The organism is Amorphus sp. MBR-141 (genome assembly GCF_053628695.1).
Window position 1 is genome coordinate 169465 of the sequence record NZ_JBRJGW010000008.1, and the last position, 44332, is coordinate 213796.

General features: G+C 68.6%; 43 protein-coding genes (1 of these 43 cut by a window edge). 27 read left to right on the top strand and 16 right to left on the bottom strand.

The features are described 5' to 3' along the window. The 8 genes from ACSSVZ_RS13225 to ACSSVZ_RS13260 all read left to right on the top strand — a co-directional run. Positions 1–805: the final stretch of an FAD-dependent oxidoreductase gene (locus tag ACSSVZ_RS13225; protein WP_453970689.1), read on the top strand. It extends 953 nt beyond the left edge of the window; the window shows 805 of its 1758 coding nt (coding positions 954–1758); its start codon lies beyond the left edge, outside the window; its stop codon occupies positions 803–805. A gap of 19 nt (positions 806–824) precedes the next feature. Continuing rightward, entirely contained in the window at positions 825–1979 is a 1155-nt protein-coding gene (locus ACSSVZ_RS13230) for an ATP-NAD kinase family protein (RefSeq protein WP_453970691.1), read from the top strand. 94 nt (positions 1980–2073) lie between these two features. Then, positions 2074–3486, top strand: a complete 1413-nt coding sequence (gene gcvPA / locus ACSSVZ_RS13235) for an aminomethyl-transferring glycine dehydrogenase subunit GcvPA (RefSeq protein WP_453970693.1) — start codon at positions 2074–2076, stop codon at positions 3484–3486. Beyond that, the gene (gcvPB, locus tag ACSSVZ_RS13240; protein WP_453970694.1) at positions 3483–5048 is read left to right on the top strand and encodes an aminomethyl-transferring glycine dehydrogenase subunit GcvPB; all 1566 of its coding nucleotides are present in this window, start codon (positions 3483–3485) and stop codon (positions 5046–5048) included. The genes gcvPA and gcvPB overlap by 4 nt, the downstream gene beginning before the upstream one ends. Positions 5049–5278: 230 nt before the next feature. Beyond that, entirely contained in the window at positions 5279–6088 is an 810-nt protein-coding gene (locus ACSSVZ_RS13245) for a transporter substrate-binding domain-containing protein (protein ID WP_453970695.1), read from the top strand. 88 nt (positions 6089–6176) lie between these two features. After that, positions 6177–6854 carry an amino acid ABC transporter permease gene (locus tag ACSSVZ_RS13250; RefSeq protein WP_453970697.1) on the top strand — a complete coding sequence of 226 codons (678 nt, stop codon included), beginning with the start codon at positions 6177–6179 and terminating at the stop codon, positions 6852–6854. Further along, positions 6854–7570 carry an amino acid ABC transporter permease gene (locus ACSSVZ_RS13255; protein WP_453970699.1) on the top strand — a complete coding sequence of 239 codons (717 nt, stop codon included), beginning with the start codon at positions 6854–6856 and terminating at the stop codon, positions 7568–7570. Before ACSSVZ_RS13250 ends, ACSSVZ_RS13255 begins: the two co-directional genes overlap by 1 nt. Then, positions 7521–8258 (top strand): amino acid ABC transporter ATP-binding protein, encoded by a 738-nt coding sequence (locus ACSSVZ_RS13260; RefSeq protein ID WP_453970701.1) that lies wholly within the window; start codon positions 7521–7523, stop codon positions 8256–8258. Before ACSSVZ_RS13255 ends, ACSSVZ_RS13260 begins: the two co-directional genes overlap by 50 nt. Positions 8259–8458: 200 nt before the next feature. Here ACSSVZ_RS13260 and ACSSVZ_RS13265 read toward each other — a convergent pair whose 3' ends face one another. Further along, entirely contained in the window at positions 8459–8926 is a 468-nt protein-coding gene (locus ACSSVZ_RS13265) for an Lrp/AsnC family transcriptional regulator (RefSeq protein WP_453970763.1), read from the bottom strand. Between the two features lie 319 nt (positions 8927–9245). Between ACSSVZ_RS13265 and ACSSVZ_RS13270 the strand changes: the two genes are divergently transcribed. The 3 genes from ACSSVZ_RS13270 to ACSSVZ_RS13280 all read left to right on the top strand — a co-directional run bounded on the left by ACSSVZ_RS13270 (position 9246) and on the right by ACSSVZ_RS13280 (position 12243). Continuing rightward, on the top strand, positions 9246–10010 hold the full coding sequence (locus ACSSVZ_RS13270; protein WP_453970702.1) for an aspartate/glutamate racemase family protein: 765 nt from the start codon (positions 9246–9248) through the stop codon (positions 10008–10010). Positions 10011–10059: 49 nt separating this feature from the next. Continuing rightward, a complete protein-coding gene (locus ACSSVZ_RS13275; protein WP_453970704.1) occupies positions 10060–10932 on the top strand; it encodes a VOC family protein in 873 nt (290 codons plus the stop codon). 255 nt (positions 10933–11187) lie between these two features. Continuing rightward, positions 11188–12243, top strand: coding sequence for an MBL fold metallo-hydrolase (locus ACSSVZ_RS13280; RefSeq protein WP_453970705.1), 1056 nt, complete (start codon positions 11188–11190; stop codon positions 12241–12243). Between the two features lie 93 nt (positions 12244–12336). Here ACSSVZ_RS13280 and ACSSVZ_RS13285 read toward each other — a convergent pair whose 3' ends face one another. From ACSSVZ_RS13285 to ACSSVZ_RS13305, 5 genes are read right to left on the bottom strand one after another with little or no spacing between them, the layout of a single operon-like run. Beyond that, the gene (locus ACSSVZ_RS13285; RefSeq protein WP_453970707.1) at positions 12337–13599 is read right to left on the bottom strand and encodes an ABC transporter substrate-binding protein; all 1263 of its coding nucleotides are present in this window, start codon (positions 13597–13599) and stop codon (positions 12337–12339) included. 31 nt (positions 13600–13630) lie between these two features. Beyond that, complete coding sequence (locus ACSSVZ_RS13290) at positions 13631–14053, bottom strand: hypothetical protein (RefSeq protein ID WP_453970708.1); 423 nt, start codon at positions 14051–14053, stop codon at positions 13631–13633. Then, on the bottom strand, positions 14050–15099 hold the full coding sequence (locus ACSSVZ_RS13295; protein WP_453970710.1) for an aldo/keto reductase: 1050 nt from the start codon (positions 15097–15099) through the stop codon (positions 14050–14052). Before ACSSVZ_RS13295 ends, ACSSVZ_RS13290 begins: the two co-directional genes overlap by 4 nt. A gap of 1 nt (position 15100) precedes the next feature. Beyond that, the gene (locus tag ACSSVZ_RS13300) at positions 15101–15457 is read right to left on the bottom strand and encodes a TIGR04076 family protein (protein ID WP_453970712.1); all 357 of its coding nucleotides are present in this window, start codon (positions 15455–15457) and stop codon (positions 15101–15103) included. Beyond that, positions 15450–16226: a GntR family transcriptional regulator gene (locus tag ACSSVZ_RS13305; RefSeq protein WP_453970714.1), complete on the bottom strand. Its 777-nt coding sequence runs from the start codon at positions 16224–16226 to the stop codon at positions 15450–15452. The genes ACSSVZ_RS13300 and ACSSVZ_RS13305 overlap by 8 nt, the downstream gene beginning before the upstream one ends. 230 nt (positions 16227–16456) lie before the next feature. Here ACSSVZ_RS13305 and ACSSVZ_RS13310 point away from each other — a divergent pair, with 230 nt between their 5' ends. Genes ACSSVZ_RS13310 through ACSSVZ_RS13330 form a run of 5 tightly spaced genes read left to right on the top strand, consistent with a single transcriptional unit; the run spans position 16457 to position 21336 of the window. Continuing rightward, entirely contained in the window at positions 16457–17257 is an 801-nt protein-coding gene (locus ACSSVZ_RS13310) for an ABC transporter ATP-binding protein (RefSeq protein ID WP_453970716.1), read from the top strand. Continuing rightward, positions 17254–17997, top strand: coding sequence for an ABC transporter ATP-binding protein (locus ACSSVZ_RS13315; protein WP_453970717.1), 744 nt, complete (start codon positions 17254–17256; stop codon positions 17995–17997). The genes ACSSVZ_RS13310 and ACSSVZ_RS13315 overlap by 4 nt, the downstream gene beginning before the upstream one ends. After that, positions 17994–18902: a branched-chain amino acid ABC transporter permease gene (locus ACSSVZ_RS13320; RefSeq protein WP_453970719.1), complete on the top strand. Its 909-nt coding sequence runs from the start codon at positions 17994–17996 to the stop codon at positions 18900–18902. Before ACSSVZ_RS13315 ends, ACSSVZ_RS13320 begins: the two co-directional genes overlap by 4 nt. Continuing rightward, on the top strand, positions 18902–19876 hold the full coding sequence (locus ACSSVZ_RS13325; protein ID WP_453970765.1) for a branched-chain amino acid ABC transporter permease: 975 nt from the start codon (positions 18902–18904) through the stop codon (positions 19874–19876). The genes ACSSVZ_RS13320 and ACSSVZ_RS13325 overlap by 1 nt, the downstream gene beginning before the upstream one ends. After that, entirely contained in the window at positions 19873–21336 is a 1464-nt protein-coding gene (locus tag ACSSVZ_RS13330; RefSeq protein WP_453970721.1) for an aldo/keto reductase, read from the top strand. The genes ACSSVZ_RS13325 and ACSSVZ_RS13330 overlap by 4 nt, the downstream gene beginning before the upstream one ends. A 264-nt stretch (positions 21337–21600) precedes the next feature. Here ACSSVZ_RS13330 and nadC read toward each other — a convergent pair whose 3' ends face one another. From nadC to ACSSVZ_RS13355, 5 genes are all read right to left on the bottom strand, one after another. Further along, positions 21601–22452: a carboxylating nicotinate-nucleotide diphosphorylase gene (gene nadC / locus ACSSVZ_RS13335; RefSeq protein WP_453970722.1), complete on the bottom strand. Its 852-nt coding sequence runs from the start codon at positions 22450–22452 to the stop codon at positions 21601–21603. Between the two features lie 125 nt (positions 22453–22577). Then, positions 22578–23597: a quinolinate synthase NadA gene (gene nadA, locus ACSSVZ_RS13340; RefSeq protein WP_453970724.1), complete on the bottom strand. Its 1020-nt coding sequence runs from the start codon at positions 23595–23597 to the stop codon at positions 22578–22580. Between the two features lie 103 nt (positions 23598–23700). Further along, positions 23701–24672 (bottom strand): NUDIX hydrolase, encoded by a 972-nt coding sequence (locus ACSSVZ_RS13345; RefSeq protein ID WP_453970725.1) that lies wholly within the window; start codon positions 24670–24672, stop codon positions 23701–23703. A 196-nt stretch (positions 24673–24868) separates the two neighbouring features. Continuing rightward, the gene (locus ACSSVZ_RS13350; protein ID WP_453970727.1) at positions 24869–25243 is read right to left on the bottom strand and encodes an ArsR/SmtB family transcription factor; all 375 of its coding nucleotides are present in this window, start codon (positions 25241–25243) and stop codon (positions 24869–24871) included. Positions 25244–25511: 268 nt separating this feature from the next. After that, positions 25512–26276 (bottom strand): LytR/AlgR family response regulator transcription factor, encoded by a 765-nt coding sequence (locus tag ACSSVZ_RS13355; protein WP_453970729.1) that lies wholly within the window; start codon positions 26274–26276, stop codon positions 25512–25514. Between the two features lie 193 nt (positions 26277–26469). Here ACSSVZ_RS13355 and ACSSVZ_RS13360 point away from each other — a divergent pair, with 193 nt between their 5' ends. From ACSSVZ_RS13360 to ACSSVZ_RS13370, 3 genes are all read left to right on the top strand, one after another. Continuing rightward, the gene (locus ACSSVZ_RS13360; RefSeq protein ID WP_453970730.1) at positions 26470–27801 is read left to right on the top strand and encodes an aminotransferase class III-fold pyridoxal phosphate-dependent enzyme; all 1332 of its coding nucleotides are present in this window, start codon (positions 26470–26472) and stop codon (positions 27799–27801) included. 225 nt (positions 27802–28026) lie between these two features. Beyond that, positions 28027–29376, top strand: coding sequence for an endonuclease/exonuclease/phosphatase (locus ACSSVZ_RS13365; RefSeq protein WP_453970732.1), 1350 nt, complete (start codon positions 28027–28029; stop codon positions 29374–29376). Further along, positions 29376–29570 (top strand): hypothetical protein, encoded by a 195-nt coding sequence (locus tag ACSSVZ_RS13370; RefSeq protein WP_453970734.1) that lies wholly within the window; start codon positions 29376–29378, stop codon positions 29568–29570. Before ACSSVZ_RS13365 ends, ACSSVZ_RS13370 begins: the two co-directional genes overlap by 1 nt. Positions 29571–29713: 143 nt before the next feature. Here the strand turns inward: ACSSVZ_RS13370 and ACSSVZ_RS13375 are convergent, their stop codons facing one another. Genes ACSSVZ_RS13375 through ACSSVZ_RS13395 form a run of 5 tightly spaced genes read right to left on the bottom strand, consistent with a single transcriptional unit; the run spans position 29714 to position 34448 of the window. Further along, entirely contained in the window at positions 29714–30670 is a 957-nt protein-coding gene (locus ACSSVZ_RS13375) for a fumarylacetoacetate hydrolase family protein (protein ID WP_453970736.1), read from the bottom strand. A 5-nt stretch (positions 30671–30675) separates the two neighbouring features. Next, positions 30676–31446 (bottom strand): cyclase family protein, encoded by a 771-nt coding sequence (locus ACSSVZ_RS13380; protein WP_453970738.1) that lies wholly within the window; start codon positions 31444–31446, stop codon positions 30676–30678. A 49-nt stretch (positions 31447–31495) separates the two neighbouring features. Next, a complete protein-coding gene (locus ACSSVZ_RS13385) occupies positions 31496–32803 on the bottom strand; it encodes a TRAP transporter large permease (RefSeq protein ID WP_453970740.1) in 1308 nt (435 codons plus the stop codon). A gap of 6 nt (positions 32804–32809) precedes the next feature. After that, a complete protein-coding gene (locus ACSSVZ_RS13390) occupies positions 32810–33355 on the bottom strand; it encodes a TRAP transporter small permease subunit (protein ID WP_453970742.1) in 546 nt (181 codons plus the stop codon). A gap of 25 nt (positions 33356–33380) precedes the next feature. After that, on the bottom strand, positions 33381–34448 hold the full coding sequence (locus tag ACSSVZ_RS13395; RefSeq protein WP_453970744.1) for a C4-dicarboxylate TRAP transporter substrate-binding protein: 1068 nt from the start codon (positions 34446–34448) through the stop codon (positions 33381–33383). Positions 34449–34624: 176 nt separating this feature from the next. Here ACSSVZ_RS13395 and ACSSVZ_RS13400 point away from each other — a divergent pair, with 176 nt between their 5' ends. From ACSSVZ_RS13400 to ACSSVZ_RS13435, 8 genes are all read left to right on the top strand, one after another. Further along, a complete protein-coding gene (locus tag ACSSVZ_RS13400; RefSeq protein ID WP_453970745.1) occupies positions 34625–35338 on the top strand; it encodes a TetR/AcrR family transcriptional regulator in 714 nt (237 codons plus the stop codon). 111 nt (positions 35339–35449) lie between these two features. After that, a complete protein-coding gene (locus ACSSVZ_RS13405; protein ID WP_453970747.1) occupies positions 35450–36304 on the top strand; it encodes a CoA transferase subunit A in 855 nt (284 codons plus the stop codon). Beyond that, positions 36301–37095, top strand: coding sequence for a CoA-transferase subunit beta (locus ACSSVZ_RS13410; RefSeq protein ID WP_453970748.1), 795 nt, complete (start codon positions 36301–36303; stop codon positions 37093–37095). The genes ACSSVZ_RS13405 and ACSSVZ_RS13410 overlap by 4 nt, the downstream gene beginning before the upstream one ends. Before the next feature lie 139 nt (positions 37096–37234). After that, positions 37235–37726 carry a MarR family winged helix-turn-helix transcriptional regulator gene (locus ACSSVZ_RS13415; protein ID WP_453970750.1) on the top strand — a complete coding sequence of 164 codons (492 nt, stop codon included), beginning with the start codon at positions 37235–37237 and terminating at the stop codon, positions 37724–37726. Then, positions 37723–38949, top strand: a complete 1227-nt coding sequence (locus ACSSVZ_RS13420) for an HlyD family secretion protein (protein ID WP_453970751.1) — start codon at positions 37723–37725, stop codon at positions 38947–38949. Before ACSSVZ_RS13415 ends, ACSSVZ_RS13420 begins: the two co-directional genes overlap by 4 nt. Further along, positions 38946–40496 (top strand): DHA2 family efflux MFS transporter permease subunit, encoded by a 1551-nt coding sequence (locus ACSSVZ_RS13425; protein ID WP_453970753.1) that lies wholly within the window; start codon positions 38946–38948, stop codon positions 40494–40496. The genes ACSSVZ_RS13420 and ACSSVZ_RS13425 overlap by 4 nt, the downstream gene beginning before the upstream one ends. A gap of 139 nt (positions 40497–40635) precedes the next feature. Beyond that, the gene (gene ppk2 / locus ACSSVZ_RS13430) at positions 40636–41436 is read left to right on the top strand and encodes a polyphosphate kinase 2 (protein WP_453970755.1); all 801 of its coding nucleotides are present in this window, start codon (positions 40636–40638) and stop codon (positions 41434–41436) included. Positions 41437–41693: 257 nt separating this feature from the next. Beyond that, positions 41694–44332: S8 family peptidase (locus ACSSVZ_RS13435; protein WP_453970757.1), on the top strand; the 2639-nt coding region annotated here is incomplete at its 3' end.

Consider the following 44332-nt stretch of genomic DNA (forward strand, 5'->3'; position numbering starts at 1 on the left):
CGCCATCCAGGGCGCGGGCTATGTCCGCCGCCTCGACAAGCTGGGGATCCCGATGCTGCACGGTCACGTGGTCGAGCGCATCGACGCGGCGCCGGGCGGGCTCACCGTCTCGCTCCGCCAGACCGGCGGCGAGCGGGTGGTGTCGGTCCACAAGGCCGAGACGGTGGCCCTCGGCTACGGCTTCCAGCCGGCGAACGAGCTTTTGCGCCTGTTTGGGTGCCGGCATGCGTTCGACGCGGCGCACGGCCAGCTTGCCACGGTGCGCGACTCCGACTGCCGAACCAGCGACGAGACCGTCTTTGCGGCGGGCGACTGCACCGGCCTCGGCGGCGCCTTCGCGGCCATCTCCGAGGGGATCATCGCGGGCGCCGCGGCCGCCCGCGATCTCGGCCATGCCGGCTCGAAGGCCGCGCGCGAGGGGCTTGCCCGCGCCCGCAAGGATCTGCGGCGGCACCGCCGCTTCCAGCAGGCGCTGTGGTCGCTCTACGCTGCCGACCTGCCGCTCGCGCCGTGCGCACCCGAAACGGTGGTTTGCCGCTGCGAGGAGGTGACGCTGGGCGAGATCGACGCGGCGCTCGAAGGCGGCGACGCCGGGATCGGGGCGCTCAAGCGCGCCACCCGCCTCGGCATGGGCCGCTGCCAGGGGCGCTACTGCGCACCCGTCGCCGCTGAGATACTCGCCCGCCGCACCGGCAGGCCGGTGGCGGAACTGTCCTTCTTCGCGCCGCGCGGACCTTTGAAGCCGATCCCGATCGGTGCGATCGCCACACCGGCGGCCGAAGCCGAACCGGAGGGTGCGCCGTGACGGCGGCGGAGCGCCGGCCATGCGGCTGGGCCTGATCGTCAACCCGATCGCCGGCCTGGGTGGCGCGGCCGGGCTCAAGGGCACCGATGGCGCAGGCATCCCCGCGCAGGCGCTGGCGCGCGGTGCAGAGCCGGTCGCCGGCAAGCGCGCCGCCGAAGCGCTGCGTCTGGCTGCAGCCGAAAGTGCGGTGCCGTTCGAGATCCTGACCGTGGATGGTGAGATGGGCGCGGATGCGGTGCGCGCAGCCGGTATCGAGCCGCAACGGCTGCCCTTGCGCCCGGGCGTGCCGACGGGCGCCTCCGACACGGTCGAGGCGACCCGCGCGCTGATGGATGCGCCCGTCGACCTGATCGTCTTCGCCGGCGGTGACGGCACCGCCCGCGACGTGGTGTCGGTCACCGGCGAGCGGCTGCCGGTGCTCGGCATTCCGACGGGGGTGAAGATGCACTCGGCGGTCTACGCCACCAGCCCGGCGAGCGCCGGTCGCTTGATCGCGGCGATCGCCTCGGGAGGGGGATCGCGGGTTGCCTTCGCGCTGCGCGAGGTGATGGACCTCGACGAGGCGGCGCTGCGCGCCGGCACCCTGTCTGCGTCGCTCCACGGCTACGCGCTGGTGCCGGTCGAGCGCCGGCTGATGCAGCCGGCCAAGGGCGCGGCGCCGCGGTCGGACGACGCCCGCGTCGAGGCGGCTGCCGTCGCCGTTGCGCGCGCGCTCGCACCCGACATCGCAACCGTAATCGGCCCCGGCCGCACGGCGAAACGCGTGCTTGCCGCTCTCGGGCTCACGTCCGCCAGCGTGCTCGGCGTCGACGTGGTGCGCGGCGGCGCGCTCGTCGGCACCGACCTGTCGCGGCGGCAACTCCTCTCGGCCGTAGGCAACGGGCCGGTCGCCGTCGTCGTCGGCGTGGTCGGCGGCCAGGGCTTCCTGTTCGGCCGCGGCAACCAGCAGATCGGTCCGGAGATCATCCGCCGGGCCGGCCGGGACGGGATCACCGTGCTGGCCGGGCGCGGCAAGCTCGCGGCCCTTCCCCGTCCCGAGCTTCTCGTCGACAGCGGCGACCCTGAGGTCGACGCGCTGCTCGCCGGCTATGTGCGGGTAGTCACGGGACCGGGCGAAACGCTGGTGATGCGGGTCGTCCCCGCGTCGCGCATCGTCGCAGTCAAAATCTTGTAGACACGTTGTCGTCTTGAAGCTCGGGTGGCACACTGGGGTCACCGCGGGCGGTCCGGCTGCCTCGCGGGCTTTGTCGTTCTGCACGGGAGGCCGCATGCCCGAGACATCCCCCCAGGCGCATCCGTGGATGGCGAATTCGCTGCCGGATATCCGGCAGGCGATGCTGGACGAGATCGGCGCGCCGTCCGTCGAGGCGCTGTTTGAGCAGATCCCGGCCGCGCATCGCCTGAAAGCGCCGCTCGACCTGCCGCCGCCGCTGTCGTCGGAAATAGAGCTGCGCCGCCACCTCGTGTCGCAGCTGAAGCGCAACGGCGACTGCGAGACGAACCTCTCCTTTCTCGGTGCCGGCTGCTGGCAGCACCACGTGCCGGCGGTGGTCGACGAGATCGTCGGGCGCACGGAGTTCCTGACGCCGGTGTGGGGCTCGGCCCAGTCCGATCACGGCCGCAACCAGGCCTGGTTCGAATATGCCAGCCAGCTCGGCGAACTGATCGACATGGATGCGGTCGGCTTGCCGGTCTACTCGTGGGGCTGTGCCGCCGGACACGCCATCCGCATGGCGGCGCGCCTCACCGGGCGCCGCGAGGTGCTGGTGCCGCGCTGGTCGGATCCGGAGCGGCTCTCGGTCATCCGCGCCTACTGCGAGCCGCGCGAGATGGAGCACCACATCGACGTGGTGCTGGTCGAGCCGGACGAAGCGACCGGCGGGCTCGATCTCGCCGACCTGAAGGCGAAGCTCTCCGAGCGCACCGCCGCCGTCTATCTGGAGGTGCCATCCTATCTCGGCATCATCGAGCCCAATGCGGCCGAGGTCGCCGCGCTCGCGCGGGATGCCGGCGCGGAGACCATCGTTGGCGCGGACCCGATCTCGCTGGGCGTGCTGGCGCCGCCCGACAGCTACGGCGCCGACATCGTGGTCGGGCCGACCCAGCCGCTCGGCGTCCACATGAACTGCGGCGGTGGCGTCGGCGGCTACATGGCCACCCGCGAGGACGATCGCTATCTCGCCGAATACAACGGCTTTCTGGTCTCCATTGCGCGCACGCTGGAGCCGGGCCAGTACGGCTTCAACGTCGCCAACGGGCACCAGACCTCCTACGGCCTGCGCGAGGACGGCAAGGACTGGACCGGCAACTCGGTCTATCTCTGGGCGATCGCCAACGCCGTCTACATGTCGCTGCTCGGGCCGACCGGCTTCGAGGAGGTGGGCCGGCTGATCCTGGCGCGCGCTCACTACGCGGCGCGCCGGCTCGGCGCGCTGGACGGCGTGAAGATCCCGTTCGCGTGCGGCTTCTTCAAGGAGTTCGTGGTCGATTTCTCCGGGACCGGCATGAGCGTCGCGGCCATCAACGACGCGCTGCGCGCGCGCGGCATCTTCGGCGGCAAGGACATCTCCGCCGAATTGCCGGAGCTCGGTGCGGCGGCGCTCTACTGCGTCACCGAGATCCACACCCAGAACGACATCGACCGCCTGGTGGCGGCCCTGAAGGAGGTGATCGCCCGATGAGCGGACCCGCCAACACGCCGCTGCGCGCCTATCACGGCCCCGTCTGGAACGAGCCGGTGGTCATGGAACTCGGCCATCCCGGTCGCCGGGGGCAGACGTTCCCGGCGCCGGAACCGGGCGTCGCCGAGACCGTCGGAGATGTCGACGCGCTGGTGCCGGCGGGCATGCGCCGGACAGCCGCTCCGGCGCTGCCGGAGCTGACCGAGCCGGAGGTGCAGCGGCATTATCTGCATCTGAGCCAGGAAACGCTGGGCATGATGGGCATCAGCCTGTTCGGCACCTGCACCATGAAATACAACGCCCGCGTCAGCGAGGCGGTGGCCCAGCGGCCGGAACTGGCCGAGGTGCATCCCCACCAGCACGAGGACACGCTGCAGGGCATCCTCGCCATCCTGCACGGCTTCGACCGGATCCTCTGCGCGCTGTCGGGCATGGACCAGTTCATCTTCCAGGCCGGCGGCGGCGCCGACGCGTCCTACACCCATGCCGTGGTCACCCGCGCCTACCATCAGGCGCGCGGCGAGCTGGAGCAGCGCGACGAGGTCATCACCTCGATCCAGGCACATCCCTGCAACGCCGCCACGGCGGCGGCGGCCGGCTTCAAGGTGATCACGCTGAGCCTGGAGGAGGGCGGCTATCCCTCGGTGGAGCAGCTGAAATCGGTGGTGTCGGAGCGCACGGCGGCGCTGTTCATCAACAACCCGGACGACATGGGCATCTACAACCTGCACATCGCCGAGTGGACCCGGATCGTCCACGAGGCCGGCGGGCTCTGCTTCTACGACCACGCCAACTTCAACGGCGTGATGGGCAAGATCCGTGCCCGCGAGCTCGGCTTCGACGCCTGCATGTACATGCTGCACAAGACGTTCGGCGCGCCGAAGGGCGGCGGCGGACCGGCGGTGGGCGCCTATGGCTGCAGCGCCGAGCTGGCGCCGTTCCTGCCGACGCCGGTGGTCACCCACGACGCCGGCCGCTACCGGCTGGAGGTCGACCGGCCGCAGAGTGCCGGCAAGGTCCGTGAGTTCTGGGGCAACGTTCCCCAGGTCCTGAAGGCGTATGCGTGGGCGCGCGCCATGGGCGCCGAGGGGATCTCCATGGGCTCCGATCTCTCGGTGCTCGCCAACAACTACATGGATGCCAAGCTCGCCCGTATCGAGGGCCTCGCCCGCTCCAACCCGGACATCCCGGGCTGGCGCATGGAGATGACCCGCTGGAGCCTGGGGCCGCTGAAGGAGGCGACCGGGATCGGCACGATGGAGGTCGCGAACCGGCTCGCCGACTACGGCATCGATCCCTACTGGATGAGCCACGAGCCCTGGGTCGTGCCCGAGCCGTTCACGCCGGAGGCGGGGGAGATGTACTCGAAGGAGGACATCGACACCTGGATCGCGGCGCTCGCCGCCATCTGCGCGGAGGCGCGCACGGATCCCGAGCGCGTCCGCACCGCGCCCCACAATCAGCCGATCAAGCAACTCGTGAGCGCCGATCTGGGCGATCCCGAGCGCCGCGCGTTCACCTGGCGGGCATTCCGGCGCAAGCAGGCCGAGCGAGGCGAATAGGCGGCGTTTTCAGCGGGTTATGAGTCTGTTCCGTCCCCATTCAGGGGGCGGACGGCGGGGCTGGCCATTCCTGATTCAATCCTGCATACTAGAAGTATGCTAATGTTCTCGCCGGATCACTCGAGGGGGTGAAACCAACCGGCAGCGAGGGCGGAGGAGAGCCATCCGCCGGATCCACGGGCACAGTCCTGGCGAACATCGAAGCTGGCAAAGAGGAAGGGGAACCCATCATGTTGAAACGTTTCACGAGCACGCTTGCGATCGCGGCGCTCGCCGCGACGGTCGTCGCGACTGCCGCCGAGGCGAAGACGCTCGACCAGATCATCTCCGACGGCGTCATCCGGATCGGGATCAATCCGAACTTCCCGAACATGAGCACGCGCAACGATGCCGGCGAGTGGGAAGGCTTCGACATCGACATCGGCAAGGCGATCGCCGAAAAGCTCGGCGTCGAGCCGGAGTGGGTGCCGACCGAGACCGCCCAGCGCGTCCCGTTCCTCGTCTCCGACCGCATCGACATGTCGCTCGGCGCGCTGACCCGTAATTCCGAGCGCGCCAAGCTCATCGACTACACGGTGCCCCTGCACACCGAGGTGCTGGCCGTTCTCACCACCGACAAGATCGAGGGCGACACCTGGAAGGACTTCAACAAGGACGGCGTGACGCTCGCCAACATGCGCGGCAACTGGACGGTCGACTGGATCAAGGAGAACATGCCCGAGGTGAACCTCGAGCTGACCGACTCCATCGCCGACACCGTCCGCCTGGTCGCCCAGGGCCGCGCCGACGCGATCGTCGAGAACGTCGACTTCTTCATGGGCTTCACCAAGAACTACCCGGACGTGAACTGGCGGGTGGTGGCGGAGCCGATCTTCGTCGCCTACTGCGCGATCGGCATCGCCCAGGGCAACGACAACCTGAAGGAAGTCCTCAACATCATCCTCTACGACCTGCACTCCTCGGGCATGGTCAACGAGACGTGGGAGGCCAACTACGGCGCCCCGATGCTGGTCGAGGTCGAGCCCAGCCCGTACTTCTGATCCGCGCGTCTTCCGTCCGCGCGGCCGCTCGGGGTCGCGCGGACGCCATGCCGTCCGCTTCCGTGTTTGCCGGAGATCCCGTCGGCCGATGAACTATACCTTCCAGTTCAGCGTCGCCCTCGACAAGCTGCCGGAGCTGCTCGACGCGGCGGTTCTGACCTTCGAGCTCGGCCTGTTCGCGTTCTGGGGCGGCGCGCTGATCGGCCTGGTGGTCGCCGCCGTGAAAACCTTCGGCGGACGGCTGCTGGCGGGCATTGCCCAGGCCTACGTCGTGTTCATCACCAACACGCCGCTGCTGATCCAGATCTATTTCCTCTATTACGGCCTGCCCGAGTTCGGCGTCCGCTGGTCGAACGAGGCCTGCCTGCTGATCGGGCTGACGCTCAATGCCGGCGCCTATCTGACCGAGATCATGCGCGCCGGCTTCCTGTCGGTGCGCAAGACCGAGATGGAGGCGGGCGAGACCATCGGCATGTCGCTGGTCCAGCAGATCCGCTACATCGTCGTCCCCCACATCGCCAAGACGATCTACCCGGCGCTGGCCAACTTCTTCATCGTCATCCTGGTGATGGGAACGTCGGTGGGCGCGGTGATCGGCGTCGACGAACTCACCGGCGAGACCATCAACCTCTCCACCGAGAACTACCGCTGGCTGGAGATGTTCACCCTGACCGCCATCATCTACGTGGTGCTCACCTTCATCGCCAGCATCTCGTTGGCGCTCATCGGCCGCTATGGCTTCCGCGTGAAGGCGAAGATCTTCTGATGGGCGAGCGCATTCTCAGCCAGATCCCGCGGTTCTTCTCCGCGACCAACGTCGGCTTCCTGCTGGAGGCAATGGGCACGACGCTGGCGATGACCTTCATCGGCTGTCTGATCGGCTTCGCCATCGCGTTCCTGCTGGTCTATTTGCGCCAGACGCCGGGCCTGTGGGCGATCCCGCTCCGCATCATCGCGACCACCTACGTGGAGATCTTCCGCCGCATCCCGTTCCTGGTGGTGATCTACCTGGTGCTGTTCTTCATCCAGGCGTTCGTCAACGACGCCTCGCTGTTCTCCATCGCGGTGATCGCCATCTGCATCTACGCGGCCGCCTACACGGCGGAGATCATCCGCGGCGGCATCGAGTCCGTGCCCCGTCAGCAGATCGAGGCGGCGCGGGTGATGAACCTCAGCCGCATGCAGACCATGCGCATGGTGGTGCTGCCCCAGGCCATGCCGGTGATCGTGCCGCCGGCCATCGCGTTCATGGTCGCCTTCATCAAGGACACCGCGCTGGTCAGCCAGATCGGCGTGTTCGAACTGACGTTCCGCGGCAAGGAACTCAACAACCAGGGCTACTCGGGCATCCTCGTGTTCGGAACCATCGCCTTCCTCTACTTCGTGATGTCGTACCCGCTGACGCGGTTGGGCCAATATCTGGAGAGACGGTTTGCATCATCTCGAAATCAAAGAGCTGAGCGCCAGATACGGTCGGCTTGACGTTCTGCACGGGGTGACGTTCTCGGTCGGTCGCGGCGAGGTGGTCGCGCTGATCGGTCCGTCGGGCTCGGGCAAGTCGACGCTGCTGCGCGTGCTGATGGGGCTTACCCATCCGACCGGCGGCGAGGTCCACGTGGACGGCCAGCCCGTCGACTACGGCAGCCACTCCAGCCTGCGCACGGCCCGCGACCGCATGGCCATCGTGTTCCAGCAGTACAATCTGTTCCAGAACATGGACGTGATGCGCAACGTCACGCTCGCGCCGGTGAAGATCAAGAAGCGCAACCGGCGCGAGGTCGAGGCCGAGGCGGCGGAGCTGCTGGCCAAGGTCGGGCTGGCCGAAAAGCACAAGGCGTATCCGGACGAGCTGTCGGGCGGCCAGCAGCAGCGCGTGGCGATCGCCCGGGCGCTGGCGCTGCGCCCCGAGATCCTGCTCCTCGACGAGGTGACCTCGGCGCTCGATCCGGAGCTCGTCAACGAGGTGCTGGACACCATCCGCCAGCTCGCCGCCGACGGCATGACGATGATCATCGTCAGCCACGAGATGGGCTTCGTCCGCGAGGTCTCCAGCAAGGTGGTGATGATGGACAAGGGCCAGGTGGTCGAGGTCGGCCCGCCGGCGCAGATCTTTGACGCGCCCACCACCGACCGCTGCCGCGAGTTCGTCGGCAAGATTCTCCGGCATTAGTTATTTTCGCTCACGCCGAGTGCTTTGCGCCAGCTGCGCGGGCGCGGCCTGACCGGCCGGCGCGCGGTCGCGCGCTGGTGGAGTAATCTGCCTGGGCTGAATCGGATTCTGCTGCGTCGGAGTGCGGGTGTGGCGGGTCGTGGCCCAACTCAGCCCGATCCGGCACTTCCCTCCAGCACCCTACCGTCGTCCCGACCTTCCTATTTCACCGGGATGTACTTGGTCGGGATCGCGGTGGTGAACTTCATTTCCTCCATGGCGATCGACGCGCTCATGTCGGAGAACTCCAGCTTGCGGATCAGCCGCTGGTAGACGGTGTCGTAGGTCTCCACGTCCGGCACGACGATCCGGAGCAGGTAGTCGGTGTCACCGGTGAGCCGCCAGGCTTCCACGATCTCCGGCACGTCGGTGATCAGCCCGCGGAACGCTTCGGCCCACTCCGCCTCATGGCGCGGCGCCTTCACCGACACGAACACCGTCATCGGCACGTTGGCCTTGCGCCGGTTCACCAGAGCGACGCGGCGGGTGATGTAGCCCTCTTCCTCCAGCTTGCGCACCCGCCGCCAGCACGGCGTCGACGAGAGGCCGACCTGTTCGGCCAGCGCCGCCACTGGCACCATCGCGTCCGCCTGGAGGATCTCCAAAATCTTGCAGTCGATTGCGTCCAGCATGCCGATCCTTGTCTGGCGCCATCTCCGGCCGGGGTCCCCGCCGATCGGGTCTGGCCGTGCAGGTGCTAATTCGGTGGGCAGTGAGAGCTGAGTTTTTAATCTGGGGAATATTGTAGCATGATTTGCTATCCTTCCAATCCCGCATAGGATGAGGAATCAATTCGCTGGCACGCGACGCATCTCTTTAGGGTCTCGTTCCGTCCGAATCCGCTACGATCCCCTCGGCGCTCTGGAGCGTTCATCCGGTCGATCCGACAGAACCGTCAGACGAGACGGGCTCCAGCGAACGGCGTGAGGCAAGCGAAGGCACGACGCTATGCGAACCATCGGTCTGATCGGCGGCATGAGCTGGGAAAGCACCGCCGTCTACTACCGCCACCTGAACGAGTGCGTGCGCGGCCGGCTCGGCGGGCTCCACTCGGCCGACATCCTGCTGCGATCGGTGGACTTCGACGAGATCGTGCAACTGCAGAAGGTCGGCGACTGGGACGGGGCGGCGACCGTGCTGGCGAAGATCGGCGCCGATCTGGAAGGCGCCGGCGCTGATTGCCTGCTGATCTGCACCAACACCATGCACCTGCTGGCCGACGAGGTTCAGGCCGCGGTGTCCGTGCCGCTTCTCAACATCATCGACATCACGGCCAAGGCCGTGCTCGCGGCCGGATTCCGGCGGCCGCTGGTGCTCGCCACCCGCTACACGATGGAGCAGGACTTCTACACCGGCCGCATGCGCGCAGCCCACGGTCTGGACCCGATCGTCCCCGATGCGGCCGGCCGCACGCGCGTGCACGACGTCATCTTCGACGAGCTCTGCCAGGGAAAGGTCGAGCCGGCCGCGAAGCGCGATTATCTGGCGATCATCGATGCGGCGGCGGCCGACGGGGCCGACTGCGTCATCTTCGGCTGCACCGAGATCGGGCTGCTGCTGTCGCCCGACGACGTCTCGCTGCCGGCTTTCGATTCGACGTTGCTTCATGCCGAAGCCGCGGTCGACTTCGCCCTCGGCTCCGATGGCGTTCCGGAGCTGGCCGGCGCTGCGATGCCGCTGCCGGCCGCTGCGTCGTCGGGCGGACGGGGATGATCATCACGAACGCTCGCCGCGTGGCTGGCGCGATCAGAAGTGCACGCCCATGAGCGAGGCCGCAGCCACCGCCAGGCTCGTTCCGACCCTCGATCACGTCGTGGTCCTGGTCCACGACAAGCTCGACGAGATGTACGCCGCCTATGAGCGGCTCGGCTTCCAGCTGACGCCGCGCGGCCACCACTCGCTGGGGTCCAGCAACAACCTGGCGATCTTCCGCGGCACCTATCTCGAACTGCTGGGCTATGAGCCGGGCAAAGACCGCCTGCGTCCCGAAATCTGGCAGGATCCCGCCGGGCTCACCGCCATCGTGTTCCGCCCCACCAGCCCGGAAGAGGTGGCGCAGGTGATGCAGGCGCGCGGCGTGGGCACCGAGGAGCCGGTCACCTTCACGCGTCCGGTCGACACGCCGGAAGGCCCCAAGGACGCCCGCTTCACCATCGTGCGGGTGCCGCCCCGGCACATCCAGAACGGCCGCAGCTTCTTCTGCTATCACCACACGCCCGAGCTGGTCTGGCGGCCGGAATGGCAGGTCCATCCGAACGGCGCCACCAACGTCGTCGAGTTCGTCATCTCCGCGCCCGATCCACGCAAGACGGCCGCCGTCTATGAGGCGATCTTCGGCCCCGGCCTGCTGGTCGACATCGATGGCGGCGTCGCCTTCAGGGCGGGGGCGGCAAAGGTGCGGCTGCTCGAGCCGGCCGTGGCCCAGGCCCGCTTCGGCGAGGCGATCCTGCCCGACATGGAGACCCAGGACAGGATGATCGCGCTGGGCGTCGGCACGACCTCGCTCGACGCGGCGATCGGCTGTCTGAAACAGGCTGGCGTCCCGTTCGCGAAGTCGGGCTGTTGCCGCATCCTCGTCGGCCACGAGGCGACCGGCGGGGTGGCGATCGAGTTCTGCGAAGAGGTGTCGAGGTAAGCCGCCCCCGCATTTCGCCTTCAGGCTTCAGGATTTCAGGTCCATGAGGCCGGGAGCCTTCGTGGTCGAAACCACGGCTCTCCGCCAGCGGTACTGGGTCATGCCGCACCGATATCGAACAAAGCAGGGCAGCCACACGGCGCAACCATGCAGGGGCGTTGGTCCCGAGCCTTTGCGCGTCGTACGATCTGGTCTAAGCCGTTGCGGTGAACATGACGGACCGGTCGCAGCGGAATGTCGTAGGGAGTTTGTCGGATGCGGGCGGGAAAAGTGACGGACGATCAGGATGCGCTCCGCTTCCCCTACGAGGAGGCACCGGCGACTGGCGTTCCCATCGAGGTCGCTCCGGGCATCCTGTGGGTGCGGTTTCCGCTGCCGTTCCGCCTCGACCACGTGAACATCTACCTGATCGACGACGGCGACGGATACGCCGTGGTCGACACCGGCATTTCCGACGACGTGACGCGGGCGGCCTGGCGCGCGCTGATGGCGGGGCCGCTTGCCGGCAAGCGGCTGACGCGGGTGATCGTCACCCATTTCCACCCCGACCACATCGGGCTCGCGGGCTGGCTGTGGCAGGAGTTCGAGACGCCGCTGCTGACCAGCCAGACCTCGTTCCTCATGTGCAACATGATTTCGCTGACGCCGGGAGCGGCCAAGGCGCAGCCCTACCAGGACTTCTATCTCCGCCACGGCATGGACGCCGAGACCGCCCGGCTCGTCAGCACCCAGGGCCACCAGTACCTCGGCATGGTGACGCCGCTGCCGCCGACGTTCCGCCGGCTGCTCTCCGGCGACACCCTGGTGATCGGATCGCGCCAGTTCCGGGTCTACACCGGCGACGGCCACGCGCCGGAGCAGATCATGCTCTACCTGGAGGAGGAGAAGATCCTGCTCGCCGCCGACCAGGTGATCGCCAAGATCACCCCCAACATCGGCGTCTGGGCGGTGGACCCGGAGGGCGATCCGCTCGGCCACTATCTGCGCTCGCTCAGGCTGCTGGAGGCGCACGTTCCGGAGGACACGCTGGTGCTGCCGGGCCATCAGCTGCCGTTCTACGGGCTCAACGAGCGCTGCCGACAGATCGTCAATCACCACGAGGACCGCTGTGGGATGATCGCCGAGGCGTGCGCCGGGGGCCCGAAGTCGGTGGCGGAGCTGGTGCCGGTGGTGTTCCACCGGCCGCTCGATCCGCACCAGATGTCGTTTGCGTTCAGCGAGACCCACGCCCACGTCAACCGGATGATCCGGCGCGGCGAGCTTGCCTGGATCGAGCGCGACGGCAATTTCGCCTGCGTCCTGGCGGGCTAGCCTCGTTCCCAATCATGCCATCGATCAAACGAAAACCGCCGTCGGCTGTCATGCCGGCGGCGGTTCGTTTCTCTCGGCAATCGTGCGCTGCGATCAGAGTTTTGACTTGATCTCGGTCACCGCTTCGGCGCTCATCTGGCCCGTCGTGACGACCTTGCCGTCCTCGATCTTCCAGAGCCGGAACGGGCCGGTGATGTCGCCGTACTTATCGAAGGTCACCGGGCCGATCACGCCTTCGTACTTGATCGCCTTGCCGTCCTTCAGAAGGGCGAGGGCCTTCTTGAACTCCTCCGGACCGGCATAGATGACCTCGCCGCCGTCGGCGACCACCTGCGGGATGGCGTCGCGGATAGCGGTGGCGTCGGCGGAGCCGGCCTTGGCTATCGCCAGCCCGACGATGGCGCCGGCGTCGTAGGAGCGGTCGGCGGCCGGGGCGCTCGGCTCGATGCCGCCGGAGAACTTGGCGTAGTTGTCATAGAAGTACTTGGTCGAGGCGGTTTCGTCGGTGCCCGACGACGTGCCGTAAGCCTCGGTCAGATACTTCGCGCCGACGGCCTCGATGAATTCCGAGGAGTTCATGCCGTCGTTGAGCAGGAACTTCTGCGGGCCGCCCTGGGAGATCCAGGCGCGCGCGATGGTGGCGCCGTCTACGGGATAGGAGACAAGGTAGAGCGCTTCCGGATCGCCTGCCATGGCGCTGGTCGCCTCGGCGTTGTAGTTCGCCTGCTTCTCGTTGTAGGGCGTCGACGAGGTGATCGTGCCGCCGAGCTTCTCGAAAGCGGTGGTGAACTCCTTCACCATGTTCACGCCGAAGTCGTTGTTGACGTAGATGACCGCCAGCTTCGTCAGGCCGCTGTCGATGGCGTACTTCGCCGCCGCGGTGCCCTGCAGGGCATCGGAGGTGATGGTGCGGAAGAAGTAGCCGTCGGTCTTGCCGTCCTTCGCCAGTTGCGTGAGCGTCGGCGACGACGAGGCCGGCGACACCTGCACCACCTTGCCGGGCGCCGTCACCGAGGTGAGGATCGGGATCGACACCGACGAGATGATGCCGCCGATGATCACCGGCACGTTCTTGATGTTGACCAGCTGGCGGGCCTGGTCGACGGCGACGTTGCCCTGGCTCTGGGCGTCGCGGCTGTCGGTGATCAGATCGCAGCCGTTGGCGCCGCCGGCCTTGTTGATGTCGTCGAAGGCCATCTCGACCGACTTGGCGCCGGCCTGGCCGTACTGGCCGGCCGGGCCGGTGAGGCTCATCACCACGCCGACGGTCGTTTCGCAGGCGACGGCAGGCGCGGCAAGGGCCATGCATCCGGCGGAAAGAAGGGCTGCCGGTGCCCAGGTCTTCAGGTGTTTCATGTCAGTTCCCCTCGTGTGCGCCCGAGTTCTCTCAGGCTTTGGTTTGGTCGATCCAGGTCTCGTGAAGCCAAAGCCACGCCACGCCTTCCGGCGCCGACGGGTCGGCGACAAGGAGTGCGGAGACGCGCCGGGCGGTGCGCCAGGCCGCGGTCGCCTGATGCTCCACGTAGCGCAGGAGAACGACGTCCTCGGCGACCGGCATTGCGGCCTCCAGGGCGATATCGATCTCGAAGTCGGAACCGAGGGAGGCGCGGCCCCGCGCGATCATCGCGACCACGTCCGCCCGGTCCTGCGCCATGCCGTCGGGCGCGACGCGGAAGAAGTCGGTATGAAATGCCGCGTCCACGCGGTCGGGCCCTGCCGCCTCGCCCCGGCCGGCAAACCAGTCGACGAGGAAGGCGTGCAGCGCGAGGACCTCGGCCTCCGCACGCGCGGCAAGATCGGGAGGGCTCATCCCGCGGCCTCGTTGAGGTTGTATTTCATGATGGCGCCGTGGCGGCCGTGGCGGTCGCGCTCGACCGCGTAGACGTCGCCCTCCGGGCCGCAGTCTTCCGGCACCACGGCGGCGAGCGCCGCGCGGTCGGCCTCGGTCAGGTCGATGGCGCCGATCGCCAGGTTGGCGGCGATGTGGCTGCGGTTGCGGGCGCCGACGATCAGGCCGGCCACCTGCGGCCGGTCGAGGATGGCGCGACTGGCGACGGTGGCGATGTCGGTGCCGTGGCCGTCGGCGATCCGGCGCAGGGTGGCGAGCAACTCCTGGAACCGGTCCCAGCCGCCGAAGTCGTCGATGATCAGCTTGTATTTGGTGAGCGAACGGTTCTCCAGCGGCTCGCCCGGCTCCGGTGCGCCGAGCCAGCGATCGGAGAGGAAGCCGCCGGCCACCGTGCCGTAGCAGAGGAAGCGCACCCCGTGGTCGCGGGCGACCGCCGTCATCCGCCGCGCCGGGCGCGCGTCCAGCAGCGAGTACTGGAGCTGCATGGTCGCCAGCGGATAGCCGGCCTCGAGCAGGCCCGAGACATGGTCGGTGTCGAAGTTGGTGCCGCCCAGCAGCGCGATCTTGCCGGCCTGCTGCTGCTCGGCGAGCCAGCCCGCCACCTCCGCCCAGCGCGGCACGGCATAGTCCCACCAGTGGAACTGGACGAGGTCGAGGCGCTCGGTCTTCAGCCGCCTCAGCGAGGTGTCGATGCCCTTCTCGACGTCGGCCCTCGTGATGGTCGACAGTACGTCCAGGTCCGGCACGAACTTGGTGTGGACGCGGATCCGGGCGAGGGCTTCTTCGCCGCGCAGGTCACGGTAGCGCATGCGGAACGCGCCGAGGATCTCCTCCACCCCGGTGTAGATGTCGGCGCAGTCGAAGGTGGTGATGCCGCTGTCGGCGCATTCGACCAGGTCGGCGATCGCCCGGTCGTGCTCGATCGGGCCGTGCCCGCCGGCAAGCTGCCAGCCCCCGCGGATGACCGGGGAGATCTCGTAGCCGGGGGCAAGCGCGATACGGTTCATGTCACTCACTGGTACTGGCGTCTGGGGAGGGGAGAGGAACGGCGGTGGTGTCGGCGTGGCGGAACGTGCGCTTGCCGGTCCGGGTGATGCGGAAGCGCGACGGGCAGTTGGGGTCGGGGCAGGCCACCTCGGCGTCGGTCGACATCCAGTCGGCCGGATCGGTCGCCCGCTGTTTCGCCGGCAGCAGCGGCAGCAGCGAGGCCAGCGAGTAGATGGAAAAGCCCTGGCCGGGCGGAATGTGCAGCATCTCGCCACGCAGCTCGAACCAGTCGCCGGGCGTGCCGCAATAGATCTTGGCGCCCTTCGGAGCGACGATCTCGACCTTCAGGTCGTAGAGCTCGAAGCTGTCGTCAGCCATGGGCGATCTCCCCGTCGGCGGCGGCAAGCCGGCCGCGCAGCAGGTCGAAGGCGCGGCCGATGTCGGCGGCGAGCGCAGCGCGCGCGGCGTCGGCGTCGCGCGCCTCGATCGCCTCGATGAGCCGGTGGTGGTAGTTGGTCGCGCCGGCGCCGTCGCTGCCGTCATAGGCCGCCGCCGCGGCGCGCACGTAAGGGCCGGACTGCATCCACAGGCTCTCCACCACCGGGATCAGCACCGGCGAACCGGCCGCCCGGTAGATGGCAAAATGGAAGGCGTGGTTGAGCCGGCTCGCCTCCCGCGCCGCCATGATCGCGCCGCCCGCCAGCGCGTCGTAGGCGGCCGTCAGCTCCTTCAGCTCAGCGATGCCGGCAGGCGCGATGCGGGGGACCGCCAGCGCCGTCAGCTCGCCCTCGATGAGGCGGCGGGCACGGGCGAGATCCTCCAGCCGGGCGCCGCTGATCAGCGGCACCCGCACCGAGCGGTTGGGCATCGCCTCCACCGCGTGCTCGGAGACGAGGCGCCCCAGCGCCTCGCGCACCGGCATCGTCGAGACCGACAGCCGCGCGGCGAGGTCGCGGATCTTGAGCGGCTCGCCGGCATCGAACATGCCGTGGATGAGGTTTTCGCGCAGCTCCGCGTAGACCTGGTCCTGCACCGTCTGGCGCGCCACCGGACCCAGCGAGAGAAGACCGCTCGACAGCCCCGCATCCACGGGCCGGTCGTCGGCCGATCTCTCCAGGGCGTCGGAGGCGAGGGGGTGCTGGGTCATCGCGTCCCGGTCTTCCAGATCTCTGTGTCCACCCTGATCCAGGACGGTCTCCGCCCGCGGGAGGAAGGCATTGGCCTGTCAGGTGGCCGTGAAACCTCTCCAACGGTGGCTTTACAGTAGCGAGGGAATTGTGATCATGTAAAGTGTGATCACAAAAATCATGCCGTGATCGATCGTGAGAATGGGTAGGGCGTCGGGCAACCGGCGCGCAGGGGGGACATCGCAGGCTCATGCCCGCAGCAGCGTTGCAAACCGCGCCCGCCGGCGCTCCGATTCTCGAGGCGCGCGATCTCGTGCGGAGCTTCGGCGGGATGCGCGCCGTCGACGGGATGTCGCTGGCGCTGGCGCCCGGCGAGATGGCCGGCCTGATCGGCCCCAACGGTGCCGGCAAGACGACGGTGTTCAATCTCCTCGCCGGCAGCCTGCGCTCCGATGCCGGCCGGATCACCCTCAAGGGCCACGACGTGACGCGCCAGTCGGCCGAGCGCCGGCTTGGTGGCGGGCTCGGCCGCACCTTCCAGATCCCGCGCCCGTTCGGCGAGATGACGGTGCTCGAAAACGTCCTGACGGCGGTGCAGGCCCAGACCGGCGAGCGGGTGCTCGCCAACGTCTTCCTGCCGTTCCGGGTCGCCCGCCAGGAGCGCGCCAGCATCGCCCGCGCCCGCGAGATCCTGGAGTTTGTTTCCCTCACCCGGCTCGCCGACGAGCCGGCCCGCAAGCTCTCCGGCGGCCAGCGCAAGCTTCTGGAACTGGCGCGCGTGCTGATCGCCGATCCGGCCGTCATCCTGCTCGACGAACCGGCGGCCGGCGTGAATCCGGCGCTGCTCGACCTGATCTGCGACCGCATCGTCGAGATCAACCGCTCCGGCGTGTCGATCCTGCTGATCGAGCACAACATGGAGATGGTCGCGCGTCTGTGCGGGCGCGTGGTGGTCATGGCCGGCGGGCGGCAGCTGATGGAGGGCACGCCTGCCGAGGTCGCCGCCAACGAGGAGGTCGTCGGCGTCTATCTGGGGGACATCGACGCATGAGCGCTCCCGCCCCGCTCACAACCCACGGCTTCGTCGCCGGCTACGAGCGCGACCTGCCCATCGTCAAGGGCATCGACTTTGCCGTCGCCGACGGCCAGATGGTGGCGATCCTCGGTCCCAACGGGGCCGGCAAGTCGACCTTCGTGAAGGCCATCGCCGGCACCGTGCCGGTGTTCGGCGGCGATGTTCTGCTCAATGGATCGTCCGTCGCCGGCCTGAAGCCCAACCAGATCATCCGCCGCGGCATGGCGTTCGTGCCGCAGACCGAGAACATCTTCGCGCGCCTGTCGATCCGCGAGAACCTGCAGCTTGCCTCCGCCATCCTGCCGCGGGCCGAGCAGGGGCCGCGCATCGAGGCGATGTTCGCCCAGTTCCCGGATCTCGCCGCCCGTCCCGGCCGCGCCGCCGGCAGCCTGTCGGGCGGCCAGCGTCAGATGCTGGCGGCGGCCCGCGCGCTGCTGGTCTCGCCCTCGGTGCTGCTCCTCGACGAGCCGTCCGCCGGCCTGTCGCCGAAGCTGGTGGCGGAGGTGTTCCAGACCCTGAAGGCGATCAACGACACCGGCGTCACCATCGTGCTCGTCGAGCAGAACGTCCGGGCGGCGCTGAAGATCGTCTCGCGCGCCGTGGTGCTGGTCGACGGCAAGCTGCTCTACGACGCGCCGGCCGGGGACCTGGCCAACCACCCGAACATCGGCGAGCTGTTCCTTGGCTCCGGCGACAAGGAGGCGGCCCTCTCGTGAACCCGCAGCTGCTCATGGACGGCCTGGTCTCTGGATCGATGATCGGGCTCGGCGCCATCGGCGTCACGCTCACCTATTCGATCCTGCGCTTTCCCAACTTCGCCCACGGCGAGCTGATCGCCTGGGGGGCCTATCTGGCCATGACGCTCTCCGCCGTGATCGGCGCCGCCGTCGGCGCCTCGACCGCGCCGCTCGGGCCGTTCTCGTTCGGCTGGAGCCTGCCGGTGGCGGGCCTGCTGGCGATGATCCTGACCGCCGGGCTGGCCCTCATCCTCGACCGGATCCTGTTCCGGCGTCTGCGCAACCAGGGCGCGGTGATGATCATCATCGTGATGGCGAGCTTCGGCGCGTCGATGGCGCTCAGGAGCGCGCTGGAGTTCATCTACACCGCGCGGCCCGGCTACTTCACCCGCGAGCTGCAGATCGCCATCCCGCTCGGCGGCGGCATCCGCGCCACGCCCGACCAGCTGTTCGCCATCGGACTGACGGCGGTGCTGGTCGTCGGCGTCCACCTGCTCTTGACGCGCACGCCCCAGGGCCGCGCCATGCGGGCGGTCAGCGAGAACCCGTCGCTGGCGGGTCTCGTCGGCGTCGATGTCGACCAGGTCATCCGGCTCGTCTGGATCCTGGGCGCGGCGCTTGCCTGCGCGGCCGGCGTCATCGCCGGGCTCCTGGTGCAGATCCGCCCCTACATGGGCTTCGATCTGCTGCTGCCGCTGTTCGCGGCCGCCATCCTCGGCGGCATCGGCAGCGTGCCGGGTGCGGTGATCGGGGGGCTCGTCGTCGGGCTCGGCGAAGCGATTGCTGTGCACGTGGTCGGCGCGGAATGGCGGGCGGGCGCGGCCTTCGTCATCCTCACCGCGATCCTGATCGTGCGCCCAAGCGGCCTGTTCGGGAGGGCATGATGGGCATCGAGGTCTTCGCCTACGCAGCCTTCTTCCTCACCATGGCGCTCACCTACGCCATCATCTGCCTCGGCCTGAACCTGCAATGGGGCCAGACCGGCCTGTTCAATGTCGGCATCGCCGCCTTCGTCGCCGTCGGCGCCTACACCTCGGCCATCCTGACGACCCCGGAGACGGCGGACCGCCTCGGCGGCTTCGGCCTGCCGATGCTCGTCGGCTGGGGCGGCGCCGTCCTCGTCGCCGGTCTGCTGGCGCTGTTCGTCGGCTGGCTGACGATCCGGCTGCGCGCCGACTATCTCGCCATCACCACCTTCGGCGTGGCGGTCCTCGTCCAGCTCGCGGTGCTCAACCTGCAGGGCATCACCGGCGGTCCGTTCGGCATCGGCTTTATCCCCAAGCCGTTCGAGGGTCTGGAAGGCAACGCGCTCGCCTTCTCGTTCGCCAATCTGGGCGTCGTCATTGTTACCGTGCTGGCCGTCTACCTGTTCCTGGAGCGCCTGGTACGCAGCCCGTGGGGGCGCGTGCTCCGGGCGATCCGGGAGGACGAGGTCGCCGCCCAGGCGCTCGGCAAGAACCCGAAATGGCTGCGCATCCAAGCGTTCGCCATCGGCGGCGCCATTATGGGGCTCGGCGGCGCCGTGCAGGGCCATTTCATCGGCTTCATCGCGCCGGAGAACTACCTGCCGATGCTGACCTTCCAGGTCTGGGCGATGCTGATCGTCGGCGGCAGCGGCAACAACCGCGGCGCCATCCTCGGCGCCGTCCTCGTCTGGGGCGTCTGGGCGGTCTCCGCCACCTTCATCGACGCGCTGTTCCCCTCCGGCTCCCAGGCGCGCGCCGCCTCGCTGCAGATCGTCGTCATCGGCGTCGCGCTCTGCGCCATCCTGATGCTGCGGCCGCAGGGCATCCTGCGCGAGATCCGGACCATCTCCCGTCACGCGCTCACCAGCCGCGCCAAACGCGAAGTGTCATGACCCAGAAACCCGAAACCACCGCGCTTTCCGGCGACCTCACCATCAGCCGGGTGCTCACCGGCCTCTGGCAGGTCGCCGACATGGAGAAGAACGGCCGCACCCTCGATCCGGAGGCCTCCGCCGATCACCTTGCCGCCTACGTCGCCGACGGCTTCACCACCTTCGACATGGCCGATCACTACGGCAGTGCGGAGCTGATCACCGGGGCGCTCCTGAAGCGCTTCGGGGCCGGCGACGCCCGGCCGGTGGCGTTCACCAAGTGGTGCCCGGAGCCCGGCCCGATGACGCGCGCGATCGTCCGTGCCGGCGTCGACGAGCGCCGCGCGCGTCTCGGTGTCGAGCGGGTCGACCTGTTGCAGTTCCACTGGTGGACGTTCGAGCACCCGGCCTGGCTCGACGCCATGCACGAGCTCGCCGTGCTGCGCGAGGAGGGCGCCATCGGCGAGATCGGCGTCACCAACTTCGACGCCGCCCACCTGAACCTGGCGATCGCCGACGGCGTGCCGGTGCGCACCAACCAGGTGTCGTTCTCGCTGCTCGACCGCCGCGCGGCGGGCCCGCTGGCCGAAGTCTGCGCCCGCACCGGCGCGCGGCTGTTGGCCTACGGCACGCTGTGCGGCGGCTTCCTGTCGGAGAAGTGGCTCGGCAAGCCCGAGCCGGCCCAGATTCCCGACTGGAGCGGCATGAAGTACAAGCGCTTCATCGACACGGCCGGCGGCTGGGAGGCCTATCAGGGCATCCTGCGCGCCGCCGCCGAGATCGGCCGCAAGCACGGGGTGTCCATCTCCAACGTCGCCACCCGCTGGATCCTCGAGCAGCCCCATGTCGCCGGTGTCATCATCGGGGCGCGCCTCGGCGAGAGCGAGCACCGCGCCGACAACCTGAAGCTCTTCGACTTCGCCCTCGACGACGAGGACAAGGCGCGCCTCGACGCCGCGTTCGCGGCCACCACGCCGATCCCGGGCGACTGCGGCGACGAATACCGCAAGCCGCCGTTCCTGACGGCATCCGGGGACCTCAGCCATCACCTGAGCGAGGTGCCGCGCTATTTCACCGCCGAGGACATCCCCGGCCGGCCCGGCCGCAAGCGCGTGTCGTCGGGGAGCAAGTGGGAGCCGCTCGCCGGCTACAGCCGTTCGGTGCGCATCGGCGACCGCATCCTCGTCTCCGGCACCACGGCGACCCATGGCGCCGACCACATCGTCGCGCCGGGCGATGCCGGGGCCCAGACGACCTACGTGCTCGACAAGATCGCCGCCTCGATCGTGGCGCTCGGCGGCTCGGTGGAGGATGTGGTGCGGACGCGGATCTTCGTGCGCGACGTGGCCGACGTCGAGGCCGTCTCCATCGCCCACGGCCGCATGTTCGGCGACATCCGCCCGGCCAACACGCTGGTCGCCGCCGCCGATCTCGTCGGCGACTACGCGGTGGAGATCGAGGCGGAGGCGGTGGTGGGTTAGATTCCCCTCGCGCCGCGTTCGCTTCGCTCACCGGCTCCGGGTGGGCGGCCTGACCGGCCGGCGCGCGGTCGCGCGCTGGTTGGTGAACTCCGGTTAGGATGGAGCTGTCTTGCAGCGGCCCATCCCTTCACTCCGCTCATTCCCGCGAAGGCGGGAATCCAGGGCGATGGATCGCAGCGCCGGAATTATTGCGTCCTGGACCTCGGCCTTCGCCGGGAGCAGAGAGCGTCGGGCTGGAGGCGAAGATCGCGCCCCGAAGACTCCTCAGATCGCGATATCCAGTCCCAGATCGAGCGCCTTGGCGCTGTGGGTCAGCCAGCCGGCGGAGATCAGGTCGACGCCGCTCTCGGCGATTGCCCGGGCGGTGTCCCTGGTGATCCGGCCCGACGCCTCGAGGATCGCGCGGCCGTCGACGAACGCGACGGCGCGCGCCAGCGTCGCCGGGTCCATGTTGTCGAGCAGCACCACGTCCGGTGCCGAGGCCATCGCCTCTTCGAGCTGCTCCAGCGTGTCGACCTCCACCTCGATCTTCACCAGGTGGCCGATGCGCCGGCGCGCCGCCGCGATGGCGCCGGTGACGGAGCCGGCGAGCGCGATGTGGTTGTCCTTGATGAGGATGGCGTCGTCGAGGCCGAAGCGGTGGTTGGCGCCGCCGCCGGCCCGCACGGCGGCCTTCTCCAGCGCCCTGAGCCCCGGCGTCGTCTTGCGCGTGCAGGTGACCGCGGCCCCGGTGCCGCGCACCGCCTCGACGATCTCGGCGGTGGCCGTGGCGATCCCCGACAGGTGGCATTGCAGGTTGAGGGCGGTGCGCTCGGCGGTCAGCAGCGCCCGCGCCGACCCCTTCAGCCGCAGGACCACGTCGCCCGGCCCGACCTGGGTCCCGTCGGGGGCCTCCACGGTGCAGGCCATCGCCGGGTCGATGAGCTTGAAGGCGAGTTCGGCGACCTGACAGCCGGCGACCGTGCCCGGCTGGCGGGCGGCGATGACGGCTTCCGCGATCAGGTCGGCCGGCACGATGGCGTCGGTGGTGATGTCGCCGGCGCGGCCGAGATCTTCCAGCAGCGCTGCGCGGACGATCGGCTCGACCATCAGGGTCGGAAGGGTGAAGGGGGACATGGGCTCGCGCACTCGATTGGGAGAGAAGAGGGCGGCCGGGTCGGGCGATCCGGCCGGGAGGGGTATGACGTTTCGGGGGAACGGAAAGCGGGCGAAAAACCAGTGCCCGCTTTCTCATCCCGCGCTCAGTGGACCGCGAGCATCCGCTCCACGGCCGCGCGGGCGCGCTCGGCCACCGCCGGATCGACGGTCACCTCGAAGGTCATGGTCTCCAGCGACCGGCGGATGTTCGACAGCGTGATCCGCTTCATGTGCGGGCACAGGCCGCACGGCTTCATGAATTCCGTGTTCGGGGATTCCGCCGCGATGTTGTCGCTCATCGAGCATTCGGTGACCAGCAGCACGCGCTCGGGCTGGCGGTCCTTCACGTAGGAGATCATCTCCGCGGTCGAGCCGGCGAAGTCCGAAGCCTCGATCACGTCCGGTGGGCACTCGGGGTGGGCGATGACGGTCAGGCCGTCGATGGCATCCCGGTATTCGCGGATCTCGGAGCCGGTGAAGCGCTCGTGCACCTCGCAGGCGCCCTCCCAGGTGATGATCTCGACGTCGGTCTGGCTGGCGACGTAGCTCGCCAGGTACTTGTCCGGAATCATGATGACCCGGGGCGCGTTCAGCGAGGTGACGATTTTCAGCGCGTTGCCCGACGTGCAGCAGATGTCGGACTCCGCCTTCACGTCGGCCGAGGTGTTGACGTAGGTGACAATCGGCACGCCGGGATACTGGGCGCGCAGGCGCCGCACGTCGGCGCCGGTGATCGACGCCGCCAGCGAGCAGCCGGCCAGTGGATCGGGGATCAGCACCGTCTTGTCCGGACAGACCAGCTTCGAGGTCTCGGCCATGAAGTGCACGCCGGCCTGGACGATCACGTCGGCATCGGTCTCGGCGGCACGGCGGGCAAGCGCCAGCGAGTCGCCGACGATGTCGGCGACGCCGTGATAGATCTCGGGCGTCTGGTAGTTGTGGGCGAGGATGATGGCGTTGCGCTCGCGCTTCAGCCGGTTGATCGCGTCGATCTCGGGCGCGAACAGCTGCCACTCGGCCCGCGGCACATGCGCCTTCACCTTCTCGTAGACGCCGGCGGTGCGGGCATCGATCTCGGCGGTAAACGGCAGGCGCGCACTCACGGCGGCAAGGGCTGCGGTCATTGCGACCTCCTTTTGCTCAGTTTGAGCATTTCTTCCCCGAAAAAAGAGGACCACGTGCTGGCCCTTTATACTCAGGCTGAGCATAAGGAGGAAAATGCGGGAGTCAAGGAAATCCTGCGCGCCGCGTCGCCGACAGCTTCACGCCCGGCGCGGGTCGTTCCAGCGTCGCCTCGCGGCGGAACCGCATCAGCTTGGCCGGCCGGCCGCCGGTGTCGGTCGCCAGTTCGCCGGTCTCCTCCACCAGCTCCTGCTGGGCGATGAGACGGCGGAAGTTCTGCTTGTGCAGCACCACGCCGGACAGCGCCTCGGCGGTCTTCTGCAGCTCCGACAGCGTGAACGACGGCGGCATCAGTTCGAACAGCACCGGCCGGTACTTGATCTTGGCGCGCAGCCGGCTGATGGCGGTGGCGAGCATCCGGCGGTGGTCGGCCTGCATGGCCATGCCCGGCGCGGTGTCGGCCGGCGGCGTGCGGCCGCCGTCGACGAAGGTCTCCGGCACGAGGCCCGCCTCGTAGAGCATCTCGTAGCGCTCCAGCGTCTTCTCCTCGTCCCAGGGCGTTCCGCTGGTGGCGAAGGCGAGGCGGATCCGGTCGAGCGCGTCCTTGTCACCGGCGGCGCCGCCGGCGCGGGCCCACTGCTTCAGCCGCTCCAGCACGGCAAGCCGCGCGGCCGGCTCGCCGGCCCGCATGTCCTCCCAGGGGAAGAAGGCGTACCAGGAGCGCCAGCTGCCCTCGATCGGCAGCGTCGGGCCGGGCGGCGAAACGAGGGCCAGATAGGCGATCGACAGCGCGCGGTCGTCGTCGGGGCCCGACAGCGCGAACTTCGAGGGGGCCGGATCGCCGAAGGTGTAGAGCTGCTCGACGTAGCCCAGCCGGAAGCCGGTCTCGATTTCCACCCAGTTGCGCAGCCCCGCCTGCAGCGTCCGGTGCGCCGGCTCCAGCGGGCCGGACGGCAGCCCGATCGGGGCGGCCCTGTCGCGGGCGACGGTCAGCACGTAGGGATCGCCGGCGCGCACGGCGACGACCACCGCGGTCAGGTCGACGCGGACGCGGCTTTCCTCGTGCAAGTCGGTCATCGGCTGCCCCGTCCGCTTTATGGCCGGGGCCATCATAACGCGGCGCGCCGATTCGCGAGCCATCCGGTTTCGGCCGGGGGAGGCCGGAGCCGCAGCAGGAAAAGCGGGGACGGCTTTCGGCCCGCCTCCGCTCCGCATTGCTCGAACCGATCGCGATGACGACGGCTCCAATCGGCTTGCAGTGAGGCGGGGCGATCTACCGCTCGCCCCGGGCCCTGCGCCGGGCGCGCGCACCGTCCCACTGGGCGTAGATCGCCTCCAGATAGCTCCGGGCGAAGTCGAACGCGTCCGGCTTCACCGCGTACCGGCTCTCGCGGCCGACGCGCATGCTGGCGACCAGCCCGGCACTCTCCAGCACCTGGAGATGTTTGGAGATCGCCTGGCGGGTCAGCGGGAGTCCGGCCGCGAGATGGGCGATCGAGCGGCCGCCGCCCTCCTCGCTGAGCCTGGCAATCAGCTCGAGCCGGGTGCGGTCCCCGAGGGCGGCGAAGATGGGGGCGGGGCTTCGGTCGGTGGTCTCGGATCGCTGGGCGGGGTTCGGATCTGCGGAGTGGGGGCTGAGTGTCGCCATGGTTCTCGATGGTGCTCAAGGAGACCCCGGCCCCGCCCGGCCCGGATCGCCTGATGTCTTGCCGACCCGGCGGATATGGCCTGGTCGACGGGAAATGGCTCCGGGAGCAAGGGCTCCTGAGCCGTGCGAAGGGCGCCCTTTCGGTTGCCCGTCGCCCATTGAGCGGGAACGGCCCGCCGCATCAGCCGCGAGTCGGTGAACCGGCCGCTTCACTCGATGAATCGGCCCCCGGTGCGCCGCGGAACGCGCGCGCAGCGGATCAGGAGGCTTATTCTCGGACCGGTGAGTCGCGCTCACCCGAAAGGCCCTTGAGGCCGGCGAGCAGCCGGCGCGCCGGGATGCGCCCGAGATCGACGGTCTGTTGCCCGCTCCTCATCGACACCCTCGCGCCGCCGTCGCCCGTGCGCTCGACCTCGCCGACATGGTCGAGGTTGAGGATCACCGACCGGCTCACCCGGAGGAATGGCGGCGTCGGCAGCTCTTCCTCGAACAGCTTCATCAGCCGGCAGACCAGCGATTGCCGCCCGTCGACCAGATGCAGCCGGGTGAAATCGGCCTCGGCCGTCAGGAACGCCAGGGTCGCCACCGGCACCAGGCTGGTGGTCCCGTTCGCCGTCAGCGCCAGGCGATGGTCGAGGTCGAGGGTCGGCCGCGCGCCGTCCCCCGCGCTCTCGACCGGGCCGAGCCGGGTGCGCACGCGGTCCAGCGCCGTGGCAAGCCGCGCCGGATCGACGGGCTTCAGCAGATAGTCGACCGCCGCCACGTCAAAGGCCCGGGCCGCGAACGCGCTGTGGGCGGTCACGAAGACGATGGCGGCGGAGCCGGGCAGCGCCGCGACGAGGTCGAAGCCCTCGCCGTCGGTCAGCCCGATGTCGAGCAGGATCAGGTCCGGCCGGGTGTCTGTCGCGGCCTCGGCAGCGGCTGCGACGGTCCCTGCTTCGGCGACGATCTCGACGTCGGGATGCGCCGCCAGCAGCCGCCGCATGGCGCGCCGGGCAGGCGGTTCGTCGTCCACCAGCATCAGCCGAAGCATCGTCTCGTTCCTCGCGTGGCGGCGCGTGTCGCGGTCGCTGGAGCCCGTCCTCTGAGATCGCATCGATCCGCGCGAAATGGAATTCCTCGAGACGGGCAAACCGGCACCGTTGCGTGTCGCCTCGGAGATTTCACCTGAGCGGAAAAGGTTCTAGAGTGCCGCACACCCGCTCTTGCCCCACCGAAGGTGCATCATGAATTCCGTCGTCCAGCTGCAGCAGACCGTGCCGAATTCCCTCGAAGAGCAGTGGATGCCGTTCTCGGCAAACCGCGACTTCAAGAACGACCCGCGCCTCGTGGTGAAGAGCGAGGGCGTCTATCTGTGGGACCAGCGCGGCGGCAAGATCATCGACGGCTCGTCGGCGCTCTTCAACGTGGCCGCCGGCCACGGCCGCAAGAAGATCGCCGACGCGGTCTACGCCCAGATGCAGACGAACGACTACGCGCCATCCTTCCAGATGGGCCACCCCGGCGCCTTCCAGCTCGCCTCCAAGCTGGCCGCGATCCTGCCCGAGCCGATCAACCACGTGTTCTTCGTGAACTCGGGCTCCGAGGCCATCGACACGGCGCTGAAGATCGCCATGGCCTATCACCGCGCCCGCGGCGAGAGCCAGCGGCTGCGCTTCGTCTCCCGCGAGCGCGCCTATCACGGCGTCAACATGGGCGGCACGTCGCTGTCCGGCCTGGTGAAGAACCGCGAGGGCTTCCCGGTCACGCTGCCCAACGTCGTGCTGATGCGCCACACCTGGGACCCGGAGGTCCGCTTCCAGCGCGGCCAGCCGGAAACCGGCGCGGAGCTCGCCGAGGACCTGCAGCGCTTCTGCAACACCTACGGCGCCGCGACCATCGGCGCGGTGTTCGTGGAGCCGGTCGCCGGCTCCACCGGCACGCTGGTGCCGCCGAAGGGCTACCTGGAGCGGATCCGCGAGATCTGCGACGCCAACGGCATCCTGCTGGTCTTCGACGAGGTGATCACCGGCTTCGGCCGGCTCGGCAAGCCGTTCGCCGCCGACGCGTTCGGGGTGGTGCCGGACATCATGACCATGGCCAAGGCGCTCACCAACGGCGCGATCCCCATGGGCGCGGTGGCGGTGCGCGACGAGATCTACACCACCGTCGTCGATGCCGCCCCCGAGGACGCCATCGAGTTCTTCCACGGCTACACCTACTCCGGCCATCCGGCGGCCTGCGCGGCGGGTCTCGCCACCCTGGAGATCTACGAGGAGGAGGACCTGTTCGCCCGCGCCGGCGCCATGTCCGAGTATTTCCTCGACGCGGTGTGGAGCCTGAAGGACCTCGACTGCGTCGTCGACCTGCGCGGCTACGGCCTGATGGCCGGCGTCGAGGTGGCGCCGGAGGGCGCTCCCGGCCTGCGCGGCAACGCGCTGCAGAAGAAGCTGTTCTGGAACGGGCTGCACGTGAAGTTCACCGGCGACACGGCGATCCTCGCCCCCTCGCTGATCGCCGAGCGCTCCCACATCGACGAAATCGTCGACAAGCTCCGCACCACGCTGAAGGATCTTTGAAGCCCGGAACGCAGCTGCCGCTCCGGTTCTCCCTAAGATTGTCGCGACCCAGGGCGGCCCCCTGCGATCTTGAGTTGACTTCGCCGATCGGGTCCCTCTGTAATGCAGCCGGGCGAGGCTGACGGCTGACGATTTGTCGCGTTTTTCGGGGGATGCGCGCGATAGTCCCGCCTCTGGCAGAAATGCGAGGTTCTGCACGTACTGATTGTTGTGCGGAGGGGCGGAATGGATCATTTCAAGATCACCAGCTGGAATATCGAGCACTCAGACAAGCTGATCGACGACCTGGCCGACGACGGCGAACGACAGCAGAAGGCGCTCGTCTGTCGCGATGCCATCCGTGCCGAGATCGCTGCGATGGACACCGATATCCTGTTGGTATGCGAGGGTCCCAGTGGCGAGGATCGCGCCCGCGAATTCTTCGGTGCCGTCGCGCCGGACTTCGACCTCGTCGTGAGAGGGTCGGCGGATCGCCGCGACTACGGCATGATGGGCTCGGATGCCACGACGGGGCGCCAGTGGATCTGGTTCCTGTTGCGCCACGGCCGGCCGATTTCCGGGACACTTATTCACCTGGACAAGTGGCAGGAACTCACTGCGGCGAATTCGGGTGGGACGCACTCACGTGGGCGATGGGATGTGTCCTTCCCAAAGTTCGTTGCTGACCACGTCGAGCTCGACATCGACCGCAACCATTCCCATTGGCGCCATCCACAGGTGCTGGCGGCGGAGATCGACGGGCATTTTGTCGAAATCATTGGGGCGCATCTGAAAAGCAAGTTCACCCGCTTGCGCCCCACGGGAGATCCAGCTTCGCGAGACTTCTTCTCGCTCAATGCACGGCTGGTGGCCGAACTCATCAAAGCCCGCACGAAGATCACCACTGAATGCGCCGACATCCGTCACTACATGGACCAGCGCTTCAACGCGGATGAAAACGCGGCGATGATCGTGGCGGGAGACCTCAACGACGGACCTGGCAAGGAGCGCATCGAGCGTCGATTCCTCTATCACGACCTCATTGGGACGCTTCAGGGAGACATCTTCTTCGCCCGGCGCTTTCTCAATCATGCGCTGTTCGACGCACCCGAGCAGGAGCGGTGGTCGGTGCATTTCCAGGATGCGCTGGATCAAGCACGCGACCCCAAGATCCTGCTCGATCACATTCTTTTCACCCAGACGTTCACGGGCAATCCGCAAGTCGAGCCGTTCGCCTTCAAAGCGCGTCCGGCGGGTGGGCTGGTGGAGCACGAGATCCATCATGCGGTCACTGGCGCGCGGCCCCGCTACGCCATGACGAGCGACCACAAGCCGGTCTCGATGCATTTTGACCGGCGTCCCGCCCCAGCGCCTTCTGGAGCTGTCGGTCGCTCGCGCGGAAGGGAACGTTCGCGCTCTGGCGGTCGTTTCCTGTCCCGAGGCGGTCGCGATGCGTCCGGCACCGGTCCGGTGCGACGCCGGCTGTCACCGAGAACATGGGGTCCCCGATGCACTATCCGCGTGAAACCTACAACGAAGCCCGCCGCCGCGCCGCCGAAGGCGGGCGCTACCTGTCCGAAGGCGGGCGCTACCTGATGGACCGCGTGCCGGACTCTGCGATTCCCGCGCGCTGGCGTCCGCGCGACAACCGCGAGACGGCGCTGACCGTTCTGGGTCTGGGTGCGGCGGCAATCGTCTTTGCCGGCGCCTGGTATCTGGTCTCGACCGAGCCGCGCCGCCGCCGCCTGAAGCGGTCGGCGCGTCGCGCCTATCGCACGCTCGCCGGCTGACGCTGACTGGCCGGGCGCCGCGCGCCCCGGCTCACCGATCTGCCTTTCGGTCCCGTCCGGTGTGCACCGGGCGGGATTTCTTTTGCGCCACCGACGACACGCCGGGCGGGCAGGCGAGGTCGCCATGCGCGCGATCGCAAGCCCTACTGGCGAACGACGGTGTTGCGCAGCACGCCGATCCCGTCGATTTCCAGCTCCACCACGTCTCCGTCGCCGAGGAACGTGAAGTGTTCCAGCCCGCAGCCGTTGCCGACGGTGCCGGAGCCGAAGATCTCGCCGGCGTGCAGCGTCTCGTCCCGCGATACGAACGCGATCATCTCCTCGAACGAATGCAGCATCGCCGAGCAGTCGTCGGACATGTACTGGGTTCCGTTGATGCGCACGCGCGCCGTAAGCGCGGCGACGTCCGGGATCTCGTCCTTGGTGACCAGGAACGGGCCGAACGCGTTGCCGGCGTCGAAGCTCTTGCCCTTGGCGGGGCCGAGCATGCCGCCCATCTCGACGAGCTGGGCGTCGCGTGCCGAGAAGTCGTTGAAGATCGTGTAGCCGAAGATGTGGTCGCCGGCCGTCTCGACGGAGATGTCCTTGCCACCCTTCGACAGCACCGCCGCCAGCTCGATCTCGAAATCCATGTAGGCGGAATAGCGCGGCCATTTCACGGTGGTGTCGCTTCCCACCACGCTGAAGCGGTTGGTGAAATAGTAGATCGGCTGGGCCCGGTAGACGGCGGGCACGTCGCCCGTCTCGATCTCCGGAATGGGGTCGCCCTTGAGCGCCGCCGCGAGCTTCCTCATGCCCGTCGGCGCCTGCACGATATGCGTCGGGAACACCGAGAAGTCGCGGATCTGCGGCGGCAGGGGGATCGGTGCCATGAGCGTCACGGCCTCCAGCAGGTCGCAATCGGCGCCCGTGCGTTCCGCGTCTGCCACCAGCACGCGGGCCTCGGCCAGGCCCGCCTCGCCGGCGTCGATCAGGCTCAGCATGGTGGCAAAGCGCGGGGCGCCGCCCGACGCCGCCTGGAGATCGACGAGCCGCTTGCCGTCCGTCGTCAGCGCGCCGATCTTCTCGGCGTGCTCCGTCCTGTACGTCGCGAGCTTCACGGGACTTACTCCTTCACGACCGCGACGGCGCGGCACCAGCCGGCACTCGCCGCCTTGATCTTCACGGGAAAGCAGATGACCTCGAAGCCGGTGGACGGCAAGGTCTCCAGGTTGGCGAGCTTCTCGATGTGGCAGTAGCCGTGCACCATGCCGGCGCGGTGGCCCTCCCAGATCAGCGAGGCGTCGCCGGTCTCCGCCACCTTCTGTGCGGTGTAGACGAACGGCGCGTCCCAGCTCCACGCGTCGGTGCCGGTCACCTTCACGCCGCGCTCGGTGAGGTACAGCGTCGCCTCGCGGCCCATGCCGCAGCCGGTGGTCACGTAGTCGCTCTCGCCGTAGCGCGCGCCGGCGGCGGTGTTCACCAGCACGATGTCGAAGGGCTGCAGCGCGTGGCCGATCCGCGCGAGCTCGGCCTCCACGTCGGCAGCGGTCGCAACGTAGCCGTTCTCGAAGCGGCGGAAGTCCAGCTTCACGCCGCGTCCCATGCACCATTCCAGCGGCACCTCGTCGATGGTGATCGCCCGCTGTCCGCCGTCCATGGTCGAGTGATAGTGGTAGGGCGCGTCGAGGTGGGTGCCGTTGTGGGTGGTGATGGCGACCCGCTCCACCGCCCAGCCCTCGCCGCCGGGAAGCTCGTCCTGGGCGACGCCCGGGAAGAAGCTCAGGATCTCGCCGGCCGTGTCGGCGTGCGCGAAATACTCGATCTTCGGACCGAGGCCCGGCGGGTCGGCGAACTCGGTGTTCTCGAGCGGCCGGGAGAGGTCGACGAGGGGCATGGGGTCATCTCCAATGGTCGTGGCGGCCGGCGCTTCGGCCGGCCGCGCGTCATCTGCCCAGGATCGCGGTGACGATCGCGGGAAACAGGATCACCAGGACGAGCACGCTCGCCATGATGGCGGCAAACGGGGCCGCGCCGCGGAACACCTCGCCAAGGCCGATGCCGGTGTCCTTCAGGGTCGATTGCACGACGAACACCGACAGCCCCAGCGGCGGGGTGAGCAGGCCGATCTCCACGGCCAGCACGCTGACGAGGCCGAAGTGGATGACGTCGATGCCCAGCGACTGGGTGATCGGGAAGGCGAGCGGCACGGTGATCAGCAGGATCGACGAGGAATCGAGGATCGTGCCGAGCAGGATCAACAGCATCGCGAACAGGAACAGGAAGCCGAGCGGGCCGACGCCGGTGTTGGTCGCGAGCACCGTCAGCGACGCCGGCACGCCGGAGAATGCCAGCATCCGGCCGTAGATCGACGCGCCGATGATCAGGAACGACACCGAGGCGGTGATGTGGCCGGTCTGCACGGCGATGCGCCAGAACGTGCCGGCGTTCACCCGCCGCATGGCGATGGCGAGCAGCAGGGCGACCAGCGCGCCGACGGCCCCCGCTTCGGTCGGCGTGAAGTAGCCCGTGTAGATGCCGCCCAGCACGATGCCCGCCAGCGCCAGCACCGGCGCCAGCATCCTGAGCCGGCCGCGCTCGGGCAGGGGGGCGGCATCGCTGCGGCGCTTCTCCATGAGGTCGGGCCGCGCCCGGCCGAGCGCCAGCAGGTAGATGCAGTAGGCGAGCGCCAGCAGCAGGCCGGGGCCGATGCCGCCCAGGAACAGGTCGCCGATGGAGGAATCCGTCAGCACCGCGAACAGGATCAACAGCAGGCTCGGCGGGATCAGCATGCCGAGCACCGACGACCCCGCCACCACCCCCACCGCGATGGAGCGGGCGTAGCCGGCATTGACCATTTCCGGCACCGCGACCTTGGCAAATACCGCCGCCGAGGCGATCGAGATGCCGGTGATCGCCGCGAACACCGCGTTCGACAGCACGGTGGCGATGCCCAGCCCGCCGCGCACGTTGCGGGTCATGGCGCTGATGGCGGTGAAGGTGTCGCGGCCGAGCCCGCTTTCCGACACCGCGATGCCCATCAGCACGAACAGCGGCACCACGCCGAAGGTGTAGCTGGCGATGCTCTCGGTCGCCGCCAGCGCGACGAAGTTGAGCGCCAGCTGCAGCTTGCCGGTAATGGCCCAGACGCCGAACAGCGAGACCGTCGACAGCGCGATCGCGACATGGATGCCGGAATAGATCGCGATGCCGATCGCCAGCAGCGAGAGATAGCCGATCGTCTGGTGATCCACGTCGCGCTACTCCGGCCGCGCTGCGAGCCTGCGGGCCGCGATGCCGGCCGACAGGACGAAGGACAGGGCGAGGAGCACCGAGCCCAGCACGATGATGGCGAGGAACGGCCAGACGGGCATGGTGAAATGGCCGGAGACGCCCTCCATCTCGCCGCGCTCGAAGGCGCGGATCATCTTCGGCCAGACCGCCCAGGCGAGGGCTGCGGTGAAGCCCACGCCGACCGTCTGGGCGACGAGGTCGAAGCCGGCGGCAAGCCGCGGGCGCCGCTGCGCCACCAGCGTCAGCAGCCCGTCGGAGCGGATCATCTGGCCCTTCCAGTGGGTGTGGGCGACCTGCAGGAAGACGATGCCGACGATGGAGTATTTGACCATCTCCGGCACCCCGGCGATCGGGCTGAGGAAGGCGTTGCGCCCGACCACGTCGGCGACGATCAGCACCATCAGCAGCAGGATCCACGTGGTGGCCAGCACGTTGGTCAGCGACATGACGAACCCCAGGAGCCGGACGAGGGCCGGTTCCCGGGAGGTCGTGGGCTGGGTGTCGGTCGCCATCGGTCGCGGGCCCGGCCGGCTGGGACTATTCCTTGTCCCAGTCGCGCGCCAGCTCGGCGCCGCCGGCGCGCAGCTTGTCGAGGTAGGTCTTCACGACGGTCTCGCCGGCAAGGCCCTTCGCCTCGAGTTCCTTGGCCCATTCCATCGGCAGGTTCGGCAGCGCGTCGGCCCATTCGGTCTGCGCTTCCGGCGACAGCTCGGTGATCACCGCGCCGCCCTTCTCCATGGTCTCCATGGCGGCCTTCACGCGCTCTTCGAGACCCGTGCGATAGGCCTTGGCGAACGCCTCGGTGCCGGTCCGGATGGCGGCCTGCACCTCCTTCGGCTGCTCCTCGAACCAGGGCTTGTTGGCGACGATGCCGCCGGCATACTGGGCGCCGAAATGGGTGCGGGTGACGTACTTCGCCTGCTCGTAGAGCTTGGCCGCGGCCGCCGCCGTCGGGAACACGATGACGCCCTCGGTCACGCCGGTCTGCAGGTCGTTGTAGTAGGTGGTCAGGTTGCCCGACACGCCGACGGCGCCGGTGCCCTTCAGCCAGTTCACGGCCGGTCCGGGCGCGTTGATCTTGCGGCCCTCCAGATCCTTGATGCCGGTGACCGGGAACTTGGTCATCAGCAGGTAGTCCTCCAGGCCGAAGCCGCCGCCGAGGTACTCGATGTCGTGCTCCTCCCACAGCTTGCGCATGTCGGGGATCTCGTCGTGCATCTTGTCGACGCTGCTCAGCACCAGGTCCACGTTGGGCGAGCCGAACGGGGTCACGTAGGAGACGTTCTGGAGCGACAGCAGCGACGGCTCGAACAGGCTGGAGACGATGCCCAGCTGGGCGAGCCCGTCCTCCATGGCCTCCAGCTCGCCGCCGACGTTCGCCAGCGTGCCGCCGTAGGCCTCGGTCCACTTCATCGTGTAGCCGCTGCCCTCGAGCGCCTTGTCGACGGCCGGGATGAACGCCTCGTGCAGCGTCTTCACCCACAGGAACACCGGCGGGTGGCCGGCGATCACGGTGGCGTCGATGTCTTCGGCCAGCGCCGGCATGGCGGTCGCGGCGAGGGCGGCGGACAGCATCGTTCCGCCGAGAATTGTGCGCAGGTTCATCAGGACCTCCTCAGGACGCCGGACGGGTCGCCGACGACGTCGTATCGTTTCCTCAAGCACGCTCCGGCGCGCGCGGCGGGCCGGTCGGGCTGGCCGATCCTTGTTCTCGACGGTCTCCCGACGGTCGGCTTGATAAATTTATCTGAACGTACGTATAAATTGTCAAGAGAGGTTTCATGACGCGACCCGACACGGCATCCGAGATCGACCCCACGCCCGAGCCGGCCAAGGAAGACGGCCGCCTGGTCCGCGGCGAAGCGACGCGCGAGCGCGTCCTCGATGCCGCCGAGCGGCTGTTCGCCGACCACGGCTTCGATGCGGTGTCGATCCGTCAGATCGCCCAGGAGGCGGGCGTCACCCTCGGGGTGGTCGGCTTCCACGGCGGCGCCAAGCTCGACCTCTTCAAGACGATCCTGGCACGCCGGGTGGAAACGCTGTCGGCGGCCCGCGCCGAGCGGCTTGCCACGCTCCAGCGGCGCGCCGTCGCGCCCACGCTCCATGATCTCGTCGAGGCTTACATCGCCCCCTACATCGACATCGCGTCCGGCGGCGATCCCCAGTGGCGGGCCTATGCGCGGCTGATCGCGCGCACGGTCAGCGACGACCGCTGGTATCCGCAGGTGCGCGACTTCTACGATCCGACGGCGCGCGCCTACATCGACGCCATCGCGGCGCTCCATCCGCGCGCCGACCGCGACACGCTCGCCGCCGCCCTGGTCATGTCGGTGGCCTGCATGCTGTCGGTGGTCGCCTCCACCGCGCGCATCGCCGGCCTGTCGGCGGACCCCGATTCGGCCGCACCGGAGCACGGTCCGGACGTGCTCGCCTACAAGACGGTGCTGATCGACTTCTGCGCCGGCGGGATCGCCCGGGCGGCGCTTGGGGAGTGATGCGGCCCGCATCGACGCATGCGGGGGCGCGGTGGTCCTGGCGCCTTGCGCATCGGCCATGAACCGGTACAAAGTCCGGCCGGGCTCCGTCGAAAGAAAACACGAGCGAGAATGACCAAGTTCCTGTCCCTGCACGACGCCATCGCCGAGAACATTCGCGACGGCGACGTCGCCGCCTTCGAAGGCTTCACCCACCTCATTCCCCACGCCGCCGGTCACGAGACGATCCGCCAGGGCCGCAAGGACCTGACGCTGGTCCGGATGACGCCGGACATCATCTACGACCAGATGGTCGGCATGGGGATGGTGAAGAAGCTGGTGTTCTCCTACGCCGGCAACCCGGGCGTCGGCCTGCTGCGCCGGGTCCGCGATGCCGTGGAGAACGCCTGGCCGAAGCCGCTCGAGATCGAGGAGCACAGCCACGCCGCGATGGCCAACGCCTACGAGGCGGGCGCCGCCGGGCTGCCGTGCGCCGTCTTCCGCGGCTACAAGGGCGCTGACCTCGCCAAGGTCAATCCGAACATCAAGTCGATCAACTGCCCGTTCACCGGCGAGGAACTCGCCGCTGTGCCGGCGCTGCGGCCCGACGTGTCGGTGATCCACGCCCAGAAGGCCGACCGCAAGGGCAACGTGCTGATCGAGGGCATCGTCGCCGTGCAGAAGGAGGCCGTGCTGGCCGCCAGGCGCGCCGTGGTGACGGTCGAGGAGATCGTCGACGATCTCGACACCCATCCCAACGCCTGCATCCTTCCCCACTGGACCATCTCGGCCATCGCCGTGGTGCCGGGCGGGGCGCATCCGTCCTACGCCCAGGGCTATTACGAGCGCGACAACGCCACCTACCTGGAATGGGACAAGGTGTCCTCCGACCGTGATGCGTTCACGGCCTGGATGAAGGAGAACGTGCTGGAGGCCGGTCCGGAAGTCTACGCCGACCGCACCGCCAATCTCAGGAGCGCCGCATGAGCGATCTCGGCTTCACCCCCGACGAAATCATGACGATCGCCGCCGCGCGGTCCCTGAAGAACGACGACGTCTGCTTCGTCGGCATCGGCGCGCCCTCGGCCGCCTGCAACGTCGCGCGGCTGACGCACGCGCCGGACATCACGCTGATCTACGAATCCGGCACCATCGGCACCGCGCCGGAAGTGCTGCCGCTGTCGATCGGCGACGGCGAGCTCTGCGAGACGGCGGTCACCACCGTCGCCGTGCCGGAGATGTTCCGCTACTGGCTGCAGGGCGGGCGCATCACCGTGGGCTTCCTCGGTGCCGCCCAGCTCGACCGCTTCGGCAACATCAACACCACCGTCATCGGCGACTACCACAAGCCGAAGGTCCGGCTTCCCGGCGGCGGCGGCGCGCCGGAGATCGCGTCCTCGTCGGGCGAGATCTACATAACCATGAAGCAGTCGCTGCGCGGCATGGTCGACAAGATCGACTTCTACACCTCGTTCGGCCACGGCGACGGTGGCGACCACCGTCAGCGGATCGGCATCACCACCAAGGGCCCGACGCTGCTCATCACCGACCTCGCCGTCTGGCGGCCGGATCCGGAGACCAAGGAGTTCACCGTGGTCTCGCTGCATCCGGGCGTCTCCCGGGACGACGTGCAGAAGACCTGCGGCTGGACCGTCACGTTCGCCGACGGCGTGGAAGAGACCCCGCCGCCGACCGAGCTGGAGCTGACCACGCTGCGCGACCTCAAGGCGCGCACCCAGGAAGCCCATTCCAAGACGGGCAAGCCGAAGGCCGCCTGACCCGCACGCGATCGTCGAATGGACCTTTCGAAAAGGGCCGGCATCTGCCGGCCCTTTTTGCGTTTGTGGCGCGGGCGGGCCTTGGCAAGCCGACGTTCGATTTTATATATGTTGCTTATTATAAGGATACCCACTGCAAATGCGTCCGAGCGATCCGCGCAATCCCTCCCAGAGCCTGACCTTCCTGATCCACGACGTGGCCCGCATGGTGCGGCGCAACTTCGCGCGGCGGGCGAGCGGCCTCGGCCTCACCCAGGCCCAGTGGCAGGCGCTGGCCCATCTCTCCAAGCGGGAGGGCATCCGCCAGGCGGCGCTCGCCGACCTGATGGAGATCCAGCCGATCACGCTGGGCCGCCTGATCGACAAGCTCGAGGCGGCCGATCTGGTCGAGCGCCGCAAGGACCCGTCCGATCGCCGCGCCATCAAGCTCTACCTGTCGGAAGGGGCGCACGACACGCTGGAGCGGATGTGGGCGCTGGCCGCGGACACCCGCGCCGAAGCCCTGGCGGGGATCTCCCCCGAGACGCTCGAGACGGTGATCGGCGCGCTGGGCGACATGCGCGCCAACCTGATTGCGGCGGAGGCGGGCTCGAAGGCCGCCTGCCGCCCGACTGACGAGGAACCAACATGACCGAGACAGTCTCTGACACGGAGACGGGCGACACCGTCGCGGCCGCCGATGCGCTGCCGGCGCCGACCAGCCAGGCGCAGGTGGTGGCGGGTCCCGCCGCCGCGCCGGTGAAGCGTCGGCGCCGCTGGCTGCGGCCCCTGCTGCTGATTGTCGGTCCGCTGGCCGTCATCGTCGGCGGCACCGTTTGGTACTATTCGGGCGGCCGCTACGTCTCCACCGAGAACGCCTACGTCCATGCCGACAAGGTCGCCGTCAGCGCCCAGGTCGCCGGCCCCATCCAGACGGTGGCGGTGAAGGAGAACCAGGCCGTCGCCAAGGGCGACGTGCTGTTCCAGATCGACCGCGGCACCTACGAGATCGCCGTCGAGCAGGCCGAGGCGAACCTCCAGTCGGTGCGCCAGGACGTGCAGGCGCTGAAGGAGACCTACCAGCAGGAGAAGGCCAGCGCCGAGCTCGCTCAGACCAACCTGGAGTACGCCCAGCGCCGCTACGACCGCCAGGCGACGCTCCTGAAGAACAACGTCGTCTCCCAGGCGACCCTCGACGACGTGCAGAACGCCCTCGACAAGGCCGAGCAGCAGATAAAGCTCGACCGGTTCCTGATGCGCACCACGCTCGCCAGGATCGGCGGCAGCGCCGACGTGCCCGTTGAGAAGACGGCGCAGTACCAGCAGGCGAAGGCCCAGCTCGACCAGGCCAAGCTCGATCTCGCCCACACCACGGTGACCGCTCCCTTCAACGGCGTCGCCGGCAACACGCCGGAGCCCGGCCAGTACGTCACGCCCGGCAGTGCCGTCATGAGCCTCGTCTCCAGCGACGGGATCTGGATCGACGGGAACTTCAAGGAGACGCAGCTCACCTACGTCCAGCCCGGCCAGGCCGTCGACATCGAGGTCGACGCCTATCCCGACCAGGTCTGGCAGGGCACCGTCGCCAGCGTGTCGCCGGCCACCGGCTCGGAGTTTTCCGTGCTGCCGGCGCAGAACGCCACCGGCAACTGGGTGAAGGTCGTGCAGCGCATCCCGGTCCGCATCGCCGTCGATACCGAGGCCGACGGTCCCGTGCTGCGCGCCGGCATGAGCACCCAGGTCGAGATCGACACCCACCACCAGCGCGAGCTGCCCGCCTTCGCCCGCACCGCGCTCGGGTGGATCGACGGGCTGACGCGCCAGTCGGTGGCCGAAGCGAAACCGGCGGCCGTGACAGTCGAGGCCGACAGATGACTGCGGCGGCCATCGCCACGGAGGAGGGCGGCTCGACGAAGCTCGGGCGCGGCCTCACGACCGTCTCCATCATGCTCGCCACGATCATGCAGGCGCTGGACACCACCATCGCCAACGTGGCGCTGCCGCACATGCAGGGCTCCATGTCGGCGACCCAGGATCAGATCTCCTGGGTGCTGACCTCCTACATCGTGGCAGCCGCCATCATGACGCCGCCGACCGGCTATCTCGCCGCCCGGTTCGGGCGGAAGAAGCTGTTCATGGTGGCCGTCGCGGGGTTCACGTTCTCGTCGATCCTGTGCGGCGCGGCGACCTCGCTGCCCGAGATGGTGCTGTTCCGGCTGATGCAGGGCGCCTTCGGGGCCGGCCTCGTGCCGCTGTCCCAGGCGGTGCTGCTCGACACCTATCCGAAGGAGCAGCACGGCTCGGCCATGGCGATCTGGGGCATGGGCGTGATGCTCGGCCCGATCCTGGGGCCGACGCTCGGCGGCTATCTGACCGAGTATTACAACTGGCGCTGGGTCTTCTACATCAACGTACCCGTCGGCATCCTCGCCTTCATGGGGATCATGAGCTTCGTCACCGAGACCGATAAGAAGGCGGGCCTGCCGTTCGACTGGTTCGGCTTCGCCCTGCTCAGCCTCTCCATCGGCGCCCTGCAGATGATGCTCGACCGGGGCGAGTCCCAGGACTGGTTCTCGTCGACGGAAATCCTGATCGAGACGGTGCTGTGCGGCGTCGCCTTCTACATGTTCCTCGTCCACATGTTCACCGCGAAGCGGCCGTTCCTCGAGCCCGGCCTGTTCACCGACCGCAACTTCGCCGTCGGGCTGTGTTTCATCTTCGTCATCGGCGTCGTGCTGCTCGCCACGCTGGCGCTGCTGCCGCCGTTCCTGCAGCAGCTGATGGGCTATCCGGTGATGACGGCGGGCCTCCTTTTGGCGCCGCGCGGCATCGGCTCGATGGTGGCGATGATGGTGGTCGGCCGCCTCATCGGGCGGGTGGACGTCCGCCTTCTGATCCTGTTCGGGCTCGGCATGACGGCGCTGTCGCTGCACCAGATGGCCGGCTTCACCACCGAGGTCAGCCAGCAGACGCTGGTCGTCACCGGCATCGTCCAGGGCGTCGGCCTCGGCTTCATCTTCGTGCCGCTGTCGACGATCACCTTCGCCACGCTCGATCCGAAATACCGCAACGAGGGAACGGCGATGTTCTCGCTGATGCGCAACATCGGCTCGTCGATCGGCATCTCGGTGATGACGACCATGCTGACGCAGAACTCGCAGGTGCTGCACGAGGGCCTGTCCGGTGCGCTCACCCCCTTCCGGATGGCGCTCCACTCGCCGTGGATGCCGAGCGCCTGGTCGCTGGATTCCTCGGTCGGCCTCGCCGCCCTCAATCAGGTGGTCACCACCCAGGCGACGACCATCGCCTACCTGGACGACTTCACCGCGATGATGTGGATCGTCATCGCCGTCGTTCCGCTGCTCCTGCTGATGCGGGGTCCGAAGGCGACATCCTCCGCCCCCGACATCGCGATGGAGTGAGGCCGCGGACCGGCCAGATCCGGTTGCCGCTGTCGCCGGGCGAACGGCGGCCCCGAGCGATTTCGCCTGTGCGGGCAGGTCGCCGGGCTATAGTCGCAAGCTCGGCTGGCGACGGCACCGGCGTTCATGAGAGGTGATGATGGCGAAGGACAGGCACCACGACGTTCCGCCGATCCCGAAGATCGGCAAGAAGGACTACAAGAAGCAGCTGCTGGCGCTGCAGATCGAACTGGTGAAGCTGCAGCGCCACTTCATCAAGTGCGACGAAAAGATCCTGGTCCTGCTGGAGGGCCGCGACGCCGCCGGCAAGGACGGGGCGATCAAGCGGATCACCGAGCACCTGAGCCCGCGCGAGACGCGGGTGGTGGCGCTGGGCAAGCCGTCGGACCGCGAGCAGACGACCTGGTACTTCCAGCGCTACGTGCCCTATCTCCCGGCCTCGCAGGAATTCGTCCTGTTCAATCGCAGCTGGTACAACCGGGCGGGTGTGGAGCGGGTGATGGGCTTCTGCACCGACATCGACTACGAGCGCTTCATGGAGACGGTGCTCGATTTCGAGCACATGCTGGTGCGCTCGGGGATCACGCTGCTGAAATACTATCTCGACATCAGCTTCGAGACCCAGAGCGCGCGTCTGGAGGCGCGCCACACCGATCCGCTCAAGCAGTGGAAGATTAGCCCGATCGATGCCGTCGCCGCCGAGCATTGGGACGAATACAGCAGCGCTCGCAACGAGATGCTCGCCCGCACCCACAATCCGATCACGCCCTGGACCATCGTGCGGGCCGACGTCAAGCGCCAGGCGCGGCTGAACCTGATCAAGCACCTGCTGTCGAGCCTGGACTACGAGGGCAAGGACGAGACGGTGCTCGACGAGGATCCGGCGCTCGTCTTCGCCTTCGATCCGCACCAGATCCGCAACGGCCTGATCGCTCCCTGATCGGCGTTCAGCCCGCGGGCCGGCTCCAGGCCTGCAACCCATTGGTGTGCCATTTTTGCGACGGTTGCCGAGAACCGGGCCTGGATCGGCCGGTCCCGGGGCAAAAATCGTTGCCTCGTCCGCAACGCCCTTGAGAAGGTCGCACGAGCCGTTTCGTCGGCTTGGAGGACCGGTTTCGAGGGCGCCGAAGGGGCTGCGTGTTGATGGTGCGTAAGAGGGTGCGTTCGTGTCTGGCCGCTTGTCTTCTGGCCGGGGGAGTGCTCGCGCTCGCGCCGCAAGCGTTCGCACAGACCGAGCAGAGTTCCGCGCTCGCCTCCGCGTCGACGGTCCGCGATGCGCTTCGCCGCGCGGCGGGCTTCGGCGACCGCTCGCTGATCGCCAGCGTCGTCGAGAACGTTCGGCTGACGCCCGACCGGGCGGACGCCGTCGCCGCGGAGGCCGTCGGTCTGCGGCCCGGCCTCGCGGCGGCGATCGGCCGGGCGGTCTCCGCCGGCCGGTCCCTTGCGGCGGCCTATCCGGCGGCCTCGCTGACCGGCGTCGAAGCGGCCGCAGGATCCGGCGGCGGCCTGCCGCAGGCGAGCGCCACACCCTATCCCGGCGGCAATCCGGACATCCCGCTGTCGTCGCTCACCGAGTACCAGCGCAACTACGGCCTCGACGCCATCCGCGCCGACGCGGCGCTGGAGCGGGGCATCACCGGAAAGGGCGTCGTCGTCGGTGTCATCGACACGGGTATCGACAGGCGGCCGGACGGCACCACCCACCCGGAGTTCGGCAACCGCATCGATCCGCGTTCCACCAGCTTCCTCTATTGGTTCGATCGCGATCTTGTATGCCGCAACAGCGATCCGTCCAGCTGCCCGCGCTACTCCGACGCCGAGATCCTCGACGCCTTCGACCAGCTGCCGACAGACAGCGAAGACCAGGATTCGCACGGCACCCACGTCTCGGGCATCGTTGGCGCCGGCCGGAACGGCTTCGGCATGCAGGGCGTGGCGCCCGGCGCCAGCATCCTGTCGGTGAAGGCGATGAGCCAGGACAGCTACATCGTGGGCGATGACGGCGACGAGTTCGACGTGGAAGAGCTCGAGTATTGTGGACAGGCCCTCCTTGCGGGCGGCTGCGACTTCAGGAGCGGGCAAAGAGAGGCGGCATCCACGACCGCATTCCGCTACCTCTCTCAATTCCGGGACGTGCGGGTCATCAACGGAAGTTTCGGACCGGACGCGGACGGGCCCGGCGCAACGACCTGGGACCTGGGCAACGCCGAGGAGCAGGCTGGAGACCTCGCCGAGGCGAGGGCCGTCCGGCAGAACCTGGATGCCGGCCAGATCGTCGTCATGGCGGCTGGCAACGATCGGTCCGTCGCCCCGGTCTACGCGGAAAATCCGTCCGGCGTTGGCCTGTTTCCCTTCGTGCAGCCGGCCAATGAAGCGGCAACCAATTCATCCGGCGCCCTGATCTACGACGACCACGGCAGCGGTCTGGATCTCTCCTTCACCTCGGCAGCCGCGCTCGCGGCTGCGGAACAGGCCGACGGCATTGCCCGCGGCCGCATCGTCGTCGTCGTCGCGCTCGACGCCTACAACCGGCTCGCCTCCTATTCGAACCAGTGCGGTGTCGCGAGGGAGTGGTGCATCTCCGCCCCCGGCGGCGATCAGAACACCTACTTCAGCTCCGCTCACCAGGCGGGCGACCGGGGAATCGATTCAACCGTTCCGGAGGGGTATACGCCTTCGACAAATGCCAATTTCCCGGCGCCCGATGGCTATGCCTTCTACCAGGGCACGTCGATGGCGGCGCCGAACGTTGCGGGGGCGATCGCGGTTCTGATCGAGGCCTATCCGACGTTCAGCCCGGCGGAGATCGTCGAGATCCTGTTCCTGACGGCCCAGGACCTGGGCGCGCCGGGCGTCGATGCGGTCTACGGCTGGGGCCTGGTGCGCCTCGACCGGGCGCTCGCCGTCGGTCCCGTCGGCATGACCGGGACGGGCACCTACACGGTCGGCGCGGGCGGCTCCGACACCACCTGGATCGTCGACTTCACCAGCCAGGGCGGCCTCGACAAGGTCGGCTCCGGCACGCTCTCCGTCCTCAGCGACGCCAGCTTCCAGCAAAGCTCCGCCGTCGACGGCGGCACGCTGTCGGTCGACGGCTCGCTGGTGACGCCCACCCTGGCCGTCAACCAGGGCGGCACGCTCGCGGGCACCGGGGCGGTGGTGTCCAACATCACCGTCGCCGGCCTGCTCGCGCCGGGCAACTCGCCCGGCACGCTCACCGTCACCGGCGACGTGACGCTGACGGCGACCGCCACCACGGCCATCGAGGTCGACGGGCCGGGCACCGGCAACGGCGCCGGCAACTTCGACCGCATCCTGGTGCAGGGGGCCGGCTCGGCGTTCACCGCCGGCGGCACGCTGGCGCCGGTGCTGCGCGGCATCGCGGGGGCTGCCACCAACACCTTCACCCCGAGCCTCGGCCAGAGCTTCGTGTTCGTCCAGGCGCCGACGGTGGCCGGCAGCTTCGCCGCGCTCGCCCAGCCCGCGGCCGGGCTGCCGGCGGGCACCCGCTTCGACGTGCTCTATTCCCCGACGGCGCTGGCGCTCGCGGTGACGCCGCTCGGCTACGCCGACCTGGGCGCGGTGGGCGTCGCCCAGACGGCGAACGAGCGGGCGCTGGGCGCGGCGATCGACGCGGCGCGCCCCGCCGCCGGCGTGCGGCCCGCGGCCGCCGCCAACGACCTCTACACGATCCTTTATTCCGCCGACGCCGCCGCGCTCGAGGCGGGCTTCTCCAGCCTCACCGGCCAGGTGCATGCGGAGATGGGCACCACGGCGGTGCGCGCCGTCGGCCGCTTCGCCGACACGCTGGGCGACCGGCAGATGGGGCTGGCGAT

Bases quoted from the DNA above. Each gene is read 5' to 3' on its own strand.
- ACSSVZ_RS13230 (WP_453970691.1), top strand. From the start codon at position 825: ATGCGGCTGGGCCTGATCGTCAACCCGATCGCCGGCCTGGGTGGCGCG.
- gcvPA (WP_453970693.1), top strand. From the start codon at position 2,074: ATGCCCGAGACATCCCCCCAGGCGCATCCGTGGATGGCGAATTCGCTG.
- gcvPB (WP_453970694.1), top strand. From the start codon at position 3,483: ATGAGCGGACCCGCCAACACGCCGCTGCGCGCCTATCACGGCCCCGTC.
- ACSSVZ_RS13245 (WP_453970695.1), top strand. From the start codon at position 5,279: ATGTTGAAACGTTTCACGAGCACGCTTGCGATCGCGGCGCTCGCCGCG.
- ACSSVZ_RS13250 (WP_453970697.1), top strand. From the start codon at position 6,177: ATGAACTATACCTTCCAGTTCAGCGTCGCCCTCGACAAGCTGCCGGAG.
- ACSSVZ_RS13255 (WP_453970699.1), top strand. From the start codon at position 6,854: ATGGGCGAGCGCATTCTCAGCCAGATCCCGCGGTTCTTCTCCGCGACC.
- ACSSVZ_RS13270 (WP_453970702.1), top strand. From the start codon at position 9,246: ATGCGAACCATCGGTCTGATCGGCGGCATGAGCTGGGAAAGCACCGCC.
- ACSSVZ_RS13275 (WP_453970704.1), top strand. From the start codon at position 10,060: ATGAGCGAGGCCGCAGCCACCGCCAGGCTCGTTCCGACCCTCGATCAC.
- ACSSVZ_RS13280 (WP_453970705.1), top strand. From the start codon at position 11,188: ATGCGGGCGGGAAAAGTGACGGACGATCAGGATGCGCTCCGCTTCCCC.
- ACSSVZ_RS13285 (WP_453970707.1), bottom strand. From the start codon at position 13,599: ATGAAACACCTGAAGACCTGGGCACCGGCAGCCCTTCTTTCCGCCGGA.
- ACSSVZ_RS13290 (WP_453970708.1), bottom strand. From the start codon at position 14,053: ATGAGCCCTCCCGATCTTGCCGCGCGTGCGGAGGCCGAGGTCCTCGCG.
- ACSSVZ_RS13295 (WP_453970710.1), bottom strand. From the start codon at position 15,099: ATGAACCGTATCGCGCTTGCCCCCGGCTACGAGATCTCCCCGGTCATC.
- ACSSVZ_RS13300 (WP_453970712.1), bottom strand. From the start codon at position 15,457: ATGGCTGACGACAGCTTCGAGCTCTACGACCTGAAGGTCGAGATCGTC.
- ACSSVZ_RS13305 (WP_453970714.1), bottom strand. From the start codon at position 16,226: ATGACCCAGCACCCCCTCGCCTCCGACGCCCTGGAGAGATCGGCCGAC.
- ACSSVZ_RS13310 (WP_453970716.1), top strand. From the start codon at position 16,457: ATGCCCGCAGCAGCGTTGCAAACCGCGCCCGCCGGCGCTCCGATTCTC.
- ACSSVZ_RS13315 (WP_453970717.1), top strand. From the start codon at position 17,254: ATGAGCGCTCCCGCCCCGCTCACAACCCACGGCTTCGTCGCCGGCTAC.
- ACSSVZ_RS13325 (WP_453970765.1), top strand. From the start codon at position 18,902: ATGGGCATCGAGGTCTTCGCCTACGCAGCCTTCTTCCTCACCATGGCG.
- ACSSVZ_RS13330 (WP_453970721.1), top strand. From the start codon at position 19,873: ATGACCCAGAAACCCGAAACCACCGCGCTTTCCGGCGACCTCACCATC.
- nadC (WP_453970722.1), bottom strand. From the start codon at position 22,452: ATGTCCCCCTTCACCCTTCCGACCCTGATGGTCGAGCCGATCGTCCGC.
- nadA (WP_453970724.1), bottom strand. From the start codon at position 23,597: ATGACCGCAGCCCTTGCCGCCGTGAGTGCGCGCCTGCCGTTTACCGCC.
- ACSSVZ_RS13345 (WP_453970725.1), bottom strand. From the start codon at position 24,672: ATGACCGACTTGCACGAGGAAAGCCGCGTCCGCGTCGACCTGACCGCG.
- ACSSVZ_RS13350 (WP_453970727.1), bottom strand. From the start codon at position 25,243: ATGGCGACACTCAGCCCCCACTCCGCAGATCCGAACCCCGCCCAGCGA.
- ACSSVZ_RS13355 (WP_453970729.1), bottom strand. From the start codon at position 26,276: ATGCTTCGGCTGATGCTGGTGGACGACGAACCGCCTGCCCGGCGCGCC.
- ACSSVZ_RS13360 (WP_453970730.1), top strand. From the start codon at position 26,470: ATGAATTCCGTCGTCCAGCTGCAGCAGACCGTGCCGAATTCCCTCGAA.
- ACSSVZ_RS13365 (WP_453970732.1), top strand. From the start codon at position 28,027: ATGGATCATTTCAAGATCACCAGCTGGAATATCGAGCACTCAGACAAG.
- ACSSVZ_RS13370 (WP_453970734.1), top strand. From the start codon at position 29,376: ATGGACCGCGTGCCGGACTCTGCGATTCCCGCGCGCTGGCGTCCGCGC.
- ACSSVZ_RS13380 (WP_453970738.1), bottom strand. From the start codon at position 31,446: ATGCCCCTCGTCGACCTCTCCCGGCCGCTCGAGAACACCGAGTTCGCC.
- ACSSVZ_RS13390 (WP_453970742.1), bottom strand. From the start codon at position 33,355: ATGGCGACCGACACCCAGCCCACGACCTCCCGGGAACCGGCCCTCGTC.
- ACSSVZ_RS13395 (WP_453970744.1), bottom strand. From the start codon at position 34,448: ATGAACCTGCGCACAATTCTCGGCGGAACGATGCTGTCCGCCGCCCTC.
- ACSSVZ_RS13400 (WP_453970745.1), top strand. From the start codon at position 34,625: ATGACGCGACCCGACACGGCATCCGAGATCGACCCCACGCCCGAGCCG.
- ACSSVZ_RS13405 (WP_453970747.1), top strand. From the start codon at position 35,450: ATGACCAAGTTCCTGTCCCTGCACGACGCCATCGCCGAGAACATTCGC.
- ACSSVZ_RS13410 (WP_453970748.1), top strand. From the start codon at position 36,301: ATGAGCGATCTCGGCTTCACCCCCGACGAAATCATGACGATCGCCGCC.
- ACSSVZ_RS13415 (WP_453970750.1), top strand. From the start codon at position 37,235: ATGCGTCCGAGCGATCCGCGCAATCCCTCCCAGAGCCTGACCTTCCTG.
- ACSSVZ_RS13420 (WP_453970751.1), top strand. From the start codon at position 37,723: ATGACCGAGACAGTCTCTGACACGGAGACGGGCGACACCGTCGCGGCC.
- ACSSVZ_RS13425 (WP_453970753.1), top strand. From the start codon at position 38,946: ATGACTGCGGCGGCCATCGCCACGGAGGAGGGCGGCTCGACGAAGCTC.
- ppk2 (WP_453970755.1), top strand. From the start codon at position 40,636: ATGGCGAAGGACAGGCACCACGACGTTCCGCCGATCCCGAAGATCGGC.